This window comes from Photobacterium sp. GB-1 (genome assembly GCF_003026165.1).
Classification (GTDB): Bacteria; Pseudomonadota; Gammaproteobacteria; order Enterobacterales; family Vibrionaceae; genus Photobacterium.
Genome location: NZ_PYOB01000008.1, coordinates 1 through 57,671 on the forward strand (window position 1 = coordinate 1; position 57,671 = coordinate 57,671).

The window sequence follows — 57,671 nt, forward strand, 5'->3', positions numbered from 1 at the left end:
TGCTTGGCGACCATAGCGTTATGGACCCACCTGATCCCATGCCGAACTCAGTAGTGAAACGTAATAGCGCCGATGGTAGTGTGGGGTCTCCCCATGTGAGAGTAGGACATCGCCAGGCTTCAAATTTTAGTTTTTGTTGTTATAACAAGAACGCTAAAGAATTTACTTAGCAACCATAGCGCAGCAGAACCACCTGATCCCATGCCGAACTCAGAAGTGAAATGTTGTAGCGCCGATGGTAGTGTGGGGTCTCCCCATGTGAGAGTAGGACATTGCTAAGTTCTAAATTGCATTATGCTGAATAGACACGCTGCGGAGCGGTAGTTCAGTTGGTTAGAATACCGGCCTGTCACGCCGGGGGTCGCGGGTTCGAGTCCCGTCCGCTCCGCCACTTATATTAAGCCCTAGTCGAAAGACTGGGGCTTTTTTACATTTTGAATATATGAGTTAAATTTATTTGAGTGAGTTGGCAGTTCAGTTGGTTAGCCTCTTTATTGGAGATCTTAGCGGCCTGTCAGACCGGAGTCGCGTCCGCTCGGCCACTTCTAAAGAAGCCTCGCTAGTCATAGCGGGGCTTTTTCGTCGAGTAAATATATTAATTATCTATTAATGAAAAAGCCCTGCTTGAAGTCACAGGGCTTTGGTTTTACTTAGTTGTCATTGAAAATAGTTAAGATGATGTGAGACCTCCTTTCCTACTTTATCTGAGCTTTAATAAGTGAAGCTCTGAGCGTTGGTAATACTATCGTTGTTGGTTATATTTACCTCCTTGCTCTTATTTCAATGTTATGCCTTAAATTTGTTCATAGAGACCTGTATGTAATATCTCCTTTTGTTGATTATCACTACGATCACGACGATATGCACGGTAACGTGATGCTAGGTAGGTAATGAGAGCTGAAAAAACAGTATAAGCCACTAAGAAAGTGATTGGTGAATGAATAACGTTGTTAGAAAAGACCCAAATAACGCCACTGATAGTGATAACTAATTTTGTCAGTACAGCAAGTACAAGGTAGCTCATGACATATTGAGGTTGGCGAATTGCCTGATAAGCAATGAAATAGCTTATTCCTACCGCGACAATGGCAAGGCTAAAACCCACTGTAAATGAGTGGAAATGTTCGGTGAAAAGTATAGCTAGAACAATAGCTATGATACTAAAGATAATCTTTTTCATACCGATTTCCTTGAGTGCGATAAATTTAACGCCTTCTAATCATGGACCTCAAATCGATATTTTTATGTGATTGGGCTATCTATTTTTATTTTTAGATGGGGTTATTACTGTAAATGGGCTCGATATCAAATTTTTATATGGAGGTAAATAGAATGGCAAAATATAAAAGAAAAGGGTAACTGAATGGTTACCCTCTAGCAAAGATCAGCGGTGTGATCTGCTAAAACAACAGCTATGTTTTTTAAACAGAAAGGAATGCTTTTAATTGAGCAAGTACTGCTTCTGCCTGTGGTTGATCTTCCATTTCAACAAAGATACGGAGTAATGGCTCAGTACCTGAGAAACGTGCAATCGCCCAACCGCCATTTTTAAAGTAAACTTTAGCGCCATCGGCATAGCTTACTTTTTCGATTTCATAGTCAAAATCAGGCAATGCTTTTTCTACATAGATCTTGTTGTACAGACGCTCACGTTCAGCAGGTTTAAAGGTACAATCGCCTTCTGCTGTGTAGGCATAGCCAAAGCGCCCATAAATTTCATCAAGTAATTCAGATAACTTCTTACCTGTCACGCTGATCATTTCGACCAGTAAGCTTGATGCAAATACACCATCTTTACCTTTGATATGACCACGGATTGTTAAACCACCTGAGCTTTCTCCACCAATGAGAGAATCATCAGCTTCCATTTGTGAGCTAATGTGCTTAAAGCCTACTGGCACTTCAAATGATTTCTCACCATAAGCTTCTGCAACTTTATCTAAAAGGTGGGTGGTTGCGATATTACGTACTACCGATCCTTTCCAGCCTTTATATTCAAGCATGTAGTAATAAAGTAGAAGTAGTACTTCATTCGGGTGAATAAAGTTACCTTTCTCATCAATAATACCTAAACGGTCAGCATCGCCATCAGTACCAATACCGATATCATAGCCCTCGTGAGCGACAAGATGCTTTAAACGGTAAAGCGTTGCAGCACTCGGCGATGGCATTAAACCACCAAAACCAGGGTTTTCACTATCGTTGATCACGTCAACATCACAGCGAGCACTGATCAGGACCGTTTGCAGGGCATTTTTTGCCACTCCAAACATAGGATCGATAAGAACGCGAAGATTCGCTTTTTTAATCGCTTCCATATCGATGAAATCAATAATTGAATCAACGAACTCGTTCATTGGATTGATGATTTCAACTAACTTATCGTTTTGTGCTTGTTCAAAGTCAACACGTTTTACATCCGCATCGGTTAACACTGCGATTTGTTGTTCAATCTTTTGAGTAATGATTTCATCCGCATCACGACCGCCTTCAATGAAGACTTTGATGCCGTTGTAATCTGCTGGATTGTGTGACGCAGTAATACAAGCTGAATATGTCGCACCTGTTTGTTTAGCTTTAAACATCACAACAGGGGTTGGTACGAACTTATCGATGAAGCTACATTTGATGTTGTTACCCGCTAAAACTTCAGCAAACCACGTTGCGGCTTTATCGGATAGAAAACGACGGTCGTAACCAATAATGAAACCATTTTCAGTGACTGACTCTTTGATCATGATGTTAGCAAGGGCTTGAGCTACTAAGCGTACATTTGCTTGAGTAAACTCTTCACCAATGAAGGCACGCCATCCACCTGTTCCAAACTGAATCATGGAGGAACTCCTATTTCTCTCTCAAATAAAAAGAGGGAGGTGAATACACCTCCCTAACCGTTTTAGCCCATTACTACTGTAACAGTATTGGTTGTGCCTTCAGCTTGAGGAGCAATTGCGCCTTCGACTGTTTCACCGTTTAGCGTAATAGATTTAACGCCTTTACTTACCCCATTTGGGTTTTCAACTTTAATGTTGTAAGTCGCGCCACGCCATTCACGAGTCACTTCAAAACCAGGCCAGCTTGTTGGAATACAAGGATTAACAGTTAGACCTGCAAAGCCTGTTTGTACACCTAGAATAAAGTTAGTCACGGCAAAATATGCCCAACCAGATGTACCTGTTAACCATGGGTGGTTTGCACGACCGTGATCTTGGTGATCACGTCCCATGATGAACTGAACGTATGAGTAAGGTTCTGCAATACGTTTTTCAATGATGTCGTTTTGGTTGTATGGGTTAAGTGCATCGTAGAACTTCATTGCACGATCACCACGACCTAGTTTCGCTTCAGCCACCCATGCCCATGGGTTTGGATGCGAGAAGATTGCACCGTTTTCTTTCACGCCTTGATATACGCGCGTAACGAAACCGATATCATCATTAGGGGTTGCGAATGATGGTGCATTTAGGTGTAGACCGTATTCAGAGAATAGGTTTTCATCAACGGCATCCATTGCTTTCTCACCACGATCTTGTGATGCCATACCAGAAAGCACAGCTAGAGTATTTGACTCTAAGTGAATACGACCTTCAGTTTGTTGCGCTGTACCGATCTTGTCACCGTCTTTTGTTAGACCACGGATGTACCAGCCACCTTCGTCATCCCATAGGTGTTGTTCACACGCTTCACGTACGTTTGCTGCCATTTCAGTGTATTTAGCAACATCTGCGTCTTTACCTTGATGCTTAGCAAGCTCGATGAATTCTTGTAATGCCCAGAAGTGAAGGAATGACACCATTGCTGACTCACCGCCACCAAGGTTTAGACAGTCATTCCAGTCTGCACGAAGACCTTTACAGATACCGGTTCGGCCTACGTATTCTGCTGAGAAATCGAGTGCGGCTTTCATGTGATCATAAACAGATGCATCACCGCCATCAGCGTATGGGATCACTTCGTCAATGAAGCTCTCTTCACCTGTTTCTGTTACGTACTTACAGATTGTTGGTACTAGCCATAGGTGGTCATCAGAACAGGTATCTTCGATACCGTGGATCTTATCTGCATCACTTGGGGTTGGAACAACTGTTGGTGATTTTGATGGCTCAACATCAGCCATGTCTGGATCGAACCAATCTGGATCAAATAGGTGTAGGCCGTAACCCGCTTTTACTTGACCACGTAGTAAGTCAACAAGACGCTTACGAGTCATCTCTGGGTTTGAGTGAGGAACAGAGATTGCATCTTGTGCGGTATCACGGTAGCCAAGACCAGTACGACCGCCCACTTCGATAAATGATGCGAAGCGTGACCAAACCACACATGTTTCAGCTTGGTATAGAGTCCATGCGTTGATCATGGTATCTAGGCCTTCGTTCGGTGATGTCACCTTGAACTTGTTACAACGACTGTTCCAGTGTTCTTTAATTTCAGCAAATGCAGCATCGACGGCAGCGACATCTTGGTATTTTTGACGTAGGCGTTGACCTTCGTTTTTACCGACACCTAGGATGTAGCTAAAGCGTACTTCTTCACCCGGTTGGATAGTGAATTGCTTGTGTAGTGAGCCACAGTGGTTGTAACAGGTTTGTACGTGGTTAGAACAACGTCCTTTTTCAACCGCAATAGGGTTAGCTTCATCACGGTAAGCACCAATGAAAGTGTCACGTTGACCATCATAGCTATCAGGATCAAATGTAGAAGCTAGGTAGTAGAAACCTTCTTTCTCATTGGTGTTGTAGTAAAGATCATATTCAATCACGCCGTCTTCATAAGACGTACCTGCTGAGTACAGGCTCATCTGATGGTTTTGGTTATCAGATTGAATGTGGCTAAAAGAGAATTCAACAAATGAGAATGCACTGATAGTACGTACTTCATCTGTCGTATTTTTAATCACAACATCCCAAACCTCAGCATCTTCGCCTTTAGGTACGAATAATGTTTTGGTTGCTTCAATGCCGTTGTAATCACATTTGAACTTAGAGTAAGACAAACCGTGACGCACTTCGTAGGTTGCTTCATCTAGGCTTTTTGCTACTGGTTGCCATGAAATTGACCAGTAATCACCTGTCGCATCATCACGAAGGTATACGTAGTGTCCTGGGCGATCAAATGTCGCATTAGGACGGAATTTAGTTACGCGATTGTACTCTGGAGATTTGTAGAATGAGTAACCACCTGCGTTTTGTGAAATTACTGTACAGAATTTCTCTGTACCTAAGTAATTTGTCCATGGTGCTGGGACATCAGGACGAGTGATAACATATTCTCTGTTGTCGTTGTCAAAATAACCGTATTTCATTGCTTTTTAATCCTTAAAAAATTTCACTCTACTGTGCGTGGTTATTCACAGTGGCGGTAATTAATACCTGCCTTGTCCAGGTAGCTAAGTTGACCTTTTAAACGTGCTTTGAAGTCATCCCAGTTACGATATTTAGGGTCGCTCCAGCAAATCTCCGAGACTGCCAGTAAGCGGGGGTAAATCATATATTCAAATCGGCTTTGGTTATTTACTAATTCTGACCAAAGGGCGGTTTGAATGCCTAAAATGTGCTGCCGCTCAGAGTTTTCCTCGGCGAGATCACTGAGTGGGTAATAATTGTAAACTTTATCGATGGGTAACTTTCCAGCCCAATCAACACCTGCTTCATCTGCCGAGTAGCCTTGAGCTAAATCTAAGTACGTCGCTTGTGCTGGCTGCATCACAATGTCGTAGCCTTTTTGGATACATTCCAATCCAGCCTGTTCACTTTGCCATGAGAAGATGATGGTATTTTTACTGACCTTCTCACCATGGGTTGCTTCTTCCCAACCCATCATGCGCTTACCTTTACCTTCTAGTACTTCTTCGGCAAAACGTAATAGGTGCCCTTGCAGCTCTTTGGGATCGTGATAGTCATGCTCTGCCATGAATTTTTGGCAAGCAGGGCTATCTGTCCAAACACCGACAGGGACTTCATCTGCACCAATATGAACGAAAGGTGCAGGGAATAGATCGCATATTTCCGAAAGTACATTGCTAATAAAGCTGTAAGTGCCTTTTAGTGCAGGCGATAAGATGTTGTCGTTATAGTTTTGAATGCTGCGATAAACAGATTTATCATCTGGATCAATCAACAAATCAGGGAGTGATAAAATAGCAGCACGACAGTGGCCAGGGATATCTATTTCCGGAATGATCATGATCCCACGATCAGCGGCATACGCAATGACATCACGAATTTCTTGTTTTGAATAAAATCCACCATAGCGCTGAGCAATGTGGCTAAATTGTGGAGCGATCACTTCGTTTGGACCACGCCAAGCACCGATACGGGTGAGTTCAGGGTAGGCATCAATTTCAACGCGCCAGCCTTCGTCATCGGTTAAATGCCAATGAAACGTATTAAATTTGTAGCGTGCTAATTGATCGATAAGATGTTTTATACGCTCAACAGGGTGAAAGTGGCGACCACAATCGAGCATCATACCGCGATAACCAAAATGCGGTTTATCATTAATATCTACCATTGGGATCTGGTAGGTGCTATCAGCTTGATGCGATGGTTTACTTGGTATTAATTGAAGTAAACTTGAAGTTGCGTAGACAAAACCAGATGCTGAATTAGCTTGGATCCAGACGTTATCGTTTTCAACGAGTAAGCGATAGCCTTCATCTACAAGGTCTTTATTTACAGTATAATGAATGTTGCCTTGCTGATTAACCGGCACGTGTTCATTCAATAAGGTATTGAGTTCTGCTTGTAACCAATTTACTGCACCTTGCGCTAATGTGGGTGGTGTTGAAATGGCAGTATGTTGATTTATATGAAAAGAGCCCTGTAGTTGCGTTATCTTGCTAGGTTTAGGGATCAAAGCAATATCAGCCGCTTTAACGGGTAGCGGTGTGTTGTAGCGTTCAACAGCAGGTTGATCAAGATTGATAGTACTGATGTCGACTTTTAACGGCTTAATGTACTCAGCGGTTGATGCTAATGAGATAAATGCATCTAAAATACCGTCGTCATAAAGCGTAAATGGTGCAGTACCGACCGTGAACTCGGTATAAAAAAGACCATTTGCAGGTAAATTGTCCGTGGCTGTTAATGTACAGTAACTCCCCGTTTGGCTGATAGCGCCTTTGCTTAACGTCTCGGCTCTAACGAAACGATTAAACAAAAAATGTAATGACCAATTTTGTAGTGGAGTATCGGTTAAATTATGTAAGCTTAATGCAAAACGAGATTCGTTTTCTTTTTTATCGATTACAGTTAAATCAAGGCGGTAACTCATCATTCCCCCTTAAAGTTTATATAAATCGTGATTACTACGTGCCATAGCAATCGCGCCATCCATAGCATCACCTTGTGGTGTTGCTATACGTTGCTGCATAGGTGGTACTAACCATGCATGAATACGTTCTGCAATGCTGCCCATGAGGCAAATTTTGTCAGCGCCACGCACAACTAATGCATTCATCCACATTTCTATATCTCGCGCTGTTTGCGATAGCATATCTATCGCGAGTTTATCGCCTTGTGCTGCATGGGCAAAAATGCTCGGTGAAAATTGACCATAATCACAAGGGCGCGCTGCTTTTGACCACAATACGATATTGTCGATATCATGATTAAAATATGTGAGTACAGAGCGAGCAAGCGGTGTTTGTTCAACAATACCATCAACACTTAATAGTACTTGTTGAATTAAACGCAGACCCATAACAGCACCGCCGCCTTGATCTGAAATCGGGAATTCACGACCGCCAACCACATGCTGTTGACCATCTTTTAATAAGATCCCACAAGAGCCAGTACCAGCAATTAATATCGCGCCATCTTTACCTCCCCAAGCACCTAAACAAGCACCATACGCATCGGTATTTAATGTTATGGCACCGTAAGGATGAGGCTGTTTCATGAAGTTATACCAAGCCTCTTGTTGTTCAGCGCCTGCGAGTGCTAGGCCTACTGACATATAACGAAAATGGCTATTATTAAGATTTGCTTGGCTGGCCGCAGTTGCTATCGCATCATTGATCGATGCCATAGCAACGCTACTGCCTAATAGAATATTCGCACTACCCGTTTTTGCTTCACCTAAAGTATTACCATCGAGATCACAGATGCGTGCACGGCAAGATGTACCACCGCCGTCAACGCCCACTAAGTAACGAATATCAGCCATGACAACGCTCCTTAAATTGCATCGTAATTGCAAGTAAGTACCAGCCACCATGTGGGATCCATTGTTCACCCCAGCGCCAGTTTTGCAGCATATCGTCTTTTTGACCATTAGGGTTGAATGCGATGTCTTCTTCGTTTTCAAAGCCAGATGTGATGCCGTTACAAACACCGCCTTTGGCGTTACTGAATCCTAAGTGAGGTAAGTAATTTGGGTTATTATGACCATGACCATCTAACATACACATGTCATACGGGTTTAAACCAACTATCCAGTCAAGTGAGCGTTGACCAAATTGCATTAAGCCTTGACGTAATGTTGGGTCTTGAACATAGTTCTGTGCCATAAAAGCCATGGTTGCTAATGACGCGAGACGTGCATTTTCGCCTTGCCACCAGTAACCTGACTCATTGTTATGGGCAACAAAGAAAGCCGTTTTCTTTTCACCATCGACAGCTTTAGTGTATTGGCGAGGGTAGTGAAATGGGTTATTCACTTCTTTTGTAATCGCTAACTCAAAATTAAGCGCGTTACATAACACTTGTTCAATTGGCTTTTTGAAATTGGGATCCGTTTCTGCACTTAAATATTGCATCAGAGCAATGGCAGGAAGGCCTGCTTCAGCGGCATGGAAATAAGGACGTTCGCCGTTTTCAGTCGCAGACCAGAAATATTCAATATTCTCATCTGACATTTGACGCTTAGCCAAACGTGTAGCCCACTCACGCATTTCTACTAAATAGCGATCTTGGGAAGTACTACGGAATAACTCAACGGCGGCTAATAAGGCACAATACTCATCTATAATATTTTCCGTACTATCGTTTAAGTATTCAGTATTGTGTTGTTTTAAATGCCAATAGCCAAGTTCAGCCGCTTGAAGGTATCGCTCGGTCTCGATGCCAGTAAACGCTCCTAAGCGAGTGCTTGATTCTAGTTGAGCAATACGAGAAAGCGCTGCTAATGCTGCAATGGTAACTCCACCACCTTGACGGAAGCCTGCTTGATAATCGTCTGACTTGATGCCTTCTTGAGTTGAATAAGCACAAATGTCACGTTGTTGCGGGGATTTGCTCCATTTGTCGAATACCGTCATATAGAAATAGCCCTGCGCGTGTTGCATGCGCAGTAAGAAATCGGCACCGAAAGTGGCTTCTTCAAGTAAACGTACACGAGTAAAGTCTGCAATATCGTCTTGCTGATCTAACTCTTCATAGGCTTTTAGCATGTTCCACACAATCATTGGGGTTTGTTGTGGATTTAAAAAATTACTAAAAGATAAATGGCTTAGGTATTTACTTACATCACCTGATGCATCATACCAACCACCGTGAACGTCTACGGTTTGATCTGAATTGAGTACAGCTGCATTTTTATCAGCTTGATCGAAAATACCGCTGCAACGTTGAGATTTAAAGTAGTGCAGAACATCACTAAAGGTTTGTTGCATTAACACACCTTCAGCAATGGTAAAAACAGTTGATTCGCTGTTTGCGTAGCGAATACGGAACTCACCAAGTTGTTGGCAAGAAGAGAAATCAATAAGGTAAATATTACCGGTATGCCATTGTGCTATGTTGTCATAGGCATGTAATGGCAGCTGCATGATAGTGGTGTTCGTCTGGTTACAAACAAGTTCTGCAGTACCGGTTAAAGTCTGAGAGTTGGTTTGTAATAAAGCGTGTTTTACGTTGAAACGCTCATAGCCCAGATGGTTAGTTAACAGCTGCATGGATCCTCCTAGTGTCGCCAAATAAAGGTGGTTTCAGCATTGTGAAACCACCATTTAACAGCTAAGGCGACCAATAACGCAGATAAGTCGTTTTTAGTAACGAGCTATTATTAATTTTCGTATAAGTAACAACGTACAAAGTGATTGTCAGATAATTGAGTCACACCTGGAAGTTTTTCACGGCACTTATCGGTAACGTGAGTACAGCGACCTGCAAATGGGCAACCCGCGCTTTCTGGCGTCCATAGCGGGATCTCGCCTTTATTACCTTTTAGTTTTTCATGAATAGACTTACTTGGATCGGGAACTGCTGATACAAGTAATTGGGTATACGGGTGTTGTGGATCGTGAATGATCTCTTCCGTATCGCCCCATTCAACCATGTGACCAACGTACATAACCGCTAGATCTTCAGCAATGTAACGTGCTGTTGCGATATCGTGGGTGATGTACAGTAGTGCCATTTCACGTTCAAACTTCATTTCTTCCATCAGGTTTAGTACACCTGCACGAATAGAAACGTCGAGCATTGATGTTGGCTCATCAGCAAGTACGACTTCAGCACCCACCGCAATGTTACGCGCTAAGTTAACACGTTGACGTTGGCCGCCAGACAGCTGGTGGGGGAATTTCGCAGCTGTCTCCTTTGGTGGGATCAAGCCAACTTGTTCTAGTAGGTTGTAAACCGTTTCTTCTAGCTCTTTTTTATTGCCTGACTTCACTTTGTTGTGGATCAGTAACGGACGAGCAATATGGTGGAAAATAGTATGAGTAGGGTTTAAAGAACCGAATGGGTCTTGCCATACCATTTGCACACCTTGGCGGTAATTCATTAAGTCATCATGTTTAGTGATTGACTGGATATCACGACCAAAATATTCAATTGTGCCATCTGTTGGCGCGTACATTTTTGCAATCATTTTCGCAGTCGTTGATTTACCAGAACCTGATTCACCAACAACTGAAAGACCACGACTTTTGTACATTTTGAAAGACACGTCGTTGATTGCACGCATCTTTGATTTCTTTAATGAATTACTGTTAACGGAAAAATCTTTAATTAGATTTTTACCTTCAATAATTGGATTTCCGACAGGTTTGCTCATAATGCCTCCTAAATACTGCCTATTATTTTATTAACCACGTTTAGTGAATAGGTGGCAGTTTGATAAACGTCCTGGTTCAATTTGTGTCAGCTGGGTTGGTGTTTTAAAACAAGCATCGGTTGTTTTGCTACAACGTGCTTGGAAACGACAACCTTGTGGTACTTCTAGTAAGTTCAATGGGTTACCAGGAATACCTGTTAACTTTGTTTTTGGACCAGTTAGAGGAGGGAATGAGCTACCCAAGCCCTCAGTATATGGGTGGAACGGTGTTTCTAGAATTTGCTTAGAAGGGGCAACTTCAATTAATTCACCTGAATACATGATGCCGATACGGTCAGAGAACTCGACCATTAATGACAAGTCATGAGTGATGAATAGGATTGAGAAACCAAATTCTTCTTTTAATGCGTAAATCTTTTGTAGAATTTCACGTTGAACCACAACATCAAGTGCTGTTGTTGGTTCATCCATGATGATCATCTTAGGATTTAGCGCAAGAGCAATCGCGATAACCAAACGTTGACGCATACCACCAGAAAACTGGTGAGGGTAATCACGTAAACGGCTAGGGTGGATATCAACGATTTCTAATAGGCCTTCAGCACGGCGAACTGCTTGCTGACGAGACATATTAGTGTGGCGCATGATTACGTCACAAAATTGCTCTTCCATGGTTAATACAGGGTTCAAAGCGTTCATTGCACTTTGGAACACCATCGACATTTCGCTCCAACGGAAGGCTGACATTGCCATATCCGATTTCTTTAAAATGTCACCATGGCCTTCAAAAATTACTTCACCACCGGTAATGAATGCTGGCGGCTTATGCAGACGCATCAGTGAGAAGGCAACAGTGGATTTACCACAGCCTGATTCACCTGCAAGACCGAATATCTCACCTTTACCAATGTCAAAGCTGACATTATTTACTGCGCGAACATCACCGGCATCTGTAATGTAATCAACACACAAGTTACGAATTGAGATTTGTGGATTGGTCATTATTTATCTCCCCCTTGTAGGGCTGGCTGAGGAGCGTCCACAGCGTTTGCTTCTTTTTCTTCTTTTGCATTCTTAGCATTTTCTTTTGCTAAGTTTTTCCAGCGGCGCATGCCTTTGTGTGAACGTAACTGCGGGTTGGCAATTTCATCAACAGCAAAGTTAAGCATCGCAAGACCGATAGCAATCAGTGTTAGTGCAACACATGGTGCTAATAGCTCCCACCAAGCGCCAACTAACATTGAAGATGATGTTTGTACGTTGTACAGCATCACACCCCAGCTTACTGAGTTCGGGTCACCTAAGCCTAAGAATGACAGTGTTGCTTCAGTCATGATGGCAAGCATTACCGAGCCGATGAAGCTTGCACCAACGATTGAGATTAGGTTCGGTAGAATCTCAACAAAGATAATACGCCATGAGGATTCACCTAATACTTCTGCTGCTTTTACAAATTCCTTTTCACGCAGTGATAAGGTTTGCGCTCGGACAACACGTGCGCCCCATGCCCAGGAGGTCATGGCAATAACCACCGCAATGGTCATTGGACCTGTTTGACCAATAAAGGCTGCGATAACAAACAGTAAGGGGAGCTGCGGTAGAACTAACATTATATTCATCGCAGCGGTTAAGACTTCATCGACTTTACCGCCAAAATAACCTGCTGAAATACCAATGATGGTTGCTAGGAAACACACCATTAAACCTGCACCAAAACCTACCGCTAGTGAAGTACGCGCGCCATATACTAGCTGAGACCAGATATCACGACCCATACGAGATGTGCCTAGTAGGTGCTCTGCATCTTTGGACATTAATAGACGACGCTTGTTATCAGCTAAGTTTTCAGCGATCCAACCGTCTGGATTATCTTGTGCTGCTTTTACTACAAACGCAGGGTACTCATGAGGTTTTCCTGTTCGTTTGTCTGGTGAAAACTGTGTAATCAGCGGAGCAAAAATAGCCCCTAGAATAAAAATAGTGATGATGCTAAGGCCAAACATAGCCTTAGGGTTACCAGATAATAATTTAAATAAGGCTTTCATAATTATTTGCCTCCTTTACGTAGGCGAGGATCTAGCACAACGATCAGGATGTCGGCCATGAAGTTAAAGAACAGCATGAACATAGTCATAATAAGTAACTGACCTTGAAGAACTTGGTAATCACGTGAGTGGATAGCATTAAGCATTACGGTACCAAGACCTGGGTAGTTAAAGATGATTTCGACAATTAACTGACCACCAATCGCCATACCTAGTGCCATAGAAAGTGCTGTTACACTTGGTAGCATTGCGTTACGTGCTGCGTAGTTAAATACCACACGGTTTTCACTTAAGCCCTTACCTTTTGCCATTGTGATGTAATCTTCGTTTAGCAGGTTGATCATGTTATTACGCATATTGATCAAGAAACCGCCGATTTGAATGACTGTGGCACAGAATAGTGGTAGTGCTGCGTGGTAAAGCACGTCTTTGTAGAAAGCCCAGCTTGACCAGTCAGGAATAACGCCCGGCGTATATGCATTGCCTGTAGGGAACCAACGCAAGCCGATAGCAAAGGTGAACATCACAAGCATTGCAATTACAACCGGTGGAACTGCTTGAATAACCAACATACCTGGTGAAATGAATGCATCATAAGTACTGCCGCGTTTCCATGCCGCAAAAATACCTAGTACAGAGCCAATACAGAAAGAAAGCATTACAGCTGAGCCAGCTAAAAATAGTGACCAGCCTACAGCGCCACCTAACAGTTCATTAACTGATAGTGGATAAAATTTGATTGAGGTACCTAGGTTCCACGTAAACACGTTAGCTAGGTAAGAAAAGTATTGTTCATATATTGGACCATCAACAAAGCCTAGTAGCTTTTTCATGGCTTCAATACGCTCAGGGGTTACCTGCGCGGTTGCGTTTGCGAACATCATGGTAACAGGGTCACCAGGCATCGCACGCGGAAGAATAAAGTTTAGCGTTGCCGCGAAAATCAGCGCGATAAAATAAAACGATAAACGACGTAGAAAAAATCCCATAACTCACACCTTACACATCCAGCTTGCCTTCCTGAGCTGAATTCAGGACGTAAAACCCCCTGACGCAAGGCGCCATACCTTTTATAGAAGAAAGGATTGAGGGGAAGAGGCGGTGCACAAGGCGTGCACCGCAAATATTAAGCAGATATTATGCTTTTGGTTTTAGATCCAGTACTTGAAGTAGACGCTCAGGAACACCAGCCCATACCATTGGACGGCCTTGAGGGTTCTTCTCATTCCACCAACCAGTGAAGCGAGTTTCGTTGTATTGGAAGTTGTTTGCACCAGACATCACTGGAATCGTGATTTGATTTTCAGCGATGATTTTCTGGATGCTATGAGCAATCTTCAACTGCTCATCTTTGTTAGCTGTTTTGTAGAAGCTGTCTAATAGCGAGTCTAGCTCTGCATTCTTGAAGTAGTGCATTGCAAAACGAGGCATACCTTCACCAGATTGTAGGCGTGAGTTGTACGCGCTATCCCAGTATAGGTGTGGATCAGCACCGTGGAAGTAGTTTGTGTAAGCTACATCGTAAGTACCGTTTAGCATCGCTTCGTTGTAAACAGCGAAGTCAGGTGTACTTGCTTTCGCGTTAATTCCCGCTTCTTGAAGCTGCTCTACACCTAGCTGTACAGTGTTGTTGAAGTCAGTCCAACCGTTTGGAGACTGAACTGTAAGTTCGATCTTCTTACCTGTTGGTGTTTCTACGAAACCGTCGCCATCAGTATCTTTAAAGCCTGCTTTCGCTAGTAGCTCTTTAGCACCTTTCACATTGTATGTGTTAAATGCTTTGTACTTGTTGTGTACCGCTTCATCTGACCAAGTTTTGAAACCATCACCTAGGCCCGATGCGTAATCGTTCGGCATACCTGCACCGTAGAATGCGATGTCGATGATTGTTTGACGGTCGATAGCCATTGAGAACGCACGACGGAAATCAACATTGTTGATCGCTTCTTTGTTACCATCTTTTGGCGACTTGAAGTTCAACATGAATGACTGAGTGCCCGCAGCTGGGTACCAGTATTTGTGATTTGGGTTTGCCGCAGCGTAAGTGCTGTCGATGTCTGGAATGAACGATGAAGTCCAATCTAGCTCAGAGTTAATGATCTTTGTTAGCAACTGATCGTTGTTCGCGATCTGAGGAACACGTAGACAGTCAACTTCTAGGTTGTCGTTATCCCAGTAGTTAGGATTACGACATTGAACGTATAGCTGAGGAGTGAATGTATCAATCTCAGTAAACGGACCTGTACCTACTGGATTTTCGTTAGTGAAAGTTGTTGGGTTTTCAACTTTGCTCCAGATGTGCTTAGGCACTACTGGTACGAAAGAAATTTCGAAAGGAACGTTCGAGTTCGCTTCAGTTAGATCGAAGATAACCTTGTTACCGTCTTGCTTAACTGATTTAACCCACTTGTTGATACCACGTTGATCTAGTTCTGGATTCTTCTTAAGTAGGTCAAAAGAATAAACTACATCATCAGCAGAAAACGCTTTACCGTCAGACCACTTAACGCCATCACGGATTTCGAACGTTACTTGCATTAGGTCGTCAGACATGTAGTAGTCTTTCGCCAAACGCATTACTGGCTCGTTACCTTTCATTTGGTTGAAAACAACCAATGGCTCGTAAACGAATTCAGTCGTAGTACGAAGGTTTGTAGCTAGGAATGGGTTAAAGTTACGTACCATTGTAGGGTAAAAGTCTGGTACGACTGTTAGCTGGCTTTTCTCTGCTGCAGACGCTACTGGTGCTGTAAAAGCGGTTGCTGCTGCAACAACGGCAAGTGCTAACTTAGTTTTGTTAATATTGGCAAGCATAGCTGTTCCTTACTCTTTGCTCTGTTTCACTTAATGGAAATTAAAGTTTGCTCCATCATTGGAGCCCTTGAACTTACTTCATCGGAACTGAGTAACGCTGAACCGGTGAATGGCCTTGTAAGCTCTCAGTGCGTTAAATATTCGCTGTAATGGATAAATCGTCAATCAAGCTTCCCGTCAAAATTGTCAAAATAACCAATAACAACGTCAAAAACGTTAATTTTAGGTTTTGTTGTTACCGATGAGTAGATGTTAAATGTGTGTTACATCACATTTGTATCTATCGGTGGTGAAATGATGTTTTGAGTTTATCTGGTTTTAACTTGTTGTTTTTATTTACTTTTATTGTTTTCGTTTGTTTTTTTTATGTAATGTGTGTTTTTTGAGTCGTTATTTCCGTGTGTAAAATTTATCGTCAATGTTTGTTGTGATTCGCTTCTCATAAACAAAAACTAATTCCCTCTTCTATCATTATGGAGCTTAAATAGCTTAAATTGCTTTAAAAATAGCCAAAACATAGAGTGTGACTGATGTCATTTTTATGGTTTTTAATGTGATATTTTCTTGTTAAAAATAACAGTTTCATCTGGTGAATAAGAATAAGTTTTCGTAAGAAAGGCCACATCGTTATGCTGCTAGGTGAGGCTCTTCTGACGTGAATATTTACTTATGGATGTAATGCTAAAGAGATAATAAGAAGGATAGTTTCACGTTTGTATTTTACTGGCATAAAAAAGGCTCCCGTAAGAGCCTTGATATTTAGGATGTAATAAGACTTAATTAGCTGGTACTAATTGTATGGTGTAGTTTGTCTCGCATTGCCACTACATGTTGGCGCTCTACTGTTGTTTGAGTACAGCGCTCTAGAACGTAATCCATGGTGTTGAGCACTGTACGCCAACGTGGGGTCTTGGGTAACGTGTCGATATGTAGATATTTATCAAGAGTACGTGTTTGTAAGGTGCTGCGATCAAGATACACTCGCCACAATCCACTTTCCTCTGCTAATTCAAATTTGGTTTTCTTGGCGTCATTTTCCCATAATGAAAGCGTCATAGTCATCGACTCAACCATAAGTTGACGAATAATATCCCCTTTATTTTGTCCGCTACCATCCAGCTTATCAGCCAAGCGTGTGAATTCACCACCAAGCTCTCTGAGTTGCTGTAAGTTATTCTTGTCGCCGTTAAAAGCAAACTCTGACAACATATCAACGGCATTTTCTAGTAAGCCTATACGATGATCTGCCGAAGGACCTTGGTTATCAAAAACAAACATTTGTTTAAGTCCTGATTCTTCAGGAAGGTTAATAATGTCGGTTGATAATGTTTGGATCTCATCATTTATAACGAAGCTCAACTTGCCATTGTAATGGTGGCTGTCGTTAATACCTATCGGTAGCTCTGTGGCGATAATATCCGAAATAGTATGGCGCTCAAGTTGCTCTGGTGAGCGTTTAAATAACTTACCAGCGGCACTATTAACATAGCGAATACGACCTTCACTTTGTACACAGATAATTGCTTCACTGGTCGTGTCAAGAAGCCCTAGCAAGCGGCTTTGTGCTTCTATCAGGCTGATTTCTACTTGCTCTCGACGATAAATTTCTTGCTGTAAGCTTTGGTTCTTTTGCTTTTCATGTTCAGTCTTACTGGCTTGCAGGTAAGCTTGAATACGAGCAATTAACTCTTCTTTATTAAAAGGTTTAGTTAAGTAGTCATTAGCCCCACACTCAAAGCCTTTGATGCGGTCTTGAATTTGCCCTAATGCAGACAACATCATTATTGGTAATTCAAAAATCGAGTATTGCTTTCTTAATAGGGTGCAGACTTCGTAGCCACTCATCTCCGGCATCATAATATCGAGTAAGATCAGATCTGGACGTTGTTGTTGGACAATATCTAATGCCTGATGACCGCTCTCTGCTGTTTTTACTCGATAGCCAGCAAGTCGGAGAAAATTATTTAAAATCTGAAGGTTTACGGGTTCATCATCAACCACAAGAATAAGATCACCTTCAGGGTTTTCAGGTAAATTGGTGCTTTCACAACTTCTGGAATCTAATGCCGGTACTTGGAAGTGCTGAAGTATAGAGTCATTAGATATCGCATTGATCTGCTCATTGGTTGCAAGGTTTAAGGTAAAGCTAAAGGTAGTGCCAATCATAGGCTGACTACTTACATATAAGCGCCCGCCCATTAATTCAATAAGTTGACGACTAATTGATAAACCTAGACCTGCGCCTTGTCGGTAGTTGGTCGAATTTGAGTTTGCTTGAATGAGGGGCTCAAAAATATGCTCTAGCTGCTCACTTGGAATACCTTGACCCGTATCGACGACTTGTACACGTAATTGCTGTTCTAATACTGTGGCAGAGATAATGATCTTACCTTCAGATGTGTACTTAATCGCGTTACCGACAAGGTTATAAAGTACTTGTTCTAAACGTTGCTCATCGGCATCAACGAGTGGCAAATCTGCAGGAATTTGATTAATGATCCTTACCGGTTTGTTACCAAGCAAGTGACTAGAAAGCTCCAGTACTAATCTCACCGCGGCTGACAGATCAATCGCATGGCGATGGATATCTAAATCGCCATAACGCATTTTGTGATAATCCAGCAAATCATCGACAAGATTAGTTAAACGTTGTCCACTATTGATGATCATTTCTAACTGACGACGTTGAGAATCTTTTACGGGTCCATTCGCTCCAGCAAGTAAAGATTCTGCAATGCCCACCATGCCATGAAGTGGGGTGCGTAATTCATGAGATGTGGTTGCAAGGAATTCATCTTTAAGTTTATCTGCTGTCTGTAGCTCATTGTTTTTCTGCTTGATAATCTTAAGGCTTTGTTCTAATTCGTCATTTTGAGTTTTAATTAAACCTATTTTTTCGCGAATAGAGCGCTGCATACGTGAAAAGCTTATCGCCAGACGACCAATTTCATCACTACGTTCAGTGCCTTCGATGACTTGGTCTAAATCGCCACCAGAGGCTTTTTCTGCCGCCCAAGTTAACCGCAGTAAGGGGGCGGTAATTGAATTAGACAATAAGTGAGAGGCAAAGATCACCAAAATAATCGCGCTGATCATTGCCACACCAAATATTTTTTCTAATTCAGTAATACGAGCAAAGGCTTCTTTTTCTGGTAGTTCAACGACTAGTGCCCATTTATTGTTAAGGATATCGAGTGGTGAAAAGGCACTCAATACTGAAATGTTATCGTAGTTTTTAAAGCTACCCACGCCTGATTTGCCAGCCAGTGCTTCCCTGATACTTTCACTTTTTAACGTTGTGGGAACCCCTGTTTCTGCCGCGAAACGCAGTTTGTGATCTTGACCAATCAATAAAGTTTGAACGTAGTTCGCATTATTACCAAGGTCTTGAATAAGCTCAGAAATCGCTTTATTACTTAACTCCATAAAGACGTAACTGTGCAAATAGCCTTGCTGAATGATCGGGGCGGCGAACCATGCGGTTGTGTCGTCTGTGTTTGCAGATTGACTAAAATCGGTAAAAGTAACCGGTACTTGATCAGGTTTAGCCTGACTTTGTTTGGTTTTTGCAGTAATCGCTTCAAAGGTTTGTTTTAAAGCTGGCGATGCTAGGGCGTTGGTAAGTAAATTGACGCCAAACAACTGGTGATTGTGAACGGAGTAAACCACGTTGCCTGAACGATCAACTAACATGATATCTTTGAAGTCAGAGCGTTTTAAATACTCTTTATAAACAGCGTTGTAGCGCTTATACATCAAACGATAGCGCTCATGTCCTACATAAGTCGTTTTATTATGGGACTCATTTTTTTGGGTAAGGGTTTGCGAGAAATAATGAGCATGTCCTTGAGATGCAAGTTGCTGTGTTATGTCACCGAGTTGATGGTAAGCACCGACTAAGCCATAAAAACGACCGCCACTGTTATTCGATAATTCAGAGCGAGCGAAACTCTTCACCTCAGATTCTTTCGCTGCGAAAAAGCTATAAAGCTGCTTTTGCTTATTATCACGTAAAGAAGCTAAGTGATTGATACTTTGTTCAGCAAGATCTTTGGTATGAGAGTTTAGAAAATATAGGGCAGATAAAACCAAAGGTGTGATGCTAAGCACAATAAAGGCCAACATTAGCGTATGTTGGAGACGTTTAAATCGTTTGGTATTCTGCATTCCGGTGCCTGAATAAAATGATTATCGTTCGATTTGGATTGAGGAACAGTGACTAACGTTAAATTATAAAACGTTTTAAAAGTAACGTTTTTGACAATTTTTCCGTTCGTTAGAAATCACTAAGTCCATATATATTAATATAATACTGCTTATACTGACTTATTTGAAGTGATCAAGTACAGCGATAATGAAGCGTGTTGTAAAACACAGAATTAACGGTTTTGACGGAGTTTTGATTATAAAAAAGGGACAACAATGTCCCTCTTTAGATAAATGTTCCGTTAAAATAAATTAACGGTTATTTAGTTGCGGCGTAAATATTAAATTTATTTGTTTTTGCCGTAAGGTTGCACTCACCAAGGCTTGCTTCAATTAATGGCGGATATTGTAAGAAGCTGTTGGCGACAATGACGAGTTGACCGTTATGGCTAAGGTATTGCGGCGCATCATTGATAAATAGCTCAGTTGCGGCATAAAACGTTTTTAACCCAGCATGGAACGGTGGGTTGCTGATCAAGAACTGGTATGGGCCCGTTAATGTCTTATAGACATCGGTAGCGGTGAACTTACTCGCTTCAAGGTTATTGACCTTAAATGTTTCTTTTGCCGATTCAATGGCTAACGCACTGATATCACACAGCTCTAAATCAATAGTGGGGTATTTAGCTTTCATCACCGCGCCAATCACACCAGCACCACAGCCAAAATCTAATACTTTGCCGTGTAATTTAGGCAGATTGTTAAGCAGTAATTCTGAGCCTTTATCAAACTCACCATGGCTAAATACGCCAGGTAAAGAGCGAACAGTAAGTTGTACGCCTGCAATATCGATAGGATAACTACGGAACCAATCTGATAAATTAAAGGCTTTTGGCGTGTTATCACAACGTCCCCAGTAAAAACTGCAGCGACGTGCCGAATCATATTTGTTCAGTGGGCCATATTCTGCAAAGAGCTTTTCTGCACTACGAACCCCTGAGCGGTTTTCACCAACGATACAAATTTCAACGCCAGTACCGAACTTATTCAGTAGCATGGTTAACAAGTAATCAGCTTCTGCTTTTGCTTTAGGCCAGTAAAGCAGGATCATATCGATATCTAATGCTTCTGTTAATTCAACACCGAAGTAACTACTTACATTATTAAAACGTTTGATATCTGAGTAGAAGCCATAGTTTGTGGTAAATACCGATACCGTTTGAGCGGTTTGAGATAGCTCTGATGCGAAGGTATCACTTAATTCGCCAGCGATAAGGACTTTACGGTTTTCAAAAAACTCAGATTGACGAGCAACAACCTGGCTCGCGGCGCAATAAGACATGTAACTGGCCTCAATGTAGACATCATAAATTTGGGAGCGAATTGTTCCATAATTATGTGCCGTTGAAAAGAAATCAGCAGTAGAGAGGAAGATTGAATAGAAGAAAAATGCCGCCCTAGAATAGAGGCGGCATTGTAATGATAGGTTAGTGAGAATCTTGTTGTTCTAAGAAGTCTTTAAATTCAACTTCATACATTTTAAATAACACGAGTGTTACACCAAAAATGATGGGACCGTAAATCATACCGATCAAACCAAATAATTGGATACCCCCAATGATTGAGAAGAAGATCAGTAGGGTATTCATGCTTGAACTGCCTTGCATCAGCAATGGACGGACAACGTTATCGATTGAACCTACGACAAGCACTCCCCAGCCCGCTAAGAATAATGCCCATTCCCATTGACCGACTAACAGTAAGTATAGAGATGCAGGTAGCCAGATAAGTGCGGTACCTACGACAGGGATTAATGAAGCAAAAGCCATCATTGAGCCCCAGAACAGCCCTGGGAATCCGCATAGCCACATTGCAAAACCACCGGCTAAGCCTTGCGCGACAGCGGTTAGGAATGATCCAAGTACGGCAGATTTTGCGACTTGTTCAACTTCTTCCATAATTGCATCTTCTTGACTGCGAGACAGTGGGATCACATGGCGGATCGCGGCAATCATCTTGTCGTTATCACGTAGCAGGAAGAATAGGACAAATAGCATCATCATAAAGTTTACTAATATGCTAGTGGCGTCTCCAAGAATACGTGCACTAATGTTGATTGCTTGAGAGCCGACTTGAGATGCTGTGGTTGCAATTTTCTGAATGATGACCTGAGGATCAAAATCATGGAACGGTGAGTATTTATCTATATAGAACAGTACTTTTTGAGCGTAAGGGTGAGCAAATAGTTCTTTCGGACCGCCGGATGTGATCCATTGATAACTTTCTTTAGAAACGGTTGTACCTTGATGAACAATGGATGAAAACACCACAAGCAACGGGATCACAATAATGACGGTAAGCACAAAGCAAGATAACATTGCAGCAGTATTTGCACGGGTTGGCATTAACGCTAATAAACGTTTATGTAGTGGTGCAAAGAGTAATGAAATAATAAAGGCCAGAACAATCGGCCCTAAATAAGGTTCAATGAGTTTGTAACTGGCAAATGCAGCAACAAATAAAGCAATAATAAGGAGCCAATGGCGTGGCTCGATTTTAAATGGCTGTGGCACTGTATGTTTCCTTTAATTAATAAGCGTCTTCATTACTGCTGTTATTGATAAAGATTATCATTATAATCATTGTCGCTATAACTTATCGATTATACCCTTTATCGCGGAGATGGCTTATGGGATGTTGTAATTGTGGCTGTGATGACAAAAAAAAGCGCAGACCACCGATTGCACTAATTATTTTAGTCATCATGGTACTGCTTGCGTTATATTTTTGGCAATAACCTTAGCCTTGAGCGGTGGCTATAGTTAAATACAATTTCTGTGTTTTAGATACTAAAATAATGTCATAAAAAAAGGTCACTCATTGTGACCTTTTTTATTTTTATTTATTTCAGCTTTCTGAATTATTCAGGGCTGTTTTCATGAGCAAGCGTTGCAAAAGCAAAATCAGCCGCTTCAAGTGTTGCATCAATGATTTGATCTGTGTGTGCTAGTGAGGTGAAGCATGCTTCATATGCAGACGGTGCAAGATATACCCCTTTTTCTAGCATTAAATTAAAGAAACGCTTGAAACGCTCGACATCGCACTTGGTTACATCTTCGTAGCACGTTACAGTTTCTTGCTCAGTAAAGAAGAAGCCAAACATCGCACCTACTTGATTAATGGCCAGTGGAACACCATGCTTATCTGCTAATGCTTTAAAGCCATCAGCAAGACGTTTAGTGGTATGAGCAAGGCGTTTTTCATTACCGTCTTCAGTTAACACGCTTAAACAGGCATGGCCTGCTGCCATTGCAACAGGGTTGCCTGATAGCGTACCCGCTTGGTAGACAGGACCTGTTGGTGCAACAAATTCCATCACTTCACGACGGCCACCGAATGCGCCGACTGGCATACCGCCGCCGATGATTTTACCTAGTGTTGTAAGGTCTGGTTTAATGTTGTAATAGCCTTGAGCACCACCTTCTGATACGCGGAAGCCTGTCATTACTTCATCTAGAATTAATAGCGCGCCAAATTCATCACAGATGTCGCGTAGCCCTTCAAGGAAGCCAGGTACAGGTGGAATGCAGTTCATGTTACCCGCAACAGGCTCAACGATAATACAAGCAATCTCTTCTGGGTGAGCTGCAAACGCTTCACGGACAGAATCTAGATCGTTATAGGTTGCTGTTAGAGTATGTTTTGCAAAATCTGCAGGTACACCTGGTGAGCTTGGTTGACCTAGGGTTAATGCGCCAGAGCCTGCTTTAACGAGTAGACAATCGGCGTGACCGTGGTAACAACCTTCAAATTTTAAGATCTTATCGCGACCAGTAAACCCGCGTGCCAGACGAATAGCGCTCATGGTTGCTTCAGTACCTGAGCTTACCATGCGTACCATTTCCATCGATGGTACTAGTTTTGATACCAGATCAGCCATGGTGATTTCCATTGCCGTTGGCGCACCAAAACTTAAACCTTGTTGCGCTGCATCGATCACCGCATCACGAATCGCTGCATGGTTATGGCCTAAGATCATTGGACCCCAAGAGCCAACGAAATCGATGTATGCATTACCATCAGCATCAAAAATATAAGCGCCATCGGCACGCTCAATAAAGATTGGTGTGCCACCAACACCAGCGAACGCTCTCACTGGAGAGTTAACACCACCTGGAATTTTTTGTTTTGCTTTGGCAAATAAATCAGCCGATTTGCTCGTTTTGCTCATTATGAGGTCCTATATAAAATAATCAGGCGTAGATCCAATCCAGATCGTTTTCTGTCCTAGAGATTGTAGGCCAGAGAAGTGTGTAGATTGTTATTAGTCCATTGTACCTAAAAGGATGCAATTTAGGGAGGGCGATTTATGGTGGTTATTTGCGTGTATTGAACAATTAATTACAGCAATACTGCAGTATAAGTCACAGTTGCAAAGCTATTTTTCAACATTAGCAGTATAATAAACGCCCATCTTAGATTACTCTTCTAAAATCAATAGTTTCATTTATCCTCCCTGCATCCTATATGCAATCTTTTGACAATACGGCCGAAAAATGACTGATAAAACGCACGGGATCCACATGCCTCCTCATCTTCAACCTCGCGTTTTTGTAAGGCAACTGCTTACTCGTGATAAAACGCCAGTCTCTGTTCTATTTTTATCAGCTCTTGTCGGCATTTTAGCGGGCTTAGTCGGAACCTTGTTTGAAATTGGTGTCAACTGGGTAACGGATCAGCGTACAGAGTGGTTACGTGATGAAATAACCAGTGTACTTCCTTTGTGGCTCGCAGCATTTATTGTCAGTGCTTTTCTTGCCTTTGTTGGTTATTACCTTGTTAGTCGTTTTGCCCCTGAAGCTGGTGGTTCTGGTATTCCTGAAATTGAAGGTGCGATGGAAGAAATGCGTCCTGTTCGCTGGTGGCGCGTGATCCCAGTTAAATTTTTCGGTGGTTTAGGTGCGTTAGGCTCGGGTATGGTACTGGGTCGTGAAGGTCCTACGGTACAAATGGGCGGTAATATTGGACGAATGATCTCTGATATTTTCCGTTTAAAAGATAAAGAAGGTCGACACTCTTTACTTGCAGCAGGTGCCGCTGGTGGTTTAGCAGCAGCATTTAATGCCCCGATGGCGGGGATCATGTTTGTACTTGAAGAGATGCGTCCGCAGTTTCGTTACAGTTTAATTTCGGTGAAATGCGTAATGATCTCTGCGGTGATGTCAAATATCGTATTTCGTCTTTTACGTGGCCAAGAAGCGGTTATATCTATGCCGCAATATGATGCTCCTGCACTGAAATCATTATGGTTATTCTTAGTGTTAGGGATGCTATTTGGTGGTTTCGGTGTCCTATTTAATCGGATGATTATTTTTGCGTTAGATAGTTTTGTTAAAATTCACCGTAATGAGCGTAAGCGTTACCTTATCACTGGTGCTTTAATTGGTGGCTGCTTCGGTTTACTTCTATTGTATTTCCCAGAATTAACCGGTGGCGGTATTTTCCTTATCCCTCACGCGACTAACGGTGATTACGGCCTTGGTATGTTAATGCTGTTGTTCTTTGCTCGTATTGCAACAACATTACTGTGTTTTGGCTCCGGTGCACCGGGCGGTATTTTTGCCCCAATGTTGGCGTTAGGGACATTGTTTGGCACTTTCTATGGCATGATCACACAAGGCATTTATCCTGATTTAGGCATTGATCCAGGACTATTTGCAATCGCTGGTATGGGGGCGCTTTTTGCTGCAACGGTGCGCGCACCAATTACGGGGATTTTGCTGGTTATTGAAATGACCAACAACTATCACCTTATTTTACCATTGATTGTTACCACTCTCGGTGCGACTATGCTTGCTCAGATGTTAGGCGGACAACCGATTTATTCGCAGTTGCTACACCGAACAATTAAAAAAGAGCGTTTACGCCATGATTCTCCAACAAGTGAGCCTAATACTTGAACAACATAGTCAGGTATTGGATAATCAGCGTAATTAACGGAAGTGTGTGAGAGGTTTTGTAATGAGCGATGCTAATTTGCCGCTAACTTTTTCTGATGTTGCAGCGAATAAAGTAAAAACACTGATCGCTGAAGAAGAAAACCCGAATCTAAAGCTACGTGTTTACATCACTGGTGGTGGTTGTAGTGGCTTTCAATATGGTTTTACTTTTGATGAAAAAGTAAATGATGGTGATATGACCATTGAAAATGGCGGTGTAACGCTAGTGGTTGATCCTATGAGTCTCCAGTACCTAATGGGTGGTACAGTTGACTACACTGAAGGTCTAGAAGGTTCGCGTTTCTTTGTTAACAACCCAAATGCAACAACGACTTGTGGTTGTGGCGCATCATTTAGTGTTTAAAATGTTAACTCGATAATCATTGAGTTAAATAAAAGCCGACAAATATTGATTGTCGGCTTTTTTGTATATAAACAATGGCTTAGTTTAATAATATGTCATTATTAACGACCAGTTTGCCCAATTGCTGAATATGATCAAGTTGTTGTTTAGCTTGCTTTTTAAACGTTACTTGCTCGTTGCCTGATAATGAATTGGCTTGCGGTAAATCTACCGTACGAGGGTTTTTATGCTGACCATTAACCAAGAATTCATAGTGTAGGTGTGGGCCTGTGACGCGACCAGTACCGCCTAAAGTACCGACAGTATCTCCCTGTTTTACTCGTTGCCCTTTTTTGACCATACGCTTAGTTAAATGCAGGTATTTGGTGACATATTTAGCGCTATGTTTGATAAAAACGTAGTTACCATTGTATTTGTTATACGCTGATTCTAATACAACCCCATCACCTGCCGCCCAAATAGGTGTGCCAACAGGAGCAACATAATCAGTGCCTCGGTGCGGCTTTACTTTTCCTGTAACGGGGTGGAGACGACGCGGATTAAAATTTGAACTTACATAGCGGAAGTTGACAGGAGAGCGCAAGAACGCTTTACGCATGGCTAGCCCGTCTTTATCGTAATATTTACCGTCGTTATTGCGAACTGCGGTAAAAGTTTGCCCCATATTGGTAAAGGTTGCGGCTAAAATCTCACCGCGATCGACTGGATAACCATCTAAATAGTGCTGTTCAAATAACACTTCAAATTTATCACCCGCTCTAATATCGAGAGCAAAATCAATATCCCAACCAAATAGCGCGGCAATTTCCATGATCTGATTGGCCGTTAATCCTGCTTTATCTGCGGCACTCCAAAAACTGGTTTTAATGGTGGCATGAGAGAAATTGATATGCGTTTCAATTTCCTTTTTATCCATCTCACTGCTAAAGGTGCTGCCATCGTGGCGCACAATCAAGGTTTCTAAATGATTACGAGGTTGGCGAAGCTCAACTAATTTTCCTTCTTTATTAAAGCCAAATTGAAGGATATTACCTGGACGAAGTCTTTCCAATTGTTTGGTATTGGCATCGGTATTGATAAGGGAATGTAGTATTTTTCCATCTAAGCCGATGTTATCAAAAGCGATAGCTAAACTTTCACCACTTTCAATAACGTGCTTTTTCCATATAAGCTCATCTGTTTTATCTTTACCTGAAAGAGGTGTCGCTGAAGCGGTTGCAATATCAATAGGGTAAGGTTTGCCAATTTTAAATTTACGCTCAACATGAGAAGCGGTTTCTTGCTGGGAACTCGGTATCATTGCAAGCCCCAGCATAGCTATGCTGATCAATATGATAAAAAAGAGGTTCTTCCGTGGAAATCGAGGTGATGAAGTTCCTTTCATACTAAATTTTTCACATATATTCCGAAAAAATAAACGGCCTTCAGTCTAACTGGTTTCAAAAAAGCCTGCTATTCAAGTAAGATAGTCGGCTTATTATTTTTGCCAATTTTGTGGGAGCGAACAAGAATGGCCAGCATTGAACAAGCACTTATTGAGATAAAACGTGGGGTTGAAGAACTTATCCCAGAAGCAGAGCTAATAGCAAAGCTAAAAGAAAACCGTCCATTACGTATAAAATTAGGTGCCGATCCTACGGCACCAGACATCCATCTTGGACACACGGTTATTCTTAATAAGTTGCGTACTTTTCAGGAATTAGGCCATGAAGTCACTTTCTTGATTGGTGATTTTACTGGTATGGTCGGCGATCCTACCGGTAAGAACACGACACGTCCGCCACTAACGCGTGAAGATGTATTACGCAATGCGGAAACATATAAAGAGCAGGTATTTAAGATCCTTGATCCTGCCAAAACCACGATTGCGTTTAACTCGACATGGTTATCAGAGTTAGGTGCAGAAGGAATGATCCGTTTAGCGTCTAATCAAACCGTTGCTCGTATGCTAGAGCGTGACGATTTTAAAAAGCGTTACGGCGAGAATCGTCCAATCGCGATCCATGAATTTATGTATCCATTACTTCAAGGTTACGATTCAGTCGCAATGGAAACAGATGTAGAACTAGGCGGTACTGATCAGAAGTTCAACTTGCTAATGGGTCGTGAGTTACAAAAATCGCACGGTCAAAAACCACAGGTTGTACTGACGATGCCATTGCTGGTGGGTTTAGATGGCGTGAAGAAAATGTCTAAATCTGCGCACAACTACATTGGTGTTGCCGATGCGCCAAGCGATATGTTTGGTAAGATCATGTCTATTTCTGACGATCTGATGTGGAGCTACTTTGAATTGCTTTCATTCCGTCCAATGGATGAAATTGCTCAGTTTAAAGCCGATGTTGATGCCGGTAAAAACCCACGTGATGTGAAGTTCTTACTAGCAAAAGAGATCATTGCACGTTTCCATTCAGAAGAAGCGGCAGAAGCGGCATTGCAAGAATTCATCAGTCGTTTCCAAAAAGGTAACCTACCTGATGAAATGCCTGAGTTTGAATTCGAAGCCGGTCTTCCTATTGCGAATTTATTAAAAGAAGCAGCACTGGTTAACTCAACGTCTGATGCAATGCGTATGATCCGTCAAGGCGCTGTGAAGCAAGATGGTGAGAAAGTAGAAGACACGAAACTGGTACTGGCTGCTGGCAATTATGTTTTCCAAGTCGGTAAACGTAAATTTGCTCGTGTGATGATTAAATAATCACATTGCTCTCGCAGCGTTATTCAAATATGAAAGGATGCATTTGCGTCCTTTTTTTATATCTGTCAAATAGTCTTAATTAATAATAACTTGGCTTTAAATCTTAATGTTTAATGGTTTATGAAAGCTTACTTTCTAGCTTTGATCATTATGCCGACGAAGAGAGACAAGCTACTATAAAAGATTACTCTTCATTTTTATATCGACTGGCTATGGAATCGATTCAACATATTATTACTGATCTCACCCCGCTACTGCAGCAATACGGGTACTATATTTTAGCATTGGCAATTGCTGTTGAAGGTATGGGGATCCCAGCGCCTGGTCAGTCGTTATTGATCGTCGCGAGTTTATTGGCATCGTCAGGTAAAATGTCGTTACCTATGGTGCTATCCGTTGCTTGGGCAAGTAGCTTTATTGGTAACAGTATTGGCTACTTTATTGGACGCCAATTTGGTCATATCTTAACGAAGAAAGAATGGATTAAACCGCGAACGCTGACCAAGTTACATCAGTTTATTGACCGCTATGGCATGCTAGGGCTTGTGATCAGTCGTTTTGTTGAAGGCATTAAACAGTTCATGTGCATTGGCTGTGGTATTGCGCAAATGCCAGTGCAACTTTTCTTATTAGGTAACTTCTTAGCGGTCACGATCTGGCTATTGGTATTTGGCGTGGCTCCTGCTTATTTACATGACGAATTAGGGCCTATTTTAGCCTTCTATCATAAATATCAGATGCAATGTTGGTCTGTCGTCGTTGTACTTGCTTGTATACTTGGATGGTGGCTTATCCGTCGATTCAAACGCCGTAAAACCTCGATTGAAGAATAAGATAACCTTGTTTGTTTCGGATTAAAAAACCGCCAGTGTTGGCGGTTTTTTTGTTAATTACGCAGTGCAAAAATAGGCAGAGACAGATTCCACTTAATGGCTGCGAGTCTTATGGTGAGTGTGGTAAAGATACCGATCACTGCAGCAACAGAAGGCAGTACACCTAAAGATAAGCCTATGGTGTGTACCATACCGCCTAGAATACAGGCTGTTGCATAAACCTCTGTACGTAATACCATTGGGATCTCACGTCCGAGTACATCTCGGATCACGCCGCCGCCACAGCCTGTTATCACACCCATGATCACAGCGACCATTGGCGATGCGCCATAACGTAATGATTTTTCGACACCGATAGCCACAAAGACTGCTAATCCAATCGCATCAGCGACAGGAAGAAAATACCATGGCATCCGTTTAGGGCGTTGAGTTGCGAGCATCGTGATAATACAGGTAATAAAAATCACCCATAAGTAATTGGTATCTTTGATCCAAAACACAGGGGTAGCACCTAATGCCATATCACGAATAGTGCCGCCACCAATAGCTGTTACGCTAGCTAGCACGACAACGCCAAAAGGATCCATGCGTAATCGTCCTGCCATGAGTACTCCCGAGGCTGCAAAGATTGCAGTACCAAACATATCGAGAATATAGATGAGCATGTTTATCCCTATTTAATAGAAAAGGGGGAAAGTAGGCAGGCGATTGTACTGCCTAAATGGCTAGGTACAACTATAAAATCCATCTTTAGTGAGGTTATTCACAGCAAAGGTGAGGCTTTTCTTTCATTATCCAGTAGTTGACACACTTGCTTTACGGCTTTAAGAGTGCGAAGCGTGGGGCGGTTTAACCAATCGCTATTGAGTTGATAAAGCTGATGATTATCAACCGCAGGGAGTTTACCTTGCCACTTTAACCATGGGCTATTTTCTTTTGACGTTGCATGACGTGAACCGAAAATGACGCTGGGTTGGCGAACAACAACTTGCTCTTGATTGACTTGTGGGTATGCCGCGGTGCTGGTGGCAAAAATATTTTCTCCACCGCAAATATCAAAGACAGGACTCGGCCAGTTGCCATCTGAAATCGTCAACATAGGGCTATCACTTAATTGATAAAAGTAACGTACTGGAGGCGCGTGTTGATAGCGTGCTTTAATTTTGGCGAGTTGTGTTCTAAATGTTGCAGCTGCATTAATCGATTGACTTGGATCATCAGCAAATTTACCTAGTTTGATAATCGTATCTGCAATATCGGTTAATTGCGTTGGATTTGAATAAAAGATATTAATCCCAAGTTGTTGTAAGCGAGCCATTTCACGACTAGGGTTCCCTCCTTTCCACGCCAAAATTAAATCAGGCTTTAAAGTAAGAATTCGTTCCATTTTAATGCCGCGATAATTGGCAACACGTTCTAATTTTTTCGCCTGATCTGGGTAGTCACTGTAATCACTGGCGGCAATTAGTTTATCCCCCAAGCCCGCACTATAAGCCAGCTCTGTCATGTGTGGCGATAAGCTAATAATGCGTTGAACAGACTGTGATTGTTCTGCAAAGGTTGAGGTGAATGGGAATAGAACCGCAATGAGAAGTAGGAAGCGCATTAAGCTAGTCCGTGAAAAGTAATCAGTAAGCCGCTTTCGATAATGATCCAACACCATAAACGACTTGTCATTAATTGCTGAATTTGTGCAAGGTGTAACGATGCGGGGGCAATTTTCCCTCCGATACGCGGTCGTTCCATTTTCACTTGGTTGTACATCGCGGGGCCGCCAAGGGATAAAGACAGTTTGTGTCCGGTTGCGGCTAATAACCAACCCGGCCCTGGTAGCGGCCAATTTTCACCTTGCTGCATTAAACCATGAAAAGCATTTTTGGCATTTTGGCCAAGGGTAATTAATAGCGCAAACAGGCGAAGCGGCACAATATCTAAAATAAGTGCGATGCGAATCGCGGGCAAACCAAAAAAGCGGAACTGTTCACGGCTTGGTGACCAAGATCGCGCAAGGCTAATCGCTAAACGATACATAATCGCCGCAATACCACCACCAATGGCATACCAGAATAAGACGCCAATGACATTACGGCCGTAACCAAGTAATAGGGTTTCAGCACCCGCTTTACCTAGTCCAAGTAATGATAAATTTTCAGTATTACGATTAACGTGATCGGCTAATAACTCACGGCATCTGCCTTTGTGTTCAAGGTTATAGGCTTGGTTAAATTGTTTGCCTAATTTAGCCGATGTTTGCCAGTCTATTGCCATCCACAATAGGGTCATTTGGAAAATCGTTTGATACCAAACCAGTTGGCTAAAAGCGAACAATAAGATCAGTACCGTGCCTGACATTAAAAACCAAGCAAGTGAGCCTGCGAGAATACGTTGAGAGGGATTTTCTTTCGGGTGATTAACACGCTCTGCAATGAGCAGTGCGAGACGTTGCCAAATAACAATGGGGTGAAGCGGGTAAGGAATGGGTAAAACCCAATGCAATAATAACGCTCCCCACAAAGCGAGTAGGGAGCTATTAGTTGTGAGTAACGCAACAAGTGATTCCATCATCCGTGACAGCTATTCTCGTTTTAGGCTAGATGCGAAGCAAGGCCACTTAAATTAGTTACTACAATGAGGTTACTTAAGTAACTCAACCATTTTCTCAACCATGATTGATGAGCTTTTTGCTGCAAGTGGCAGGAACTCATCAAAGCTCATTGGCGATTCTTTATCTGCAACATCAGAAATGGCACGAACCACAACAAAGGGGACTTTGAATTGGTGACAAGCTTGAGCAATAGCCGCAGCTTCCATTTCAACAGCAACGACTGATGGGAAGTGAGTGCGAATGAAGTTTTGTTTTTCAGCGCTACATACAAATGCATCGCCAGTACAGATCAGACCGCGAACAGCGTGTGGCTTTTTAGGTAAAGCAGATAGTGCTTGCTCTGCTACATCCATCAGTTTTTCGTCAGAGAGGAAAGCGGCTGGCTGCTGTGCCATTTGACCGATCTCATAACCAAATGCTGTCACGTCTGCGTCGTGGTAGCGAACTTCCGTTGAGATCACAACATCACCAACATTAAGGCTTGATTCAAAACCGCCAGCAGAGCCTGTATTGATCACAACATCAGGTTGGAACGTTTCAAGTAATACGGCTGTGCCTACTGCTGCTGCAACTTTACCAATACCAGATTGTAACAAGACAACATCCGCACCATTTAGCGTACCTGTGTAGAGAGTACAACCTGCTTTGTTGTGTGTTTCGCAGTTTTCTAGTTGTGCTTTTAGGATCGCAACTTCTTGCTCCATTGCGCCAATAATGCCGATTTTCATTGATTCGTTCTCTTGTTGTTCAAGCGGTGCACCGAGGGTGCTGTTGTGTTGATTAGTGTACCATGAGCGATAGAATTTATACCAAAAGTTATCGAGCGCTAATTTTTGAACAATAAAAAAAAGCGGAAGGTTGCCCATCCGCTTTAGTTTGTTTAATTAACGTATTTAGACGTTGAGATAATCCAGTATGCCATCAGCGGCTTTACGGCCTTCATCAATGGCGGTTACCACTAAATCTGAACCACGAACCGCATCACCACCGGCAAAGATTTTCGGGTTTGTGGTTTGATAGGCAAAGTGTGCATCGAATGAGGTTTTGATCCGTCCCCATTGATCCAGTTCAACATCATATGGTGTCAGCCATGGCATCGCATGAGGTTGGAAACCAAACGCCATGATCACAGCATCGGCACCTAATACGTGCTCACTACCTGAGACTGGCTCAGGGCGACGACGTCCAGCGCTGTCTGGTTCACCTAGCGCTGTTTTCACAACTTTAACGCCAGTTACTTTGCCTGAATCATCCACTTCAATACCTAATGGCTGAAGGTTAAACATAAAGTTTACGCCTTCCTCGCGGGCATTTTTCACCTCACGTTTTGAACCCGGCATATTGGCTTCATCACGACGATAAGCACACACCACATCTTTTGCACCTTGGCGGATAGAAGTACGGACACAGTCCATCGCGGTATCACCACCACCGAGTACGACCACGCGTTGATCTTTCATATCTAAGAATGTCGATGGACTTTCTAGTTCCATTACCTTATAGGTATTAGAAATCAAAAATGGCAATGCGTCATAGACGCCTGTTGCGTCTTCATTTTCCAATCCTGCACGCATGTTTTTATACGTGCCGACACCTAAGAACACCGCATCGTAGTCAGCCAGTAGCGATTCCATCGTGACGTCTTTACCGATTTCAGTATTGAGCTGAAACTCAACCCCCATTTCAGTAAAGATTTTACGACGGTTAACCATTACATCTTTTTCAAGCTTGAATGATGGGATACCAAAGGTCAGCAAGCCACCAATTTCAGGGTAGCGGTCAAATACCACGGGTTTTACGCCGTTACGCACAAGAATATCAGCACAAGATAATCCGGCAGGGCCTGCACCGATGATCGCAACTTTTTTATCTGTCCACTCGACCCCTGACATGTCAGGTTTCCAGCCCATCTCAAAGGCTTTATCGGTAATGTATTTTTCAACATTACCAATTGTCACCGCACCAAAGTCTTCGTTTAAGGTACAAGAACCTTCACATAGCCTGTCTTGAGGACAAACACGGCCACATACTTCCGGTAAGGTGTTGGTTTGGTGAGATAGCTCAACCGCTTCAATAATACGTCCCTCATTAGCCAGTTTTAGCCATTGAGGAATGTAGTTATGAACAGGACATTTCCATTCACAGTAAGGGTTACCACAATCTAAACAACGATCCGCCTGCGCACCTGCCTGCTGTTTGGTAAACGGTTCGTAGATTTCAACGAACTCAATTTTACGTACATTTAGCGGTTTCTTTGGTGGGTCGATACGTTCGACGTCAATAAATTGGTAAACATTCTGGCTCATTCGGTTTCCCTCCCTTATTGCGCCTGAAGACGTAGTTCAGAAGCTGAACGACTTTGGTGACCCAGCAGGGTATTAATGTCTGCTGACTTCGGCTTCGCAAGATAGAATTTCGGGATCCATTGATCAAAGTTCGCCAAAATTTCTTGTGCTCGACTTGAACCTGTTTCTTGTAGGTGACGGTCGATTAAACCACGTAAATGTTCTTGGTGGATTTGTAGCTCATCAAGAGGTAATGCTTCAACTAGTTCAGGGTTCACGCGTCCTGCGAAATCGCCATCTTCATCAAGAATATAAGCAAAACCGCCCGTCATACCTGCGCCAAAGTTAACGCCTGTTTTACCTAAAATAGCTACGATACCGCCAGTCATATATTCACATGCGTTATCACCTGCACCTTCTACAACGGTAATGGTGCCAGAGTTACGCACAGCAAAACGCTCGCCCGCTTTACCTGCAGCAAATAACTTACCGCCCGTTGCGCCATACAAACAAGTATTACCAATGATGGTCGCTTCACTTGATTTAAATGCAGAACCTTGTGGTGGACGAATAGTAATGATGCCGCCCGTCATACCTTTACCCACATAGTCGTTTGCATCACCTGTTAATTTCAGGTTTAAACCGCCTGCATTCCACACCCCGAAAGACTGACCCGCAGTACCGGTTAAGTGCAGTGTTACTGGACTTGCTGACATACCTTGGTTGCCATAACGCTGGGCGATTTCACCAGATAGACGTGCGCCAATAGAGCGGTCGGTGTTACAGATGTCAAAGTAGAAATCACCACCGCTACGACTTTCAATCGCAGGTAAGATTTGATCGACTAAAGTCTGGCTTAGCTCTGCGTTATCAAATGGTGTGTTAGGCTCGCTGCAGTACAGTGTTTTCCCTTCTTTCGGTGTTGGGGCAACCAAAATAGGGCTTAAATCAAGCTTGGCTTGTTTCGCTGTAAAGCCTTCCAATGTTTCAAGAAGGTCAGTACGACCAATCAGGTCAGTGAGCTTTTCTACACCTAATTGCGCTAATAGTTCACGTACTTCTTGGCCAACACCGATGAAGTAATTCATGACTTGTTCAGGCAAGCCTTTAAAGAAATCACGACGCAGTTTTTCATCTTGAGTCGCGACACCTGTCGCACAGTTATTAAGGTGACAAATACGCAGGTATTTACAACCTAGAGCAACCATTGGTGCGGTACCAAAACCGAAGCTTTCTGCACCTAAAATTGCCGCTTTTACAACATCAAGGCCGGTTTTCAAACCACCATCGACTTGCAGACGGATTTTGTGACGTAAGCCATTGCTCACGAGTGCCTGTTGAGTTTCAGCAAGACCAAGCTCCCATGGGCTACCGGCATATTTCACCGATGTTAGTGGACTTGCACCGGTCCCGCCGTCATAACCTGAAATGGTGATCAAATCAGCATAGGCTTTAGCCACACCCGTTGCGATGGTGCCAACCCCAGGTTCTGATACCAGTTTGACCGATACCATGGCACTTGGGTTAACTTGTTTTAAATCGAAGATCAGCTGAGCTAAATCTTCAATCGAATAAATATCATGGTGAGGTGGTGGTGAGATCAGGGTAACACCCGGTACCGCATAACGCAGTTTTGCGATTTCGGTTGTCACTTTATGGCCGGGTAGTTGACCACCTTCCCCTGGTTTCGCTCCTTGTGCTACTTTGATCTGAATAACATCCGCATTCACAAGGTAGTGTGGAGTCACGCCAAATCGACCTGAAGCCACCTGTTTAATCCGTGAGTTACGTTCGTTACCAAAACGACGAGGATCTTCACCGCCTTCACCGGAGTTTGAACAACCGCCTAAACGGTTCATGGCGATAGCTAATGCTTCGTGCGCTTCTGGGCTTAATGCACCAATCGACATTGCGGCTGAGTCAAAACGCTTATAAAGCTCAGTCGCAGCTTCAACCTGTTCAACCGGAATCGATGTTGTGCCATCTTTTAGCTTAAACAAGTCACGAATAGCAGCTACTGGGCGCTCATTCACTTCTTTAGCAAAGGCTAAGTAATCTTGATAATCGCCTGATTTCACCGCTTTTTGTAGTGTGCCGACAACATCAGGGTTATAAGCATGGAATTCACCACCGTGAACGTATTTCAGTAAACCGCCATGTTCAATCGGTTTACGTTTCAACCATGCTTTACGCGATAAGTTAAAGAGATCTTGTTGGAAGTCACTAAAGTCAGCGCCTGCAATACGGCTCGAAACACCTTTAAAGCAAAGCTCAACGACTTCATCACTTAAACCGACAGCTTCAAATAGCATTGAGCAGCGGTATGAAGCAATGGTCGAGATCCCCATCTTCGACATGATCTTAAATAGACCTTTATTCATGCCGTTTTGGTAATTACTCATCACTTCACGGTAAGACTTATTAATTGCCCCCGCATCGATCAACTTACCTAGTGATTCATAAGCAAGGTAAGGGTAGATAGCGGTAGCACCAAAGCCGAGAAGGACGGCAAATTGGTGAGGATCGCGAGCGGTTGCTGTTTCAACCACGATGTTAGTGTCACAACGTAGGTTATTATCAACCAAACGTTTTTGCACCGCACCCACAGCCATTGCAGCAGGAATTGGCAATTTATCTTTATTGATCCCGCGATCTGATAAAACAACCAGTACAGCACCATCTTTTACGACACGTTCAGCTTCATCGCATAGATCTATTAGTGCTTGTTTGAGATCTTTTTCATTTGGATTGTAGTTAATATCAATAATGCTGTTGGCATAATATTGATCATCTAACTCAAGTAATTGAACAAGATCAGAATACACTAACACTGGCGATCCAAACGCCACACGTTGTGCATGGCTATCGGTTTCACAGAACACGTTAATTTCGCGACCAATACAGGTAGCGAGTGACATGACATGCTTTTCACGCAGTGGATCGATAGGTGGGTTAGTGACCTGTGCAAACATTTGACGGAAGTAATCGGTGATCGGTCGTTCTTTTGATGACAATACCGCCATTGGCGCATCATCACCCATAGAGCCAGTGGCTTCTTGGCCATTTTCACCTACAACACGCAGTACTTGATCTAGCTCTTCACTGCTTACCCCAAATTGCTTGTGATAAACCGACAGTTCGTCATCAGTGAGCGATCGGCAACCTACTTGCTCATCCCCTAATTGTTCAAAGGGGGTTAAGCGTTTAACGTGACTATCCATCCATGCTTTATAAGGATGGCGTCCCATTAGCTCGTTATCGATATCTGATGAATGCCAAATTTTGCCAAACTTTGTATCAATAACTAATAATTCACCGGGACCAACACGCCCTTTTTCAGCGACCTCATCTGGGGTGTAATCCCAAATGCCGACTTCAGACGCTAGGGTGATTAATTTATCTTTGGTGATCACATAACGGGCTGGACGAAGGCCGTTTCGGTCAAGGTTACAAGCAGCATAACGTCCATCAGACATTACGATACCAGCAGGGCCATCCCATGGTTCCATGTGCATCGAGTTAAAATCGTAAAAAGCACGCAGTGCTGGATCCATATCAGGGTGGTTTTGCCAAGCTGGTGGAACAAGCATGCGCATGGCACGGAATAGATCCATACCACCTGATAAAAATAGCTCTAGCATGTTATCAAGGCTAGAGGAATCAGAGCCTGTTTCGTTAACAAATGGTGCAGCTGTTTTTAAATCTGGCAGCAATGGGGAGCTAAATTTATAGCCTCGTGCTCGTGCCCATTGGCGGTTACCTGTGATGGTATTGATTTCACCATTATGGGCTAGATAGCGGAAAGGCTGAGCCAACGGCCAGCGTGGCTGAGTATTGGTTGAGAAACGCTGGTGGAATAGACAAATCGACGATTCTAATCGAATGTCGCCTAAATCTAAGTAGAATTTAGGTAGATCCGATGGCATGAATAAGCCTTTGTAGACAATCACTTGAGTTGAAAGGCTACAAATGTAGAAATCACTATCTTCGGTAATACGCTTTTCAATACGACGACGAGCAATGTAGAGGCGGCGATCAATATCGCGAGGCTTCCAACCTGCAGGGGCATTGATAAAGACTTGCTCAATATTAGGTAGGGATTCTTGAGCAATAGGCCCGAGAACGGCAGGATTTACAGGCACTTCACGCCAACCTACTACCGATAATGTTTCTGTTGCCAGCTCTTCATTAATAATAGTTCGAGCTTGCTCGGCAAGTACCGGATCTTGGCTTAAGAAAATTTGTCCTACGGCAAATTCACGGGATAGGTTCCAGCCTTTTTCATCAGCAATAATACGGTAGAAATTATCTGGTTTTTTAATCAATAGACCACAGCCATCACCTGTTTTACCGTCAGCGGCGATACCACCACGGTGAGTCATGCGATCTAGTGCGGATATAGCGGTACGAACAAGTTTGTGGCTGGTTTGGCCTTCGATATGGGCAATCAGACCAAACCCACAGTTATCTTTTTCCAGTGATGGGTTATACAGTGACATTGCAACTCTCCCTTGCACCTGTTTGTCATAAACAGGTTTACTGCATCAATATGATAATCATCCTGATCATCAGTATGCTTCCTGCGATTCATCAAAGTACCCATAATTTACAAAAAGGTCAAATAGACATAACAACTAGCGCTAAATATTATGATGTATCTTAAAATAGTAATAACATCTTAAAGTTCAATTAAATATAGTGAGTAGCAAGTGTTTATCCTGATTGGAAGGGCGTAATTAAAGTCTTAATATTAATAATTAAGTATAGGTTTTCAGGGATGTGTGGGGAAATGTTGAGGCTAACATTGAATATTGAGAGTTATAACAGTAAAAAAGCCAGCTCATTTGAGCTGGCTTTGCATTAAAGATTAACTTTACGTAGAAGTTAAGAAAGCATTAATGAATCAGCTTTTGCTTCAAGGTTTGTATTACCCATAAGGTAAGCGTCAACTGCACGAGCAGACTCTCGACCTTCGTTAATACAACGTACAACCAATGATTGGCCTGTACGCATATCACCAGCTGCAAATACACCGGCTTGGTTAGTCGCGAAATCTTCAGTTGCAACATTACCACGCTCATCTAATGCGATATCAAGTTGAGCGAGAACGCCTGTTGGTTCTGGGTGTAAGAAGCCCATCGCTAAGAAAGCAAGATCACAGGCAATCACACGCTCTGAACCTTCAACTTCATCAAATCCTGGGCGCTCGCCTGGTTTTGCTTCTTGCCAAACGATATCAGCAATACGTAAGCCTTTCACATTACCGTTATCATCAGAGATAAACTCTTTGGTTAAGATGTTCCAGTAACGATCACAACCTTCTTCATGTGACGTTGATGTTTTCATGATCATTGGGTATGACGGCCATGGCTGATTAGCTGGACGCTTTTCAGGTGGAACAGGCATGATCTCAACTTGAGTAATACTTGCAGCACCGTGACGATTTGATGTACCCACACAGTCAGAACCTGTATCACCGCCACCAATAACCACTACATGTTTACCTTTGGCATGGATTTCTTCGGTTTTTAAATCCATATCGTTGGCACGACGGTTATTTTGCGCAAGAAATTCCATCGCAAAGTGTACGCCATTTAGTTCACGACCTGGGATTGGCAGGTTACGAGGAACGGTTGAGCCGCCTGTAAGTAGCACGACATCAAAGTCTTGGCGTAATTGCTTAGCATTGATATCGACACCAATGTGCGCATTAACTTCAAATTTAACGCCAGCTTCTGCCATTAGGTTGATCTTACGATCTATGATATCCATACCTAGCTTAAAGTCAGGAATACCAAAGCGAAGTAGACCACCGACTTTTTCATCACGCTCAAACACTGTCACGGTGTGACCTGCGCTGTTTAGCTGCTCTGCTGCTGATAAGCCCGCAGGGCCTGAACCGATAATTGCAATGGTTTTACCGGTTCGAGAACGTGGTGTTTTAGGCTTGGCATAACCTTCACGATAAGCTGTTTCAACAATTGTTTTCTCGATATTACAAATCGTGATGGGATCTTGGTTGATACCTAACACACAGCCACTTTCACAAGGGGCAGGACACACACGACCAGTAAATTCTGGGAAATTATTCGTTGAACTTAGGATGTTCCACGCTTCTTCCCAGCTATCGCGGTAAACCGCATCATTAAATTCAGGAATAATATTCCCAATTGGACAAGAGTTATGGCAGAACGGTACACCACAATCCATGCAGCGTGATGACTGTTCATTGATCTTGTCACCAAATTCATCGTTTAAAACGAATTCTTTGTTATCTTGAATACGAACACTCGGGTCCAATTTTTTTGGCAATTCACGGCCAAATTCTAAAAATCCTGTTGGCTTACCCATTGATTGCCTCCAACGCTTCCTTGTCTTGAGCTTCAGCTTTACGCTTTAGTAATACGGCTTTGTAATCCCTTGGCATAACTTTCACCATCTTCTTCAAGTTAGCTTCGAAGTTAGATAGGAAAAGCTCTGCAACCGTACTACCAGTCAATGCTACGTGCTTCGTTAGCATATTTAGTAATAATTCTTGGTCTTCTTTTTCGATTGGATCTAAATCGACTAACTCTGGGTTTAATTTGGTTTCAAAGTCATCGAACTGATCCCAAACATAAGCAACACCACCACTCATACCAGCAGCAAAGTTACGACCTGTTTGACCCAGGATAACGGCAACACCACCTGTCATGTACTCACAACCGTGGTCACCGACACCTTCAACCACAACTTGTGCGCCTGAGTTACGAACACAGAAACGCTCGCCAGCAAGACCGCGAATATAAGATTCACCAGAGGTTGCACCGTAGAAACACACGTTACCCACAACGATGTTATCTTCAGCAACGATGTCAGATTTCGCATCAGGGTAAAGTACTAGCGTACCGCCTGATAGGCCTTTACCCCAGTAATCGTTCGCATCGCCTTCAACTTCAAATTTCACGCCTTTAGCAAGGAATGCCCCGAAGCTTTGACCTGCTGAACCAAAGAACTTCACGTTCATCGGCTGTGGTAAGCCGCTATCTTTGTATACTTTCGAAATTTCATTCGACAGCATAGTACCTGCACTTCGATCGGTGTTGATGATAGGCAACTCAGCGTTGACTGCTTTACCTTCCGTCAGTGCTGGCTGTGCAAGTTCAATCAATTGACGGTCTAGTACGTTATCCAAACCATGATCTTGGGGACGTTGGTTGTAAATACCATCTTCAGCACGTGGCTTTTCAACGTAAAGTACAGGGCTAAGATCGAGGTTCTTGTATTTCCAGTGACTGACATTATCACGGACTTTCAGCTTGTGAGATTGCCCTACCATTTCTTCAATAGTGCGGAAGCCAAGCTCTGCCATTACTTCACGTAAACCTTCTGCCATGTATTGGAAGAAAGTCACAACGTCTTCTACGCGACCATCAAAGCGTTCACGTAATGTTTTGTTCTGTGTTGCGATACCAACAGGACAAGTATTCTTGTGACACTTACGCATCATGATACAGCCTTCAACAACCAGTGCAGCTGTTGCTACGCCCCATTCTTCAGCACCCAGAAGAGTGGCGATAGCAAGGTCACGTGGTGTTTTCATCTGACCATCAGACTGAACAACGATACGGTTACGTAAACCATTCTTCAGTAGCGTCTGGTGCGTTTCTGCTAGACCTAATTCCCACGGTAGACCTGTGTGGCGAATAGATGACATTGGTGATGCACCTGTACCGCCATCAAAACCTGCAATAAGAACAACATCGGCTTTGGCTTTAGCAACGCCTGATGCAATCGTACCTACACCGGCTTCTGATACCAGTTTAACGTTGACACGACCTGCGCGGTTAGCATTTTTCAAATCGTAGATCAGCTGGGCTAAATCTTCGATTGAGTAAATATCATGGTGAGGCGGTGGAGAAATTAAGCCAACCCCTGGTGTTGAGTGGCGTGTTGCGCCAATCCAGTCATCGACTTTATCACCTGGAAGCTGACCACCTTCACCGGGTTTCGCACCTTGAGCCATTTTGATTTGCAGCTCATCAGCGTTAGTTAGATAGTAAGAGGTTACACCAAAACGACCTGATGCCACCTGCTTGATAGCAGAACGTTCCCAATCACCGTTGTCTTTCTTCTCAAAGCGAATTGGATCTTCACCACCTTCACCTGAGTTAGATTTTGCGCCGATGCGGTTCATCGCAACAGCCAGTGTTGAGTGCGCTTCGTAAGAAATCGAACCAAAGCTCATTGCACCTGTGGCAAAACGCTTAAGGATATTCTCGATTGGTTCTACTTCTTCGAGTGGAATAGAGCCTGCAGGGTTTTTGATGAAATCAAGTTGGCTACGCAGTGTTGCAGCGTTATCACCTTGATCATCAACCGCTTTCGCATATTGCTTAAATTGCGCGTAATCTTTTTCACGGGTTGATTGTTGCAGTAGTGAAATGGTTTCAGGGTTAAACAAGTGTTTCTCACCACGTTGCTTCCACTGATATACACCACCAACATCAAGTACTTGTACTGGGATTTCACGAGTAGGGTAACCAACACGATGACGGACTAAGACTTCTTGCGCGATATCATCAATCGTTAGACCTTGAATACGCGTTACAGTACCGGTGAAGTACTTATCAACCACAGATTTACTGATACCAAGCGCTTCAAAAATTTGTGCGCCGTGGTATGACTGTAGCGTTGAAATACCCATCTTAGAGAAGATTTTAAGCAGACCACCGTTAACCCCTTTACGGTAGTTATCAAATAGAGTGTCTGTCGGTAATTCAGGATCCAGTTTACGCTTGCGTTGTAAATCAACCAGTGTTTCAGTGACTAGATATGGGTTAACTGCGTTAGCACCGTAACCAACTAGGGTTGCAAAATGGTGGGTTTCACGTGCATCACCGGTTTCAACTACGATGTCACACTTCGCACGAAGACCTTTGCGGATCAGGTGGTGGTGAACCGCGCCAACAGCCAGCATTGCAGGAATAGCCGCATGGTTAGAATTAACTGCACGGTCAGTTAGAATGATGATTGAATAACCATCAACGACTGCATCTTCTGAATACTGACAAATACGTTTAAGTGCACGTTCTAGCTTGCCTGGTTCGCCACTTGCATTAAAGACAATATCCAATGTTTTCGATTGAAGATGTTCATTATCAATCTCACGGATTTTCTCAAGTTCAGCATTAGAAAGAACAGGAGATTCAAGTTCAACTTTTTGGCAATGCGCAGGTGTTTCAGCTAGCAGGTTTTGATCCTTACCGAGGTAAGTATTCAATGACATAACCATACGCTCACGAATTGGATCGATTGGCGGGTTAGTCACCTGTGCAAATAGCTGTTTAAAGTAGTTTGATAAATGCTGGGATTGATGAGAAAGCACGGCTAGCGGCCAATCTGCACCCATCGCGCTTAATGGCTCATAACCTGTTTTTGCCAGTGGAACAATAATGTCATTCACTTCTTCTGAGCTCACACCAAACGCTTGTTGATGATGCAGTAAGCGCTCAGGTGTTGGCTGATGATGCATATTATCAGCTTCAGGAAGCGTCTTTAGGCTTAATAGATTGTCTTTAACCCATTGCTCATACGGTTGTGCTGTCGCAATGCTGTCTTTTACTTCTTCATCAGAAATAATACGACCTTGCTCTAGATCAGCAACGAAGATACGACCCGGTTGTAGACGACCACGGAATTGGACGTTTTCAGGCTCAATTTCAACCACGCCTGATTCAGATGCCATCACAAGGAAGTCATCTTTAGTCACAGTATAACGTGATGGACGTAGGCCGTTACGGTCCAGTGTTGCACCTACTTGAACACCATCGGTGAAACAAACAGAGGCTGGGCCATCCCATGGTTCCATGATATTGGCGTGGTACTGGTAGAAAGCACGACGCTTAGGATCCATGTTTTTGTTTTCTTGCCACGCTTCAGGGATAAGCATCATTAAAGCGTGTGGCAAACTACGACCAGAAAGCACAAGTAACTCTAGTGCCATATCGAAGTTAGATGAATCTGAGCTACCTTCCTGACAAATCGGCAGTAGCATATCGATTTCTTGCTGACTAAATAAATCAGACTCAAGAATCGCTTCACGGGCTTTCATCCAGTTCAAGTTACCACGAACGGTATTGATTTCACCGTTGTGAGCAATGTAACGGAAAGGTTGTGCTAAGCGCCAACGTGGGAAGGTGTTGGTTGAGAAACGAGAGTGAACTAATGCAAGTGCGGTCACCATCGTTGGATTTTGTAGATCAAGGAAGTACTGAGGTACTTGCTCTGTAGTTAATTGGCCTTTGTAAACCAAAGTTTTGTATGACAGAGAGTTGATATAGAAGTCATCGCCAATGTTCGAAACACTTTCCAGACAAACACGTACAGTATAGTTACGTAAAACATAAAGTTTACGCTCTAGTACGGCTGGATCTAAGTTTGCGCCACCAGTGATGAAGACATGCTCAAATTGTGGTTCTGTGCTCAATGGATCTTCACCGATCATTGAGTTGTCAACTGGAAGTACACGGTAGCCGATCACTTCAAGATCAAGGCGTTTAGCGTTACGCTCTAAGATCTCACGACATTGCTGGCGTTTATGCTCATCTTTTGGAAATAGCACAACACCAACGCCATATTTATCGAAGGCGGGTAATTTAATACCGAGTGTCAGTGTTTCTTCTAATAAGAACTCGTGGGGCTTTTGCAGCAAAATGCCTGCACCATCACCACTGCATGGATCACAACCTTGACCGCCACGGTGCTCCATACGCGCTAGCATATCGAGAGCCTGAGTAACAATCTGGTGAGACTTACGGTTTTTTAGGTGGGCGACAAAGCCGATACCACAGGCATCGTGCTCCATTTCAGGCACATAAAGTCCCTGATCGTTCAGCTCTTGATCTGTCATAGATACATCCTTCCAGTTGCATCAAGCCATATTCCTAAGGCTTGGTTATCCCTAATTTATTGTCACAATCCTGCGGTATTGAAATGAACTATCCTGTTCTACCCAACATGATTGAGTGTCTGCACAAAGATAAAATCGTCCTGTATTGGCAAACTTAATTTTGTTGTTTCGTTTTGCTATGAACGAACACACTGTATTTCTTGAGAAAGGGCGACACAAATCACTTTACAGTAGGGTGATGGCATCGCTTTTATTGTTCAGAAATTGCACACAAGTGTAACTATCCTACAATTTTGATACATTAATTACCAATAAAAATTAACATTTAGCTATCATAATATTGCTGTTTTGTTGCATTGTTAAACATGAAAAAGGCTTTTTAACGACGATAATTATTCGCAATTGCGTTTAAATGCAAAAAACGTTTGGTGATCGATTGTTTACAAAAAGGCAACAATACGTAGTTAGGGAAACTTTTTTGTATTTTATTTACGATTAAGTGTCTTTTTTGTTGAGTAAAGGAAAGGGCTTTGTTTGTTTTAGCACAAATTTATTACTTGTAATTGATGCTATCTTGCGACTCTTTTTAATATTGCTCGCTATTCATCGCGGTGTTTACAGCTATTTATTTGCAATCAGGTAAAGCAATGCAACTGCACGAACTCGTTAATACATTTGGTCAAGACTTACAGCGCCGTTATGGTGAAAAAGTCCATAAGTTAACTTTGCATGGCGGTTTTAGCTGTCCTAATCGTGATGGAACGATTGGTCGGGGAGGGTGCACATTTTGTAATGTGGCCTCTTTTGCAGATGAAAAGACTCAGTTTTTACCTATTAAACAGCAATTAGCAGAGCGTGCCGATGAAATTCATCGTGCAAAACGTTATTTAGCTTATTTTCAGGCTTACACCAGTACTTATGCTGAAGTTCAAACGCTAAAGAAAATGTATGAAGAGGCGTTAAAAACGACGGATATTGTAGGGTTATGTGTGGGAACTCGACCTGATTGTGTGCCTGATGCGGTATTAGCACTACTGTCTGATTATGTACAACAAGGCTATGAGATTTGGTTAGAATTAGGTTTACAAACGGCAAATGAAAAGACATTAAAGCGGATTAACCGAGGTCATGATTTTGCATGTTATGCCGCTATCACTCAACGTGCACGGGCATTAGGGATCAAGGTTTGCACTCATTTAATTGTTGGGCTGCCAGGTGACACCAAACAAGATAACCTTGATACGATCAGTAAAGTGGTGGCGGTAGGCGTGGATGGGATAAAATTGCATCCACTACACATAGTTGAAGGCAGTAAAATGGGGCAAGCATATAAAGCCGAACGTTTAGACCCTATTAGCCTTGAAGAGTACACCAACATTGCGAGCGAAATGATCCGATTAACTCCTGCTGATGTGATTTATCATCGGGTTTCAGCCGCGGCACGTAGGCCAACCTTACTGGCACCAATGTGGTGTGAAAACCGCTGGTTAGCGATGACTGAAATTGGACGTAACTTAGATACTTATGGTGGGCAAGGGAGTCTAATTAATGACGCTTTTGTATATCAACGCCCACAATTAAAATAGAATACAAAACAAAGCCTACGTGATGTGGGCTTTTTTGTATGTGAAGGTTATAGTTTCAGCTTTTTATTCTGGCGCAATTGATATCAGCGCTTATGATTAACAAGCTTACACGTCGCTTTGACGGCATCTTTCTTCTTTTGGTATTCAGTGATGAAACAAGTCAAAATGTTAGCTCAGTTTTATGTCGATCTTCTGGTTAAATTAGGGATCGTTCGTTTTAGCCTACTCCTTGCATTAGCATTGGTTGCATTAGCCGTTGTTGTTCAAGTTAGTGTGACGTTAGTACTACATGGCACCGTGAATGATATTGATATCGTGCGATCGGTGACATTTGGTTTATTAATAACGCCTTGGGCTGTTTATTTTCTCTCTGTTGTCGTCGATCAGTTAGAAGACTCACGTCAACGCTTATCGAAGTTAGTCACTAAACTAGAAGAGATGCGCTCGCGAGACATGGAGTTAAATAAACAGCTTCAAAACAATATTGCGCAGTTAAATTTAGAAATAGAAGAAAGGGAAAAAGCGGAAGAAGCACGTGAAGAAGCGATGCATGATCTCGAAAATGAGGTTTATCAGCGAGAAAATGCCCAAGTAGCGGTGGCAGAGCAAAGTGCATTATTAAAGTCTTTCTTAGATGCGTCGCCTGATTTGATTTACTACCGTAATGAAAAAAACCAATTCTCAGGTTGTAATCGTGCAATGTCAGAGTTAGTGGGTAAAACAGAAAAAGAACTAGTGGGGTTAACACCCTGGGATGTTTACCCTGAAGAAGTCGCTAAAAGAATTATTAAAACAGACGAAGAGTTGTTTAACGAAAATAGTGCTATGACAGATGAGCAGTGGTTAGTTTATCCAAATGGTAAACGTGCGCTATTTGAACTTCGTAAAGTACCATTTTATAACCGCAATGGACGTCGTCTTGGTCTAATGGGCTTTGGCCGTGATATTACCGAACGTAAAAAATATGAAGATGCGTTAGAAAAAGCCAGTAGCGACAAAACCTCATTTATTTCAACTATTAGCCATGAATTACGCACCCCACTCAATGGTATTGTTGGCTTAAGTCGTATGTTACTCGATACAGATCTTACTGATGAGCAGCGTGGTTACTTACGTACCGTACATGTTAGTGCGATCACCTTAGGAAATATATTTAATGATATTATTGATTTAGATAAATCCGATCGCCGTCGTTTAGAGTTGATGCCAAAACCATTGGATTTCAACGAGTTCATTGATGAAATGGGGAATATTTCTCAGTTAATGGCTGAGCAGAAAGGATTGCGTTTTGACCTAGAGTGCTTAACTGAACTGCCAAAAAATATTGAAGTCGACAGCACGCGATTGCGTCAAGTGTTGTGGAATCTTATCGGTAATGCGACCAAGTTTACTAAACAAGGTGGCGTGATTTTATCGGTTAGCAGTGAAATTCATGAGCACGATGCTGATGTTATCTTTGAAGTTGAAGATAGCGGTGTTGGTATTCCTAAATCTGAAATCGATAATATTTTTGCCATGTATTATCAAGTGAAACAAGGTGACGATAATATTCATGCTGTAGGAACAGGGATTGGACTTGCCGTATCTCGCCAGCTCGTTCAGCTAATGGGGGGAGATATCACTGTTCATTCTGAAGTGGGTGAAGGTAGTACCTTTACGGTAAAAATTCGCGTTCCGCTAGTAGAAGATGTTATTGAAGAAGAAATCGTGACTGAAGTAAAACCAGAGCTTACTGGTTTAAGTATCTTCATGGTGGAAGATATTGAGTTAAATATCACGGTCGCTAAATCCTTGCTTGAAAGTTTAGGTCATGAAGTCACTGTTGCAATGCGAGGTGATGAAGCCTTAGCGATGTTTAAACCAGAAGATTATGATTTGGTCTTGTTAGATATTCAATTACCAGACATGACAGGCTTTGATATTGCGCAGAAACTACGAGAAAAATACCAGGATTTGCCAGCATTGGTTGCTCTAACGGCTAATGTTATCAGTGATAAAAGCGAATACCTTGAAAAAGGGATGGATGAAGCGATTAGTAAACCATTAAGCGTGAAAGCTATCACTAGCGTGATTGAAAACCTCGTTCTAAGTTGTAGTTATGAGGAAGATGAAATTAACGATTTAACCGATACTAACAGTGATGGAACAGGGCCTAGCGATAAAATGATCGACAAGTTGCTCGACTTGGAGATGTTGACCTCTTACGTTGATATTGTAGGGACTAAACCTGTTTATGCGAGCATCGAAATGTTTGAAAAAATGATGCCAGATTACATTGCGATTTTAGATTCGAATATGGTCGCGAAAGATCAAGATGGGATTAAGTTTGAAGCGCATAAAATTAAAGGTGCAGCAGGTTCTATCGGTTTAAAACACATTCAGCAAGTCGCACAAAAAGCACAGTCTCCTGAACTTCCTGCTTGGTGGGAAAACATTAATGACTGGGTTGATGAAATTAAAAATGGTTACCAAAACGATATTGATGTGCTGAAAACATGGTTAAAACAGTACGAGAAATAGAGTGATGGTATTGCATTTAAAATAAAAAAGGCTCCTTAGGAGCCTTTTTATTATGGTCTGAACTTCACGAATTACTCTTCGCCAAGATCACCACAGAAACGGTAACCTTCACCGTGAATTGTTGCAATGATCTCTGGTGTATCAGCAACAGATTCGAAGTGTTTACGGATACGACGAATAGTTACATCGACGGTACGGTCATGTGGCTTAAGCTCACGACCTGTCATCTTCTTAAGAAGATCTGCACGAGTTTGGATCTTGCCTGGGTTTTCACAGAAGTGAAGTAGGGCGCGGAATTCAGAACGTGGAAGCTTGAATTGATCACCGCTTGGGCTTACTAGTGAGCGACTGTTGATTTCAAGAGACCAACCGTTGAACTCGTAACGCTCAACCAATTTCTTATCTTCAGTAGGAAGACCTTGGTTCATAGCACGAGTCAATAAGTTACGTGCACGGATAGTAAGTTCACGAGGGTTGAAAGGTTTAGTGATGTAATCATCAGCACCAATTTCAAGACCTAGGATCTTATCAACTTCGTTGTCACGACCTGTTAAGAACATTAGTGCCATATCGCCTTGCTCACGAAGTTCACGAGCAAGTAGAAGACCATTTTTACCTGGTAGATTAATATCCATGATCACTAGGTGAACAGGATTGTCAGAAAGCATTTGGTGCATTTCTGCGCCATCGTTAGCTTCAAAAACTGTGTAACCTTCCGCTTCAAAAATACTTTTTAGGGTGTTACGTGTTACGTGCTCGTCTTCTACGATAAGAATGTGAGGGGTTTGCATTGGCAGTACCTAATATCAAAAAACAAATCTGCATGAACAGAGTAAGTTAAATTCTATAAAAAAAATTCACATATAGGCAAAGTATTAACAAGAATACTTATTTGTTACGAAATCGCTGCCTATGTTGGTACACCATCCTTTTCCCGATAATTAAAACTATCGGAATACCTCATATATTGAGGTGTTGGCTACACTCTCCCTAATTGATGCAGCGATTGTATTCACTTAACAGCTCTCTAACAATGTTGTGCGTTTGTTTAGTATAGCTATTTATATGTTTGTTGATTTATATCAAACAGAATGAGCAAAGATAGATTATTCACTCTTAGTTTTAACAATATCGTCGAAGCTATAGTGGGTTGATTACTTCCAAGTTAAATATTCATGAAAAACATACCGATTGTGTGTTTTTCAGGCTATAACTTACATTAACTACAACATGTTATTTACGTTATGTTTTTAATTGTAACATTGACGTCGTTATGTTGCATGTTTTATATGTGATGAATCTAAACCTGATTCGATATTAGATTGACGCTAAAAGTTGTTAATACGTCTTCTACATAGCTATTTTGTTTATAACGTTACCTTGTTTCAAGTCGTGTTGATTTCTGCGTTTAACCATTAAGGGGTAGGTAACATTGTTAATTTACTTTTTGATGTTAGACAAGATGAGTATTGATGACGTTAACTGATACTAAGAAGAGTGAATGATGAAAGATTTACTACCGGATTTATGCGATCACTATGAACAAGATATCCATTTTTTGCCAATAGGATGTCATGATTATGGTGGGAAAAACATTTTTTACGGCCAATGTGTCACGCTCCGATGTTTTGAAGATAATAGCTTAGTACGTGACATATTATCTCAAGACGGCACTGGTAAAGTGTTATTCATTGACGGTCATGGTAGTTGTCGACGAGCGTTACTTGGTGATCAATTAGCATTGTTGGCGATTAAGAATCATTGGCAAGGGATCATTGTTAATGGTGCGGTTCGTGATATAGCAACATTAGCGACATTAAATTTAGGTGTAAAAGCATTAGGGGGATGTCCGATTAAGACAGTGAAGCGTCAAATGGGAGAGCTCAATGTGACATTAAATCTCAGTGAAAACCTAGTTTACCCTGGTGATTATATTTATGCCGATTTAAATGGAATTATCTTGTCTAAGCACGCGTTGGATTTATCTGTCTTAAGTGACTAATAGCTAACTTTTACTTAGAAGCTAAATCCTAATCCAAACTCAATGACTTGTTCGAGTTCTTCATAATCAACAGTCGCTCTAAGGTTTAGTTGATCTGATACATCATATTGACTACTGACCTCTATCCCTAACTTTGTATTCTCTTTAGTCGTTGCCGTATTTATTTCACTTTGTAGGCTGACTTTGGGCGTGAGATTATATTTAACACCTGATGCAATACCTCTAGACCCTCGCTGGGTTACTGTACCTGATGTTAATTGGGTACTTAAATAAAGTTGAGTATTTTTGGTAATGGTATAAGCGTATCCGCTGTCAATTTGCCAAACATCAAATGCTTGTTGATGACGTGATTGTGACGAGAGAAACCACCCTGATGATTGTTCTTTATTGCGATTATAAGTGGGTTCGAAGTCATCGAATTCAGAGGCAAATACAGGCTGAATCCCTAATAATACAATCATCCCTAATAATAATCTCGTCATACCATTATCTCTAATTATTATTTTATGTTACTAACTTTAGGGTATTGGTAGATAAAATGCATTTCAGATTTAAGAAATAGACACCCTGTTTTACATTATATGAGCCAGTACGCTTATTTTATGTAACTAGTGTTTTAATTATTACAATGTGATGATGTTTTTTGTTGATTGTTAATGCTGATGAAATCGATATTCAGATGGATAAGGGAACACATCGGGATAATTTTCCTCCGTAATATTCTGTTGTAGCTTTTGCCAATAGCTCGCTTCAAACAAATCACTATGTAGCTCGTCAAATAATGCGCGTACTTTGGGGTTTATTAATAAAAAGGTACGAAACTCTTCAGGAAAGACATCATTGATTCCTACGCTATACCAAGGCTCTGCCGCCAGTTCATCTTCTGGGTATCGAGGTGGTGGAATTTTACGAAAATTCATCTCTGTCATGTAGGTGATTTCGTCATAATCGTAAAACACTACACGCTTATGTCGAGTCACACCAAAGTTTTTAAATAGCATATCACCTGGAAAAATGTTGGCTGCGGCTAACTGCTTTATAGCGTTGCCGTATTCATTAATAGCAAAGCGTAGATCACCATCGTCTGCTTTTTCTATATAGAGGTTAAACGGCACCATGCGTCGCTCCATATATAAATGTTCAATCATAATCGTATCATCAGTTAGCGTAATGATAGAGGGAGCGATAGACTGTAGCTCTTGGATTAATGCTTCGCTAAAACGCTCTCTAGGAAAACAGAAATTACGATACTCCTGGGTATCCGCCATTCGACCAACACGATCATGTCCTTTTACTAGCTGATACTTTTCTTTGACAGTGTTGTGGCTTATATCTTTTTGAGGTGCAAATTTGTCTTTAATGATCTTAAAGACAAAATCATAAGATGGCAGAGTAAATACCGACATCACCATGCCTTTTATGCCGGGCGCTACGACAAATTTGTCATCAGTTGTCGCCAAATGGGCTAAGAATTCACGGTAAAGCTCTGTTTTTCCATGTTTTTGGCAGCCAATCGCAGTATAAAGTTCAGCAAGGGTTTTATTGGGAATTAACTGTGAAAGGAAACGAACTAATGCAGCTGGCGCAGGGGCATAAACCATAAAATATGAGCGTGCAAAACCAAAAATAATACTGACATCGTTAGCGTCACAAATACACGCATCAAGATAAATTTCATGACTACTATCGTTTAAAATCGGAACGACAAAGGGACAGAAATCGCCATTAGAGAATGTGAGTTTTCCGATTAAATAGGCGGCTTTATTTCGATAAAAAGGCTCACGAATAAGCTCAAGCGTTGTATCTTGATCGAACTTATTACCCAGATCCCGTTGTAAGTGTTTAAGTAATAGTTGGATATCTCTCGATTTATCTTGCCAAGTTAACGTAAAGGGCGTGTCATCAAGTATTCTTTCAAACATCGCACTCAGTGTTGTTTTAACACGATAGTGGCGCGTTAGTGATGTTGGGTAAGGGGGAACACGATCTTCTTGTGAAGTATGAACAAACAATTTATCGCGATTAATATTTCGATGTTTGAATATACGGCAATATACTGAATTGAAGAAGCTCTCAGCAATATCGTAACGAGGATAGTCTAAGAGTAAATCTTGGTAGGCCATTTTCACAGCCATTAAAAAATCATGATTGGCGTATCGTTCACCTAGCATAATTTGAATTTGGTTTGTGACTAATTCAACATGATGATCATAAAAGCTGATCCGCTTCTTTAAAGCATTATGTACAAGCCCCCAATGCTGTTTTTCAAAACGTTCTTGTGCTTCAGCTGTTACATCGAGAAAGCGACCGTACATGGCATCAAAGCCTTGTAAGATGGTATGGGCAATTAATGATTCCATGGCAGCGCTCATTTGGTACTCCTCCCGATGCAATATATTCACGCCTAACTATGCAACGTAGTCCGCATGACTGCAAATAGAATAGCCATTTTTGTTAATTAAAGTGACTGATAATTGATTAATTTCGCCATCTATTGTGTTGTGCAATTGTAAAGATATTATTGACTCTAATGTATGATTGCTGTAAACGTAAGCTATTAGCAAAAAAGAATTTGTAGACCAATGAAGAATGTATTCAGCTCTCACGCCATTACACGCATTATTATTACCATTAACATCTTCGGTGTTGGTGCGGGCTGATATACGCAAGGATTAACAATAAGCCCGCAACTCATATTGAGCTGCGGGTTTTTTTTTAACGATTTTAAATTCACATATTTGAGTATATCTAGATGCGATAACTAGATAGATCAGGATAGTCACTCGGGAGTAGGGAATGCGAGTATTTAAATTTGGCGGTTCATCATTAGCCGATGCAGAGCGATTTTTAAGAGCAGCAGATATTATTGCGAGTAATGCTCAGCAAGGTGACGTTTCTGTTGTGCTATCAGCACCAGGGAAGGTAACAAATAAATTAGTTTCAGTGATTGATAACACCGTGAAAACGGGTGAATCATCGCTACAGTTGGCCGATCTCGAACAGGTATTTACTGAATTGTTCAGTGGCTTAAAAGCCTTAGAGCCTCAGTTTGATAAAGCCGCTTTAGATGCAAAACTGGCGAGCTCTCTAGGACAACTAAAAGAGTATGTTCATGGTATTAAACTATTAGGTTTATGTCCTGATAATGTGTATGCGACGATCATCAGTAAAGGTGAACGTCTTTCTATTGCAGCGATGAAAGCTTTACTTGAAGCGAAAGGTCAGCCTGCAAGCCTTATCGATCCGGTTAAATATCTCTATGCTGAAGGTGATTACCTTGAGGCGCATGTCGATATTGAAATTTCAACGCAGAATTTCCGTCGTGATCCATTACCTGCCGGGCATGTTTGTATTATGCCTGGCTTTACCGCAGGTAACAGCAAAGGTGAGCTAGTAACACTGGGTCGTAATGGTTCTGATTATTCTGCTGCAGTGCTTGCTGCATGTCTACGTGCGGATTGTTGTGAAATTTGGACAGATGTTGATGGTGTCTATAGCTGTGATCCTCGTTTAGTCCCTGATGCACGCCTACTGAAATCTTTAAGTTATCAAGAAGCGATGGAATTATCTTATTTCGGTGCTTCTGTTCTTCACCCTAAAACTATCGCCCCTATCGCCCAATTTCAAATTCCATGCTTGATTAAAAATAGCTTTAGCCCACAAGCGCCAGGGACACTAATTGGTCAAGATACTGGTGAAGATCAATTAGCCATAAAAGGGATCACAACTCTAAAAGATCTTACGATGGTGAACGTGTCTGGCCCAGGTATGAAAGGGATGGTCGGTATGGCTGCCCGCGTATTTGGTGCGATGTCATCTGCTGGCGTATCGATTGTATTGATCACTCAATCATCATCTGAATACAGTATTAGTTTCTGTATTGAAACGGCAGATCATGTTCAAGCTGAAAAAGCGTTAAACGAAAGTTTTGAACTGGAATTAAAAGAAGGTCTGCTTGAGCCTGTTGAATTTTCAGATAACGTATCGATCGTAACTTTAGTTGGCGATGGTATGCGTACATCTCACGGCGTAGCATCGCGTTTCTTTACTTCTTTAGCGGAAGTGGATGTCAATATTGTTGCGATTGCGCAAGGATCATCTGAGCGTGCTATTTCAGCGGTTATTCCACAAAATAAAGTCCCAGAAGCTGTTAAAGCGTGTCATGAGAATTTGTTTAATAGCCAGCATTTCCTAGATGTTTTTGTGATTGGTGTTGGCGGTGTTGGTGGTGAGTTGATCGATCAGATCCAGCGTCAACAAAGTAAACTTGCCGATGACGGTATCGTGATTCGCGTCTGCGGAATGGCGAACAGCAAAGGGTTACTCCTGAGCCGTGATGGCTTTGACCTAGATAACTGGCGTGATCAAATGGGAGCGGTGAATGAGCCACTCAATCTTGCTCGTATGATCCAGCTAGTTCAGCGTAATCACATTATCAACCCTGTGATCATTGATTGTACGTCAGATCAAACCATTGCGGAGCAATATACTGATTACCTTGCTGCAGGCTTCCATGTTATTACACCGAATAAGAAAGCAAACACGGCTAGCATGGCTTATTACCAACAATTACGCCAAGCGGCACGTTTAAGCCGTCGTAAGTTTATGTATGACACTACGGTGGGTGCAGGTTTACCTGTTATTGAAAACTTGCAGAACCTATTAGCCGCAGGTGATGAACTACAGCGCTTCTCTGGCATTTTATCTGGCTCAATGTCATATATCTTCGGTAAATTGGATGAAGGCATGAGCTTTAGCGAAGCAACAACCGTTGCACGTAATAATGGCTTTACTGAGCCCGATCCTCGTGATGATTTATCAGGTATGGATGTGGCACGTAAGCTGTTGATCCTTGCCCGTGAGTCTGGTTTGGAGCTAGAGCTTTCAGACGTGGATGTTGAACAAGCACTACCACCAGGTTTTGATGCTTCTGGCTCTGTAGATGACTTCATGGCGCGTTTATCACAAGCGGATGCATATTTTACTCAATTAGCTCAAGAAGCGGCAAAAGAGGACAAAGTACTGCGTTATGTTGGTGAAATCGATAACGGCCATTGCTCGGTGAAAATTGTTGCGGTGAACCCTGATGATCCAATGTTTAAAATTAAAGATGGTGAGAATGCCTTAGCTTTCTACAGCCGTTACTACCAACCGATCCCACTGGTATTACGTGGTTACGGTGCGGGTACGGAAGTAACTGCCGCGGGTGTCTTTGCCGATTTAATGCGTACATTAGGCTGGAAACGAGGAGTATAAGATGAGTGTTGTTGTTTATGCTCCGGCATCGATTGGTAATGTGAGTGTTGGTTTTGATGTTTTAGGCGCGGCAGTATCGCCAATTGATGGCACCTTATTGGGCGATCGAGTAAAAGTGGCTGCGGGTCAAACACCTTTTAGTTTGCAATGCGTTGGTGCCTTTGTTGATAAACTGCCGCAGCAGACAGAAGAGAATATTGTCTATCGTTGCTGGCAAGTATTTGCACGAGAGCTGGATAAAAAAGGGGTCACGTTACTCTCAGTTGATGTGACATTAGAAAAAAACATGCCGATTGGATCTGGCTTAGGTTCAAGTGCTTGTTCGATTGTTGCCGCATTAGATGCACTTAACCGTTTCCATGATCAACCGCTTAATGAAACAGAGCTATTAGCGCTCATGGGTGAGATGGAAGGCGAGATCTCAGGGAGTCTTCACTATGATAACGTCGCACCTTGCTTTCTTGGTGGATTGCAGTTCATGGTGGAAGAGCTTGGGATCATAAGCCAGAAAGTCCCTTGTTTTGATGATTGGTATTGGGTGATGGCTTACCCTGGGATTAAAGTTCCAACGGCTGAAGCGCGTGCAATTTTACCGGCACAATATCGTCGCCAAGATGTGATCACTC

36 protein-coding genes, 1 tRNA gene and 2 rRNA genes (1 of these 39 running past the window's edge) are annotated in these 57,671 nt (G+C 42.3%); 12 read left to right on the forward strand and 27 right to left on the reverse strand.

What is annotated here, in order from left to right:
- Positions 1–2 precede the first annotated feature (2 nt).
- The 3 genes from rrf (C9J45_RS10410) (at position 3) to C9J45_RS10420 (ending at position 391) form a co-directional block, all read left to right on the forward strand.
- Positions 3–118: ribosomal RNA gene (gene rrf, locus C9J45_RS10410) — 5S ribosomal RNA — on the forward strand.
- 47 nt (positions 119–165) lie between these two features.
- Positions 166–281: ribosomal RNA gene (gene rrf / locus C9J45_RS10415) — 5S ribosomal RNA — on the forward strand.
- A gap of 33 nt (positions 282–314) precedes the next feature.
- A tRNA-Asp gene (locus tag C9J45_RS10420) sits at positions 315–391 on the forward strand.
- A 402-nt stretch (positions 392–793) separates the two neighbouring features.
- On the opposite strand, the gene C9J45_RS10425 is transcribed toward C9J45_RS10420, so the two are convergent.
- The 15 genes from C9J45_RS10425 to hemL all read right to left on the reverse strand — a co-directional run bounded on the left by C9J45_RS10425 (position 794) and on the right by hemL (position 24,237).
- Positions 794–1,180: a hypothetical protein gene (locus C9J45_RS10425; protein WP_107246756.1), complete on the reverse strand. Its 387-nt coding sequence runs from the start codon at positions 1,178–1,180 to the stop codon at positions 794–796.
- Between the two features lie 241 nt (positions 1,181–1,421).
- Complete coding sequence (locus C9J45_RS10430; protein WP_107208602.1) at positions 1,422–2,834, reverse strand: phosphoglucomutase/phosphomannomutase family protein; 1,413 nt, start codon at positions 2,832–2,834, stop codon at positions 1,422–1,424.
- 62 nt (positions 2,835–2,896) lie between these two features.
- Positions 2,897–5,302, reverse strand: coding sequence for a GH36-type glycosyl hydrolase domain-containing protein (locus C9J45_RS10435; RefSeq protein WP_107246755.1), 2,406 nt, complete (start codon positions 5,300–5,302; stop codon positions 2,897–2,899).
- Between the two features lie 41 nt (positions 5,303–5,343).
- A complete protein-coding gene (locus tag C9J45_RS10440) occupies positions 5,344–7,272 on the reverse strand; it encodes a beta-N-acetylhexosaminidase (protein WP_107292504.1) in 1,929 nt (642 codons plus the stop codon).
- Between the two features lie 9 nt (positions 7,273–7,281).
- Complete coding sequence (locus C9J45_RS10445; RefSeq protein WP_107260550.1) at positions 7,282–8,166, reverse strand: N-acetylglucosamine kinase; 885 nt, start codon at positions 8,164–8,166, stop codon at positions 7,282–7,284.
- Complete coding sequence (locus C9J45_RS10450; protein ID WP_107246752.1) at positions 8,159–9,895, reverse strand: glycoside hydrolase family 9 protein; 1,737 nt, start codon at positions 9,893–9,895, stop codon at positions 8,159–8,161. Before C9J45_RS10450 ends, C9J45_RS10445 begins: the two co-directional genes overlap by 8 nt.
- Before the next feature lie 110 nt (positions 9,896–10,005).
- The gene (locus C9J45_RS10455; protein WP_005369743.1) at positions 10,006–11,001 is read right to left on the reverse strand and encodes an ABC transporter ATP-binding protein; all 996 of its coding nucleotides are present in this window, start codon (positions 10,999–11,001) and stop codon (positions 10,006–10,008) included.
- Positions 11,002–11,031: 30 nt separating this feature from the next.
- Positions 11,032–12,003 carry an ABC transporter ATP-binding protein gene (locus tag C9J45_RS10460; RefSeq protein ID WP_045130276.1) on the reverse strand — a complete coding sequence of 324 codons (972 nt, stop codon included), beginning with the start codon at positions 12,001–12,003 and terminating at the stop codon, positions 11,032–11,034.
- Positions 12,003–13,046 carry an ABC transporter permease gene (locus C9J45_RS10465; RefSeq protein ID WP_107208597.1) on the reverse strand — a complete coding sequence of 348 codons (1,044 nt, stop codon included), beginning with the start codon at positions 13,044–13,046 and terminating at the stop codon, positions 12,003–12,005. The genes C9J45_RS10460 and C9J45_RS10465 overlap by 1 nt, the downstream gene beginning before the upstream one ends.
- Before the next feature lie 2 nt (positions 13,047–13,048).
- On the reverse strand, positions 13,049–14,035 hold the full coding sequence (locus C9J45_RS10470) for an ABC transporter permease (RefSeq protein ID WP_107208596.1): 987 nt from the start codon (positions 14,033–14,035) through the stop codon (positions 13,049–13,051).
- A gap of 148 nt (positions 14,036–14,183) precedes the next feature.
- Positions 14,184–15,860, reverse strand: coding sequence for an ABC transporter substrate-binding protein (locus tag C9J45_RS10475; protein ID WP_107208595.1), 1,677 nt, complete (start codon positions 15,858–15,860; stop codon positions 14,184–14,186).
- A gap of 780 nt (positions 15,861–16,640) precedes the next feature.
- Positions 16,641–20,027, reverse strand: coding sequence for a response regulator (locus C9J45_RS10480; protein WP_233217683.1), 3,387 nt, complete (start codon positions 20,025–20,027; stop codon positions 16,641–16,643).
- 298 nt (positions 20,028–20,325) lie between these two features.
- A complete protein-coding gene (gene rsmC / locus C9J45_RS10485) occupies positions 20,326–21,348 on the reverse strand; it encodes a 16S rRNA (guanine(1207)-N(2))-methyltransferase RsmC (RefSeq protein WP_107292505.1) in 1,023 nt (340 codons plus the stop codon).
- A 145-nt stretch (positions 21,349–21,493) separates the two neighbouring features.
- Positions 21,494–22,579: an AI-2E family transporter gene (locus tag C9J45_RS10490; protein ID WP_107208593.1), complete on the reverse strand. Its 1,086-nt coding sequence runs from the start codon at positions 22,577–22,579 to the stop codon at positions 21,494–21,496.
- A 347-nt stretch (positions 22,580–22,926) separates the two neighbouring features.
- On the reverse strand, positions 22,927–24,237 hold the full coding sequence (gene hemL / locus C9J45_RS10495; RefSeq protein ID WP_107292506.1) for a glutamate-1-semialdehyde 2,1-aminomutase: 1,311 nt from the start codon (positions 24,235–24,237) through the stop codon (positions 22,927–22,929).
- A gap of 325 nt (positions 24,238–24,562) precedes the next feature.
- On the opposite strand from hemL, the gene clcA reads away from it, so the two are divergent.
- Positions 24,563–25,966: a H(+)/Cl(-) exchange transporter ClcA gene (gene clcA / locus C9J45_RS10500; protein WP_107208591.1), complete on the forward strand. Its 1,404-nt coding sequence runs from the start codon at positions 24,563–24,565 to the stop codon at positions 25,964–25,966.
- Between the two features lie 61 nt (positions 25,967–26,027).
- The gene (gene erpA / locus C9J45_RS10505; protein ID WP_107208590.1) at positions 26,028–26,369 is read left to right on the forward strand and encodes an iron-sulfur cluster insertion protein ErpA; all 342 of its coding nucleotides are present in this window, start codon (positions 26,028–26,030) and stop codon (positions 26,367–26,369) included.
- Between the two features lie 79 nt (positions 26,370–26,448).
- Here the strand turns inward: erpA and C9J45_RS10510 are convergent, their stop codons facing one another.
- Positions 26,449–27,669, reverse strand: coding sequence for a peptidoglycan DD-metalloendopeptidase family protein (locus C9J45_RS10510; protein ID WP_233217685.1), 1,221 nt, complete (start codon positions 27,667–27,669; stop codon positions 26,449–26,451).
- Between the two features lie 210 nt (positions 27,670–27,879).
- Here C9J45_RS10510 and tyrS point away from each other — a divergent pair, with 210 nt between their 5' ends.
- On the forward strand, positions 27,880–29,067 hold the full coding sequence (gene tyrS, locus C9J45_RS10515; RefSeq protein WP_107208588.1) for a tyrosine--tRNA ligase: 1,188 nt from the start codon (positions 27,880–27,882) through the stop codon (positions 29,065–29,067).
- Positions 29,068–29,279: 212 nt separating this feature from the next.
- Positions 29,280–29,900, forward strand: coding sequence for a DedA family protein (locus C9J45_RS10520; protein ID WP_107208587.1), 621 nt, complete (start codon positions 29,280–29,282; stop codon positions 29,898–29,900).
- Between the two features lie 53 nt (positions 29,901–29,953).
- Here C9J45_RS10520 and C9J45_RS10525 read toward each other — a convergent pair whose 3' ends face one another.
- The 8 genes from C9J45_RS10525 to gltB (C9J45_RS10560) all read right to left on the reverse strand — a co-directional run bounded on the left by C9J45_RS10525 (position 29,954) and on the right by gltB (C9J45_RS10560) (position 45,681).
- Complete coding sequence (locus C9J45_RS10525; RefSeq protein WP_045083709.1) at positions 29,954–30,565, reverse strand: trimeric intracellular cation channel family protein; 612 nt, start codon at positions 30,563–30,565, stop codon at positions 29,954–29,956.
- Positions 30,566–30,663: 98 nt separating this feature from the next.
- Positions 30,664–31,506, reverse strand: a complete 843-nt coding sequence (gene btuF / locus C9J45_RS10530) for a vitamin B12 ABC transporter substrate-binding protein BtuF (RefSeq protein WP_107292507.1) — start codon at positions 31,504–31,506, stop codon at positions 30,664–30,666.
- Positions 31,506–32,462: a cobalamin biosynthesis family protein gene (locus tag C9J45_RS10535; RefSeq protein WP_107246742.1), complete on the reverse strand. Its 957-nt coding sequence runs from the start codon at positions 32,460–32,462 to the stop codon at positions 31,506–31,508. Before C9J45_RS10535 ends, btuF begins: the two co-directional genes overlap by 1 nt.
- A gap of 72 nt (positions 32,463–32,534) precedes the next feature.
- Positions 32,535–33,233: a 5'-methylthioadenosine/S-adenosylhomocysteine nucleosidase gene (mtnN, locus tag C9J45_RS10540; protein WP_107246758.1), complete on the reverse strand. Its 699-nt coding sequence runs from the start codon at positions 33,231–33,233 to the stop codon at positions 32,535–32,537.
- Positions 33,234–33,398: 165 nt separating this feature from the next.
- The gene (locus C9J45_RS10545) at positions 33,399–34,811 is read right to left on the reverse strand and encodes an FAD-dependent oxidoreductase (protein ID WP_107246741.1); all 1,413 of its coding nucleotides are present in this window, start codon (positions 34,809–34,811) and stop codon (positions 33,399–33,401) included.
- Between the two features lie 14 nt (positions 34,812–34,825).
- On the reverse strand, positions 34,826–39,289 hold the full coding sequence (gene gltB / locus C9J45_RS10550; protein WP_107208583.1) for a glutamate synthase large subunit: 4,464 nt from the start codon (positions 39,287–39,289) through the stop codon (positions 34,826–34,828).
- A gap of 385 nt (positions 39,290–39,674) precedes the next feature.
- Positions 39,675–41,141 (reverse strand): glutamate synthase subunit beta, encoded by a 1,467-nt coding sequence (locus tag C9J45_RS10555; protein WP_045083715.1) that lies wholly within the window; start codon positions 41,139–41,141, stop codon positions 39,675–39,677.
- Positions 41,134–45,681 (reverse strand): glutamate synthase large subunit, encoded by a 4,548-nt coding sequence (gene gltB / locus C9J45_RS10560; protein ID WP_107292508.1) that lies wholly within the window; start codon positions 45,679–45,681, stop codon positions 41,134–41,136. The genes C9J45_RS10555 and gltB (C9J45_RS10560) overlap by 8 nt, the downstream gene beginning before the upstream one ends.
- Before the next feature lie 647 nt (positions 45,682–46,328).
- On the opposite strand from gltB (C9J45_RS10560), the gene C9J45_RS10565 reads away from it, so the two are divergent.
- Together C9J45_RS10565 and arcB are read left to right on the forward strand one after the other, a co-directional pair.
- Complete coding sequence (locus C9J45_RS10565) at positions 46,329–47,267, forward strand: TIGR01212 family radical SAM protein (protein WP_107290875.1); 939 nt, start codon at positions 46,329–46,331, stop codon at positions 47,265–47,267.
- Between the two features lie 150 nt (positions 47,268–47,417).
- Positions 47,418–49,787, forward strand: a complete 2,370-nt coding sequence (gene arcB / locus C9J45_RS10570; RefSeq protein ID WP_107246736.1) for an aerobic respiration two-component sensor histidine kinase ArcB — start codon at positions 47,418–47,420, stop codon at positions 49,785–49,787.
- Between the two features lie 71 nt (positions 49,788–49,858).
- On the opposite strand, the gene arcA is transcribed toward arcB, so the two are convergent.
- A complete protein-coding gene (arcA, locus tag C9J45_RS10575; RefSeq protein ID WP_107208579.1) occupies positions 49,859–50,578 on the reverse strand; it encodes a two-component system response regulator ArcA in 720 nt (239 codons plus the stop codon).
- Between the two features lie 713 nt (positions 50,579–51,291).
- On the opposite strand from arcA, the gene C9J45_RS10580 reads away from it, so the two are divergent.
- Positions 51,292–51,789 carry a putative 4-hydroxy-4-methyl-2-oxoglutarate aldolase gene (locus C9J45_RS10580; protein ID WP_107207324.1) on the forward strand — a complete coding sequence of 166 codons (498 nt, stop codon included), beginning with the start codon at positions 51,292–51,294 and terminating at the stop codon, positions 51,787–51,789.
- A 14-nt stretch (positions 51,790–51,803) separates the two neighbouring features.
- On the opposite strand, the gene C9J45_RS10585 is transcribed toward C9J45_RS10580, so the two are convergent.
- A complete protein-coding gene (locus tag C9J45_RS10585) occupies positions 51,804–52,271 on the reverse strand; it encodes a hypothetical protein (protein ID WP_107260534.1) in 468 nt (155 codons plus the stop codon).
- 171 nt (positions 52,272–52,442) lie between these two features.
- On the reverse strand, positions 52,443–54,161 hold the full coding sequence (gene aceK / locus C9J45_RS10590; protein ID WP_107207240.1) for a bifunctional isocitrate dehydrogenase kinase/phosphatase: 1,719 nt from the start codon (positions 54,159–54,161) through the stop codon (positions 52,443–52,445).
- Positions 54,162–54,585: 424 nt separating this feature from the next.
- Here aceK and thrA point away from each other — a divergent pair, with 424 nt between their 5' ends.
- The gene (gene thrA, locus C9J45_RS10595) at positions 54,586–57,045 is read left to right on the forward strand and encodes a bifunctional aspartate kinase/homoserine dehydrogenase I (RefSeq protein WP_107207241.1); all 2,460 of its coding nucleotides are present in this window, start codon (positions 54,586–54,588) and stop codon (positions 57,043–57,045) included.
- A 1-nt stretch (position 57,046) separates the two neighbouring features.
- A protein-coding gene (gene thrB, locus C9J45_RS10600) for a homoserine kinase (RefSeq protein WP_107246732.1) crosses the window boundary here: on the forward strand, positions 57,047–57,671 show its 5' portion. It continues 332 nt past the right edge of the window; the window shows 625 of its 957 coding nt (coding positions 1–625); its start codon is at positions 57,047–57,049; its stop codon lies beyond the right edge, outside the window.

Coding starts and splice junctions, on each gene's coding strand:
- aceK (WP_107207240.1), bottom strand. CDS start 54,161: ATGAGCGCTGCCATGGAATCATTAATTGCCCATACCATCTTACAAGGC.
- arcB (WP_107246736.1), top strand. CDS start 47,418: ATGAAACAAGTCAAAATGTTAGCTCAGTTTTATGTCGATCTTCTGGTT.
- C9J45_RS10465 (WP_107208597.1), bottom strand. CDS start 13,046: ATGAAAGCCTTATTTAAATTATTATCTGGTAACCCTAAGGCTATGTTT.
- gltB (WP_107292508.1), bottom strand. CDS start 45,681: ATGACAGATCAAGAGCTGAACGATCAGGGACTTTATGTGCCTGAAATG.
- C9J45_RS10565 (WP_107290875.1), top strand. CDS start 46,329: ATGCAACTGCACGAACTCGTTAATACATTTGGTCAAGACTTACAGCGC.
- C9J45_RS10455 (WP_005369743.1), bottom strand. CDS start 11,001: ATGAGCAAACCTGTCGGAAATCCAATTATTGAAGGTAAAAATCTAATT.
- C9J45_RS10585 (WP_107260534.1), bottom strand. CDS start 52,271: ATGACGAGATTATTATTAGGGATGATTGTATTATTAGGGATTCAGCCT.
- C9J45_RS10445 (WP_107260550.1), bottom strand. CDS start 8,166: ATGGCTGATATTCGTTACTTAGTGGGCGTTGACGGCGGTGGTACATCT.
- C9J45_RS10510 (WP_233217685.1), bottom strand. CDS start 27,669: ATGATACCGAGTTCCCAGCAAGAAACCGCTTCTCATGTTGAGCGTAAA.
- C9J45_RS10475 (WP_107208595.1), bottom strand. CDS start 15,860: ATGCTTGCCAATATTAACAAAACTAAGTTAGCACTTGCCGTTGTTGCA.
- mtnN (WP_107246758.1), bottom strand. CDS start 33,233: ATGAAAATCGGCATTATTGGCGCAATGGAGCAAGAAGTTGCGATCCTA.
- clcA (WP_107208591.1), top strand. CDS start 24,563: ATGACTGATAAAACGCACGGGATCCACATGCCTCCTCATCTTCAACCT.
- C9J45_RS10520 (WP_107208587.1), top strand. CDS start 29,280: ATGGAATCGATTCAACATATTATTACTGATCTCACCCCGCTACTGCAG.
- tyrS (WP_107208588.1), top strand. CDS start 27,880: ATGGCCAGCATTGAACAAGCACTTATTGAGATAAAACGTGGGGTTGAA.
- C9J45_RS10470 (WP_107208596.1), bottom strand. CDS start 14,035: ATGGGATTTTTTCTACGTCGTTTATCGTTTTATTTTATCGCGCTGATT.
- erpA (WP_107208590.1), top strand. CDS start 26,028: ATGAGCGATGCTAATTTGCCGCTAACTTTTTCTGATGTTGCAGCGAAT.
- C9J45_RS10430 (WP_107208602.1), bottom strand. CDS start 2,834: ATGATTCAGTTTGGAACAGGTGGATGGCGTGCCTTCATTGGTGAAGAG.
- C9J45_RS10545 (WP_107246741.1), bottom strand. CDS start 34,811: ATGAGCCAGAATGTTTACCAATTTATTGACGTCGAACGTATCGACCCA.
- arcA (WP_107208579.1), bottom strand. CDS start 50,578: ATGCAAACCCCTCACATTCTTATCGTAGAAGACGAGCACGTAACACGT.
- C9J45_RS10480 (WP_233217683.1), bottom strand. CDS start 20,027: ATGCAGAATACCAAACGATTTAAACGTCTCCAACATACGCTAATGTTG.
- C9J45_RS10525 (WP_045083709.1), bottom strand. CDS start 30,565: ATGCTCATCTATATTCTCGATATGTTTGGTACTGCAATCTTTGCAGCC.
- C9J45_RS10450 (WP_107246752.1), bottom strand. CDS start 9,895: ATGCAGCTGTTAACTAACCATCTGGGCTATGAGCGTTTCAACGTAAAA.
- gltB (WP_107208583.1), bottom strand. CDS start 39,289: ATGTCACTGTATAACCCATCACTGGAAAAAGATAACTGTGGGTTTGGT.
- btuF (WP_107292507.1), bottom strand. CDS start 31,506: ATGCGCTTCCTACTTCTCATTGCGGTTCTATTCCCATTCACCTCAACC.
- hemL (WP_107292506.1), bottom strand. CDS start 24,237: ATGAGCAAAACGAGCAAATCGGCTGATTTATTTGCCAAAGCAAAACAA.
- C9J45_RS10555 (WP_045083715.1), bottom strand. CDS start 41,141: ATGGGTAAGCCAACAGGATTTTTAGAATTTGGCCGTGAATTGCCAAAA.
- C9J45_RS10580 (WP_107207324.1), top strand. CDS start 51,292: ATGAAAGATTTACTACCGGATTTATGCGATCACTATGAACAAGATATC.
- rsmC (WP_107292505.1), bottom strand. CDS start 21,348: ATGTCTTATTGCGCCGCGAGCCAGGTTGTTGCTCGTCAATCTGAGTTT.
- C9J45_RS10425 (WP_107246756.1), bottom strand. CDS start 1,180: ATGAAAAAGATTATCTTTAGTATCATAGCTATTGTTCTAGCTATACTT.
- C9J45_RS10460 (WP_045130276.1), bottom strand. CDS start 12,003: ATGACCAATCCACAAATCTCAATTCGTAACTTGTGTGTTGATTACATT.
- C9J45_RS10435 (WP_107246755.1), bottom strand. CDS start 5,302: ATGAAATACGGTTATTTTGACAACGACAACAGAGAATATGTTATCACT.
- C9J45_RS10440 (WP_107292504.1), bottom strand. CDS start 7,272: ATGAGTTACCGCCTTGATTTAACTGTAATCGATAAAAAAGAAAACGAA.
- thrA (WP_107207241.1), top strand. CDS start 54,586: ATGCGAGTATTTAAATTTGGCGGTTCATCATTAGCCGATGCAGAGCGA.
- C9J45_RS10535 (WP_107246742.1), bottom strand. CDS start 32,462: ATGGAATCACTTGTTGCGTTACTCACAACTAATAGCTCCCTACTCGCT.